Genomic DNA, 57,671 nt, shown 5'->3' with positions numbered 1-57,671 from the left:
TTGGGGTTATCCTTTCAGCAGTATCTATCGCTTACGGATTAAGTAAATTTCTTATGGGTATCGTATCCGATCGTTGTAATCCTCGCTACTTTTTAGCAGCTGGGCTATTTTTATCAGGTATCATTAATATTATTTTCGGCTCATTTTCTTTCATTACAACGAGCATTATACTTATGTTTGTACTTCAGTTTTTAAATGGATGGGTACAAGGTATGGGATGGCCTCCTTGTGGCCGTACGATGGTTCACTGGTTCTCGATTAGTGAACGTGGTACAAAAATGTCTATTTGGAACGTCGCTCATAATGTCGGTGGCGCACTTATGCCTTCTCTCGTTACATTAGGCTTATATTTCTTTGCAAATGACTGGAAAAGTATATTTTACTTCCCAGGTATTCTTTCAATTTTAGTTGGGATTTATGTATTAATTACGATGCGTGATACGCCTCAATCTTGTGGATTACCATCTATCGAAGAACATACTGGTGAATATCCATCAGATGAAAAAGTAGCGGACCGTGAACGCGAACTTTCGGTAAAGGAAATTTTATTTACATACGTATTAAACAATAAATTTTTATGGTATATCGCTATCGCGAACGTATTCGTTTATTTCGTTCGCTACGGTGTTGTAGACTGGGCTCCTACTTATTTAGTAGAGGAAAAAAGCTTTACTCATAGTAGCTCACGTACAGCTTATGCTCTATATGAATGGGCTGGTATTCCAGGTACACTTCTTTGCGGATGGATGAGTGATAAACTGTTTAAAGGGCGCCGCGCACCTGCTGGTATTTTATTTATGGTCGGTGTATTCATTGCCGTTCTTGTTTACTGGTTAAATCCTGCTGGCCACCCAATCATTGATAGTATCGCACTTGTTTCCATTGGATTTTTAATTTACGGACCTGTTATGTTAATTGGCCTACACGCTCTTGACTTAGCACCAAAGAAAGCTGCTGGAACTGCCGCTGGGTTAACTGGGTTCTTCGGTTACCTAGGCGGAGCTACTTTTGCTAGCGCAGCTATGGGCTTTATTGTAGATGGATTCGGATGGGACGGCGGATTCATTTTGCTACTTGCTTCTTGTGTGCTTGCAATGTTCTTCCTTGCTCTTACTTTAAATACAGGAGCTGCAAAACAAAAACAAGCTTAAACACTAATATTATACTTACAAAAAAAAAGAGAGACAGTTCTTTCCAGAACGCCTCTCTTTTTTCTACATATAGTACTTTTTTCTTACAAAAGATTTATTCTTCTCTTTTTATATGTTAGCGTTTTCAATACACTTCAATCCCTTATATAACAGCATTCAATCTTTGTATAGAAAGATTTTTGAATATTTTTTAACTTATCCTTGTCAAACAATGTCAATTTATATTAAAATAGCAACAACATACTAAATATTTAGTCTTTTCAGAAAAGATGGAGGGATAGCCATGAAGAATCCACTTCTTCGCATTGAAAACTTACAGACTTCCTTTCGTATACAAGATCAATATCATGCAGCAGTTGATAACGTTTCGTTAACTGTCCATGAAAATGAAATTGTCGCGATAGTTGGTGAATCAGGTTGCGGAAAAAGTGCACTTGCCCTTTCCATTATGCGACTGCATAATGAAGCAAATACAAAATTACAAGGGCAACTTTACTATAGGGATAAGGATTTACTTACTATGTCAACCGCAGATATGAATAAAGTACGTGGATCAAACATCGGTATGATTTTCCAGGAACCTCTTACAGCACTCGATCCTCTTATGACAGTTGGAAAACAAATCGAAGAAAACTTAGACTACCACACAAACCTTTCGAAAACAGAAAAAAAAGAACGCACCTTAGAACTACTCCATCAAGTTGGTATTCCAAAACCAGAACTTACATATAAACAATACCCTCACGAATTATCTGGCGGAATGAGACAAAGAATTGTTATCGCAATCGCAATTGCTTGTAAACCAGGACTCATTATTGCTGATGAACCGACAACCGCTCTAGATGTAACAATTCAAGCTCAAATACTAGACCTACTAAAATCCATTCAAGAACAAACAAAGATGGGTATCATTTTAATTACACATGATTTAAGTGTTGTTGCCGAAACGGCTGATCGTATTGTCGTTATGTATGCAGGACAAGTTGTAGAAACAGGAACAGTAGAAGAGATTTTTAATACCCCTCTTCACCCATATACTCGTTCTCTATTAAACTCAATTCCATCTGCGTATGCTGAAAAAGAAAAATTACATGTAATTCAAGGGGTGGTTCCTTCGTTAGCGAAGCTACCTCGCACAGGTTGCCGCTTCCAAGCTCGAATTCCATGGGTTAGACCAGACCAGCATGAAGAAAACCCAGTTTTACATGAAGTAAAACCAGACCATTGGGTACGTTGTACTTGTTATAAACATTTCAACTTCCAACATAAGAAAGGAGATGACGTGACTCATGGCACTGCTTAAAGTAGAAGATTTAAAAGTACACTTTCCAATTAAAGGTGGTTTCTTCGGGCGCACATTAGATTACGTGCGTGCTGTTGATGGTGTAAGTTTTGAATTACAACCTGGTGAAACATACGGAATCGTGGGTGAATCAGGTAGTGGTAAATCAACAACCGGTAAAGCAATTATTCATTTAACAAAAGCGACGGGCGGTAGCATTCATTTTAATAATAATGATTTAACAAAATTAAGTCGCTCTGAACTACGTGAACAACGAAAAGATATTCAAATGATTTTCCAAGATCCATATTCATCGCTAAATCCAAAGAAACGTGTTCTCGATATTATTGCCGAGCCACTTCGGAATTTCGAGAAGCTCTCACCTGATGAAGAACGTAGAATCGTTCAAGAGTATCTAAGTATAGTTGGATTAAACCCAGAGTCTATTTATAAATATCCACATGAGTTTTCCGGTGGACAAAGACAGCGAATTGGTATTGCACGCGCTCTTACATTAAAACCAAAGCTTATTATCGCCGATGAGCCAGTATCTGCACTTGACGTTTCTGTACAAGCGCAGGTTTTAAACTTCTTGCAAGATTTACAAGCTGAACTAGGATTAACATATTTATTTATTAGCCATGATTTGGGCGTAATTCGTCATATGTGCGACCGTATCGGTGTTATGTACCGCGGGCGCATTGTGGAAGAAGCAACTAGTGCAGAGATTTATAATAATCCACAACATATTTATACGAAGCGATTAATATCAGCAATTCCTGATATTCGTCCTGAAAACCGAGAACAGCAACGTAAATTACGTCAGCAAGTAAGTTCTGAGTACGAGAAATCATACGAAAATTATTTCAATGAAAACGGTCGTGCTTACGATTTAAAACCAATCTCGCCAACACACCGGGTGGCATTACCTTAAGGGAGTGATAAAACATGTGGAAGTTTATATTACGGAGATTTTTAGTAATGATCCCGCAATTATTCGTGTTAAGTGTACTTGTCTTTCTACTAGCTAAAGCAATGCCAGGCGATGCCTTAACTGGCAAAGCAATGAATCCAAAAGCGGATCCAAAAGTGATTGAAGAACAACGTGAAAAGCTTGGATTAAATGACCCAGTTACAACACAATATGTTCGCTGGATTAAAAATGCAGTCCAAGGTGACTTTGGTATTTCCTATGCACATAAAATGAAAGTAACCGATTTAATTGGAGAACGACTTGGAAATACAGTATCTTTAGCACTTGTCATTCTTATTCTTACTTATTTAATTGCCATACCACTAGGAGTTATAAGTGGGCGTTGGAATGATACATGGGCTGATCGACTCATTACCATTTACAACTATCTAGGTTTCGCTACACCACTATTTATATTTGCACTAGTTATGCTCTTCCTATTCGGATTTAAGTTTGCAATATTCCCAACCGGCGGTAGCGTAGACCCTCAAGTTGCAACAGGTACATTTGCTTACTATTTAAGCAAATTGAATCACATGCTACTACCAGCTTTATCCGGGGCATTAATTGCAACAGTTGGTACTGTTCAATATTTACGAAGCGAAATTATTGATACGAAACATAAAGATTTTGTGCGTACAGTAAGAGCAAAAGGTGTTCCAGAATCAAAAATCTATTCTAGACATATTTTACGAAATTCATTCTTACCAATTGCAGCCTTCTTAGGCTATGAAATTACAGGATTAGTTGGCGGTGCCATCTTTTTAGAAAGTATTTTTAGCTATCCAGGAATTGGACAACTATTTATACAATCTATCTCTCAACGTGATTTTAGTGTAATAACTACACTCGTTATGTTTACTGGATTTGCAACGTTACTTGGAACTCTCCTTTCAGATATTATTCTAAGCATCGTCGATCCACGTATTCGTATTGATTAAAGAAAGGAGATGACGTTATGTTAGCAAACCCTGAAAAACAAACTGAAGTTATTCATTACGAAAAAAGCCCTTCTGGTTTCTCTATTATGTGGCGAGAACTTCGTAAAGATAAATTGGCAATGTTTTCACTTGTTTTCCTAGCAATCTTATTACTAGCAGTCTACGTAACATCTTTTATTATGAAACAAGAAGATATTGTACGAGTTGATTTATTCGCTATTTATGCTCCTCCCTCTGCTGAACATTGGTTAGGAACAGATTACGGAGGACGCGATATTTTCGGTCAACTTATTATTGGTACGCGTAACTCATTTACAATTGGATTAGCAATTACTATTCTTTCTTGTTTAATTGGCCTTTCAATTGGATTAATTGCCGGTTATTTTGGAGGAGCAATTGATAATATCATTATGCGCATTATCGACTTTGTTATGGTTTTACCATTCTTAATGCTTGTAATTGTATTTATTACACTTGTTCCTACATTCAATATCTTCACTTTCATTTTAATTATGAGCGTGTTCTTATGGACAGGAAAGGCAAGATTAATTCGCTCAAAAGTATTAACTGAAAAAGAACTCGATTATGTCTCTGCATCTAAAACTTTAGGAACACCAAACTGGAAAATCATTCTTTTCCAAGTACTACCTAACTTAAGTTCAATTATCATTGTTAGCGTTACATTAAATCTTGCTGGAAACATCGGTATTGAATCTGGTCTAACTTTCTTAGGATTTGGTCTACCAGAAAGTACACCAAGCCTTGGTACACTTGTTAGTTATGCTAGAAATCCAGATGTATTACAAGAGAAATGGTGGATTTGGTTACCTGCATCAATCATGATTTTAGCATTGATGCTGTGTATAAATTTTATTGGTCAAGCGCTACGTCGTTCGGCCGACGCAAGACAAAGAAAAGGATAAGGGGTGGAAGAAATGACAAATAAGCCAAAGTTTTTCAAAGTATTAAGTACACTTGCGGTTTCAACATTACTACTTTCAGCATGTGGGGGCAGTGGTGGTAGTGAAAAAACGAGCAGCACAAAAAAAGTAGATACAAATAAATTTAGTGCATCTGTTAAAAATGATAAAAAGGAAATTAAAGATGGTTCATTAACATATGGTCTTGTTTCTAACACACCATTTGAAGGACTTTTAAATTTCGCTGTATATGAAGGGGATCCTGATAACCAAGTCATTACAATTTTCGATGAATCTTTATTATCAAATGACGAAAACTGGGAATACACGAATGATGGCGCTGCTACATATAAAATTTCTGAAGATAAAAAGACAATTACACTAAAAATCAAAGATAATGTAAAATGGCATGATGGAAACCCTGTTACTGCTGAGGATTTAGAATACTCTTATCTAGTGATTGGTAGCAAACAATATGCCGGTTCTCGCTATGACACTCAAATGCAAATGATTGAAGGTATGGAAGATTACCATAATGGAAAAGCCGAAAAAATTTCAGGTATAAAGGTAACGGATCAAAAAACAATTTCGATTACGTTTAAAACACCGAACCCTTCAGTGAAAACTGGGCTTTGGACATACCCTCTTCATAAGAAATACTTAGGAGATGTACCAATCGATAAATTAGCAGAATCTGATAAAATCCGTAAAAATCCAATTGGTTTCGGACCTTTTAAAGTGAAGAAAATTACGCCAGGTGAAGCCGTTGAATTTGAACGTTTTGATGATTATTATGGTGGAAAACCAAAACTGAAAAGTATGGTTTTAAAAGTTGTTAACCCTTCCGTTGTTAACGCGTCCTTAAAAAATGGTGATATTGACATTGCTGAAGTAAGTGCAGATCAATATCCAAATGTAAGTCAATTAAAAAATGCACAATTAGTCGGTAAAACTGATTTATACTATAGCTATATCGGTTTTAAATTAGGCCATATGGATAAAGAAAAAGAAGAAGTAGTAATGGATAAGGAGAAATTTAAAGATGTTCGTGTACGTCAAGCAATGGCGTATGCTATCGATCGAAAAGAAATTGGTGAAAAATTATATCACGGCCTACGTTATCCGGCTAACTCACCAATCCCACCATCTCTACCAAAATATCATAACAATAAAGCTGGTGCCTATGATAAAGATGTAGAGAAAGCTAAAAAATTATTAGATGAAGCTGGCTATAAAGATACGAACGGAGATGGATTCCGTGAAGATCCGAATGGTAAAGAATTTAAAGCTAATTTCTTATCAATGAGTGGTAGCGATGTAAGTGAACCACTTGCAAAATTCTTTATTCAATCTTGGAAAGACATCGGCCTAAAAGTAGAGCTTCTTGATGGTCGCTTACATGAATTTAACTCATTCTACGATATGATTAAAAAAGATGATCCAAAAGTTGATCTTTTCGCGGCAGCTTGGGGAACTGGATCTGACCCAGATCCTTCTGGTATTTGGGCTAAAGATGCAGCGTTCAATTACCCACGTTGGGCTACTGACAAAAACACAGAATTATTAAAACAAGGTATTTCTCCAGAAGCTGCTGATGAAAAGTACCGTAAAGATGTCTACGATAAATGGCAAAAATTAATTCATGATGAAGTACCATTAATTCCACTTCATTATAAATTTGACCTAAAAGGTGTAAATAATCGCGTAAAAGATTATAAATATACACCGGAAGATCAATATAAGTGGGCTAAAGTTAGTGTAACAAGCGATAAAGCAGAAACAGAGAAATAATAAAATAGCTCCTGGCGCTGAGATACATGCCAGGAGCTATTTTTTATTTATAACCCTTTTCTTGCTATTAATAACAACCAATTCCTTCCCTACTCTAAGATTAAAAGATTTGATGAATCATCTTTATTAAAACAGCTAATGTAACAGATCCAGCAAATTCCCCTAAACAAATAAGACCGACACCTTGGCTATATGATAAATTTTGAAATGCTTTCATCTTTTTCATCCTCCCTATTTCCCCTTTGATACTCTTATTTTACCAATGGGAAAAATTTCATAACATCGATTTTTCTGACAACAAACTTACAAATTTGTAAGTTAATATTTTCTAAAACTTATGTATCTATTATGTCCACACTCCCCCCTTTTATACGTCAAAAAAGACCTCGAATTATATCAAGGTCTTGCTTACACTACAAAATATCTCACTCAATTTATTTGATAATCATCACCGGGCATTTCACTCGTTTTGCTATTTTATGACTGACACTACCAAGCACCATCTCTTGCAATGTATTTAATCCTCTACTTCCAGCTATAACGAGATCTATATCTCCTGTATTGACATATTGAACAATCGTATCTCCTGGATCGCCATGTAATATCGTAATTGTATAAGAAATGTTCTCTTTCTTTAATAAACCTTCAATCTCTTTTAATTTATCTTTTCGACTAGCTGATATTGTTTCTAAATCCGTTTGTCCTTGTACAATATCTGATTTTGCCGTTCTATTATCTACTACGTACACAACTTCAACATGTGTTTCTTCGTTAAATTTCGCAATATATGTTGCATGCTCAGCTGCTCGAAGTGCATGTTCAGAACCGTCACATGCTAATAAAATTTGTTTGTACATATGCTGAATCCCCTTTTCGTTATCCTACTCGTATTATATAATAAAGCCCCCTAAAAAGGAGGCTTCTAACTAGCAATTCTCTTATTATAAGTAGCTAAATTTGAAACAATCTTCGAGCTTCGTTCATTTAATCCCGTTATACTTACATTCACATCATTTTGTTCATACTTCATTATAACTTTATCAATTGCTGCTACTGCTGAATCATCCCATACATGTGCATGAGTAAAGTTCAGCTCAATTTCTTTTGCATCTTCATTATATGAAAAAGCATTTATAAAATCTGCCGTAGATGCGAAGAATAGCTGGCCGTGAATTTCGTATATTTTCTTATTTTCAATATACGAATGTTTCACGTGAATCTTTGCCATATTGAATGCAAATAAAACCGCACTAATTACTGTTCCGATAATTACACCTAATGCTAAATTATGTGTGATTAGGACAACCACAACTGTTGCGATCATAACAAATGCGTTTCCTTTTGGTACTTTATGAATCGTTGCTACAGAGTTCCAATCAAACGTCCCAATCGAAACCATAATCATAACAGCAACTAAAGCTGCCATCGGAATATGAACGACGTAATCACCTAAAACAAATAGTAATACGATTAAAAAACCACCGGCTACAAACGTCGATAATCTCCCGCGACCGCCTGATTTAATGTTAATAACAGATTGTCCAATCATTGCACATCCTGCCATCCCTCCGAAGAAACCAGCGACAATGTTTGCAATACCTTGGCCACGTGCTTCCTTATGTTTATTACTTTCCGTATGTGTCATATCGTCTAAAACCGAAGCTGTTAATAATGACTCTAGTAAACCGATAATTGCAAGCATAACTGAGTACGGTAAAATAATACGTAATGTCTCCAGTGTAAACGGCACATCAGGCATACTAAAGAACGGTAATTCTTTCGGTAAACTTCCCATATCCCCTACTGTTTTCAACTGTAATCCGCTCATAAGTGCAATGCTTGTCACAATAATAATTGAAATAAGTGTAGACGGTACAGCCTTCGTAATACGTGGAAATAAATATATAATTGCAAGTCCTAATGCGACAAGTGCATACATTTGCCAAGTTGCATTTTTAAAATGCGGCAATTGCGCTGTAAAAACTAAAATTCCAAGTGAATTTAAAAAACCACTCATAACGGATTTAGGAACAAACTTCATAAATGAGCTCAGTTTGAACACTCCAAAAATAATTTGGACAATACCTGTTACTATTGTCGCAGCAAATAAATATTGTAAACCGTGATCTTTAACGAGCGTTACCATTAATAATGCCATCGCACCTGTTGCAGCTGAAATCATTCCAGTTCTTCCGCCAACAAACGAAATTGTAACCGCAATACAAAAGGCCGCGTACAATCCAACCGTCGGATCTACACCTGCAATAACAGAGAAAGCTATCGCTTCAGGAATTAACGCTAAAGCAACGACAATTCCTGATAGTACGTCCCCTTTCACATTGGAGAACCAGTCATTTTTTATTGTTTGAAACAAAGTACCACTCCTCTACTCTTTTATCATTTGATTTTCTCCGTAAGAAAACCAGGGCCGACTGCACGAAGGCTATTATATAACGAGTAGAGGATTTTTTGCTATGTAAAAGTTTCCTAAAAAAAGACGCTACCTTAGCAGCGCCTTTGCTCATTTTACCCCGCATTAACGGGCAGTAAGACCCCACAAATTCAGCGAAAGCAAAGATGTTAGGTGGAGATCCACTGCCCGTAAAAGCCCGATTGGTTCAACTAATAATCAATGGGGGAGGAACACCCCCCCCACTGATTAAAGTTTCACTTTATTAATGTCCACCGTGACCTTGACCACTTTCTTGCACAATCTCTAATCTCTCATCCAATATACCTTGTGTTTCAAATGAAATATCACTAGTACTTCCTAATAAGAAGCCGTGGTTATACGGTCCAAGTGTCGGGTCATCTTTAAACTTCGGTTGAATAGTAGCAAGGAAGTCATACACTGGTTGTAAAGCTTTTCCTTCCTCAAGCAAGACAACAGGGGCATGTTTACCCATATGTGAAAACGGCGCTCCCGCAATTGCTAAGTCTGGTGTTTTGCTTGAAACAAATGACAAACCGTGACCTGGTTTTGTGAATCCCCAGCCAAATTTCGTTTTTTCATCTTTAAATTTCGCAAACGCAACCGAATTTTCTGTTGGCGTCTCCCCACTAATACGGATCACTTTTCCGTATTTATTTAACTCTTTTTCTACTTCTCTTGAAATGATTTTCTCTGGTCCTAACACATATATATTTGCTTTATTTTTTCTTACCTTTAATGCCTCTATTGTCGCTTCTGGCACCTTATCCTTTTCTACATATAAAAGTGGTTCTGGCATATGAGAAATCCAATTTACAGCTGGTGTTGTATATAAACGTCCTTCTTCTTCAGACGAACCGATAATAACACTATTTGGATAATCTCCCGCTATAGTGGCATATTCTTTATCGACATCTTTGGCAAATTTAGCTGGGTCCGTTTCTTTTATTTGCTTTACTTTATATTCTTTTAATTGCTCAAGGATAGATGCACCTACATCCCCCATCACCATAATTTGCGTTCCATCTTTCGTTCCGGGCGGATTTAATCTTTTTATTTCTTTTAAGGTCATTTCGGGTACCGCTTCTTTTTCTATAAATAAAATCGGCCCGTTATTCGGATGATGAATAAGATCTGCACTTGCAATACCTAATTGCCACTCGCTTACTGGTACTAAAATAATAGCGCCTGGCTGATTCTCCTTATGGGTAGCTGGCCATATTGTTTGCGAAGTTAATACTGCCATTTGCAGAGGATCATTTGTATTTAATCTCGTTACATTTTTTAAACTTGTCGTTAATAAATCATTCGATGCCCCAGCATTCATTTCTTTCGGCGCAGTTACCTCCTGATTCATTTTCATTTCCTTTTGCTCTGCTTTCTTCTCTGTTGTAGATTCATGATTTTTATGATTTGTGTTCGTTTGTCCACACGCCGCAAGACCAGCTGCCGCAATTATTGTTATCCCAAGAATTCGGGTCATCTTTTTCACTATATCGCCTCCGTATTAATCGTTTTCGAGCCAATATTATTGCCTAAAATGGAATTTCACCTTTACAATAACAAGCAATTCTGAAGAAATTATGCAGATGCATTATAATCTGCACCATTTCTTCATGATTTTGACTTACAATTTAAATAATGACTACAAATGCGGAGGTACTCTATGATCGATATACTACTCGTAGACGATGAACCGAGAATGCTTGAATTATTAACACTTTATCTTACTCCAATCGGATATAACTGCGTATGTGCAGTGTCCGGAGAAGAAGCTATTTCACATATAGAAAATCGGAATTTTAAATTTGTTTTACTCGATATTATGATGCCAAAGATGGATGGATGGGAAACGTGCAAAAGAATTCGATCATTTAGTAACGTTCCTATCATTATGGTAACTGCCCGTGATCAAACGGTAGATGTCATCCAAGGGTTAAAACTTGGGGCAGATGATTACGTGACGAAACCTTTCCATGAAGAGGAGCTTTTCGCAAGAATTGAAGCTGTTTTAAGACGAACGAATCAACGTACGCAAATCCAATATCACGGCATTTTATGGGATGAGGCCAAGCATTTCGTTTCTGTCTATAATGAAGAACTTCTTCTCACTCCAATCGAATTCTCTTTACTCGGATTATTTTTACGTCATGTGAACTACGTATTAAGCCGTGATCAGCTCATTGAACGAATTTGGGGTTTAAATACAAATACAGAAGATAGAACAGTCGATTCACATATTCGTAATTTGCGTGATAAATTACGAAAAGTAAATTTCCCTATTGATCATCATTTAAAAACTGTATATGGAGTAGGCTATAGATGGATTGATACACTATATTAAGGAGCAAAGCAATGAAGCAAATATCTATTCAACTCGGATTTTATTTTCTAGTTGTTACACTTTTAATTGAAAGTGTTCTATTTGTCTTGCTCTATTATAGCCTTGTAAACAATAGAGTAAATGAAGAAATGACAGCTTTATTAAAGCGCGGAAATAGTCACCGAGATGTCCTTGAAAAGTATTTTGATAAGCAAACAATCTCCCATGTTGCTTTAATGGAATCCGAAGCTGAAACAACTGTTATTATTACAAATGCAAATAAGGAAGTGCTAGCAAAATCCAATGAAATAAATACTACTATAAAAAAGCATATTGAAGGCATGCAAACACGAACAGATCATGATGGAACAATTATAGAGAATCATTGGAAAACATCTAATTACATATGTACAGTTAGCCCAATTGTAGTGGCAGGAAAAACGGAAGGCTATGTATATATGTTTCTCGGGACGGAATCAATCGAAAAAATGGTTAACGGGCTAACAAGACAATTCATTATCGCCGGAGTCATTACTTTCCTATTAACAGCTATCACCATCTTTCTATTGTCACGTTTATTAACAAAACCATTGTTACACATGAAACAAGCGACTGAAAAAATGAGTAAGGGGGATTTATCGGTTTCATTAACGACTACTCGAAATGACGAAATTGGTGAACTAGCAGAATCCATCCAAACTCTCGCAAATGATTTACATTATATGAAAACTGAAAGAAGTGAATTTCTAGCAAGTGTTGCTCATGAATTAAGAACACCTTTAACGTACGTAAGAGGTTATGCTGACATTGCATTAAAAGAAAGTACACCTCCTGAGCAACGTTTACGATACTTATCCATTATAAAAGACGAATCTGATTATATTACAAACTTAGTTCAAGATTTATTTTCACTCGCCCAAATGGAAAAACATAACTTTTTTATTCAAGTAAAGGAAGTGCATTTACACACCTTCCTTACTCGCATAACCGAAAAAGTAAACGCGATGTATAAGGAAAGACACATTACAGTTTCTTTCACTTGTCCTCCTTCACTGTTAGTAAACTTGGATGAACAGCGATTCGAACAAGTTGTAGTGAACATTTTAAATAACGCTTACAGGCATTCAAAAGAACATTCTCATATCAATATTTCTGTTACAGAAGAAGATAAACATATTTCCATCAAAATTGAGGATGAGGGAGAAGGTATTCCCCCAGAAGACCTTCCTCACATTTTCGACCGCTTTTACCGGGTTGATAAAGCGCGCTCCAGAGCTACAGGTGGAACTGGTTTAGGACTCTCCATCGTAAAGGAAATTGTAGAACTACACGGCGGAAATATTACTGCAACAAGTGAAGTTGGTCATGGATCTTGCTTTACGATTTCATTACCAGCTACATAAAAACACGACTATACATCAATAGTCGTGTTTTCTTATCCTTTAGGACTTTACTTTATAATATAGATTTACGAATTGGCCAAACCGCTTCGTTTCCGTTAAAGTTAAATGAATTTCTGGATTCTTTTCTTTAAATAACGGAATACCAGAACCCAATATATGAGGTGTAATCGTAACAACATATTCGTCAATTAGATTATTCTTAAAGAACTCTCTCAGTAGACTCCCTCCACCGACCATCCATATTTTAGATCCTTCTTGTGCTTTTAACCTTTTTGTAAATTCCACTATATCTTCATTTACAAACTCTACATGTTCGTTTGAACCTTTTTCTGAATTAGAAAAAACATAGCATTTTTTATCTAAGTAGGGGAATGTTTCCGTATGCTCTACTACATAATCGTACGTTCTTTTTCCCATAATTATTGTATCAATCGTTTCATACATTTCTGTATAACCGTTATCTCCCTCTCCTTCGGTTTCCATTAGCCACTGTAAATCATCATCTTCTTTCGCAATATATCCATCCAAACTAGCTGCAATAAATAAAACTATTTCACGTGACATATCTTTTCCTCCTTGCATCTCATCTTGATAACATATGATGTAAACAATATACTAACAATAAAACATGACAATTTATGTCATGTTAAAAAGAAAAAAGGTGATACATTTGTCAAAAGCTAAACGCTTATTAGATATTCTTATATTTGCTTCTGCGAAAAAAACATTTACAGCGCAAGAAATAGCTGATGAATTTAATATTTCCGTTCGTACTGTCCATAGATACATTTTAGATTTAAGTGATATGGGGTTACCTATTTATGCTGAACAAGGTCGTAACGGAGGATATAAAGTATTAACGAATAGAGTCATTCCGCCTATTTTATTTACCGAAGAAGAAGCCGTATCCATCTTTTTTGCTTTTCAATCTTTAAGCTACTACCGAGACTTGCCTTTTAATACAGAAATCAATTCTGTTACTCATAAACTGTATAGCTCTCTCCAAAACGATGCGAAAGCGAAAGTTGATAAAATCCGCTCTTATATCGCCTTTTGGAATCCTAAGAGAACAATTGATACACCACTTTTAAAAGAAGTGTTAACAGCGGCTATTGAAAATAAAAATTTACACTTTCAATACGAATCTAAATCAGGGATAAAAACAAAACACGTTCAACCTATCGGTGTATATGCTCACGATGGTTTATGGTATTTGCCATCCTATGACTTTAGTAGAAAAAAAGTATTACTGTATCGCGTTGATCGTATTCTTTCTGTATTATCAACAGAAGAAAATGAAGATACGTTCATGAATTTAGAAGAATGGTTTACCTCTAGCTCTAACGTAGTACACAGTCCTACACAGTTACATGTTTTACTGACAACAGAAGGCGTACGCCAATGTAAAAGCGTTCCTTACCTTGAGGAGTTCGTTGTAATAAATGCAAACGGGACAGGATATATAAACTCAACAATTGATAAAGGCGAAATTAATTTTATTACGCCTCTATTTTATCGGCTTGGAAAAGATGCACAAGTTTTAGAACCGAAAGAATTAATAGATGGTTTACGTATACGCGCGAAAGAGATTTTAAATATGTATGAAGACTAAAAAGCGTAAGAAAATTCTTCTTACGCCTTTTCGGTATGCAGTATTTGCTCTATCACTTCTTTTAACAATGTCTTTGTTTCTTCAAAGTCATGATTCTGCTTTTCTTCCGGTTGTACCGTATAAAATTCAGCAAACGAGCGCTCTTTATATCTCGGTACAACATGCATGTGATAATGCGTTAACTCATTAAAAATTCCACCATTTTGACAAATTGTAATTCCATCTGGTTTATACAGTAATTTAATAGCCTTTGAAATAAGCTTAGAAGCATCCATAATCGCTTTTGCTACACAATCATCTAATTCGTCTACTTCTACAACATGCTGCTTTGGCACGATTAAAGTATGCCCTGTATAGAAAGGCGCATGATCTAAAAAACAAGTTACATAATCATCTTCATACACTTTATATATAATTTCTTCTGCATTTGCTAGTTTACACCCTAAACATTCCATCATGGTTCCTCCTCTTTCAAAAACAAAAAAACGTGAGCGCCCTATTCTCACGTTTTTCTGTTTCACCTTACCCCGCATTAACGGGCAGTAAAAGCCCGATTGGTGAAAGCTAATAATCAGTGGTGATAAACACCCCCACTGATTAAAGTTTCACTTTACTAATTCAATTGTTTCTGTAACTTTTATACTATCCTTTACAGATTGAACAATTGTGCAATTTTTCACCGCAAGTTGCAGCGCCTTGTCTAATTGCTCTTCTGTAATGTTTTGTGCTTTAATTTTATAGTGCAAATGAACACTTTCAACTGGTTTTGATAGAGCTTCACTTCTACCAATTTCAGTTTCAATTGTAAACGTATCGTATGTAATACGTTTCTTTTCTAAAATCGTTCGAAAGACAATTGCACTACATCCTGCGATAGAAGAGATTAGTAATTGTAACGGTGAATATCCATTTTCTTTTCCAATCACTAATTGACCATACGATAAATCTGCTTCTATATCATCATGTTTGATTGTTAGTTTCATTTGTTTTTTCCATCTCCACTTTCATCGGTTTCTTCCGTTTCTTACTCATATAATAATATATGTAGCAGAAAATGATAAATGGAATACCACAATATAACGCCATTCTTTGTTCTGGAATAAACGCTAAACTAATAACAACGATACTATTTGTAATTAAAGCTAAAATTGGAACAAGCGGGTATAGTGGTGTTCTATACTTTAAGTCCTCTAATTTTCCTCCGCCTTTTAAATACTGACTTCTAAAGCGAAGTTGTGATAAAGCAATAATGATCCAACTTGAAACAGCAGATAAACCAGCTATAGATAATAAGTACATATATACTGTATCTTCTGCAAGGAAGCTTGTTAATAAAGATAACGCCGCAACAGCAATCGTTACGACTAACGCTGTAATTGGAATACCACGTTTATTTACTTTCTTGAAAGAAGTTGGTGCCATTCCTTCATTTGCAAGTGACCATAGTATACGCGTTGCTGCATATAATCCTGAGTTCGCTACAGATAGAAGAGCTGTAATAATAACGAAGTTCATAATATCAGCTGCATATGGAATACCGATTTTATCAAATACAACTACGAATGGACTTTCAATTACTCCTGCTTCTTTCCAAGAAATTAATCCTACTAAAATTGTCATTGTTAAGATGAAGAATATCATAATACGCCATACTGTATTACGAATTGCACGTGGAATTGTTTTTTCAGGATTCTGACTCTCTCCTGCTGCAATCCCGATTAACTCTGTTCCTTGGAAGGAAAAATTAACTGTAATCATCGTAAGAAGCACTGCGGCTAGTCCATTTGGGAATAGCCCACCATCACTTACAAAGTTAGAGAAAAGAGGTGCTGCTTCTTTTCCGTCGTATGGTAAAAATCCTAGTAATGCGCTACCACCAAGTAGAATGAATGCAATAATTGTAACTACTTTAATACTAGAGAACCAAAACTCTAATTCAGCATAACTTTTCGCTGAAATAGCGTTTGAAGCATATAAAATAACCCCGAATACGAGACACCATACCCAAACATCAACATTCGGAAACCATCTTTTCATCATTAAACCGATCGATGTTAATTCTAATCCTACTGTTACCGCCCATCCAATCCAGTATAGCCAGCCGATCATAAACCCAGTTCCTGGTCCAATAAACTTCGTCGCATACTTTTGGAAAGATCCTGAAACTGGCATCGCTACCGTTAGCTCTCCAAGACAAAGCATTGTTAAATACATAATAAATCCGCCCACTAAATATGAAAGGATGGCTCCCCCTGGTCCAGCTTGATTAATAGTGTATCCTGAACCTAGGAAAAAACCTGTCCCGATTACACCACCTAGTGCGATCATAAATAAATGTCTACTCTTCATCGTACGATGTAATTTATCATTCGTTGTTTGCTGCATTGTAATCCTCCCCTATAAACCCTCTATCTCTTTTTAAAATTTTCTGATAATAAAAATATACACGAAAGCGGTTACAATTTCTATATAAAATTAAAACTTTTCTGATAAAACATTATAAAAATTTAATTATTAAGAGATTCAGATTCTATTTTAAGGTAATTAAGGATTAATAAGGAAAAACCCTTACGTATTATTGTAAGAGTTAACGTATTTCTAATCTTCTAGATAAAATTGATAAACCGTAATTTACAACGAAATACATACAAGCTGCTAGTATAAATGTTGGAATCATATAATTTACGTTCTGTCCGCTAATAATTTGAGCATTATGCATAAGCTCTGGCAATGATATAACAACCGCTAATGACGTATCCTTTAACAATGAAATAAATTGACTAACAAGCGGAGGAACCATTCTTCTAAGTGCTTGCGGTAAAATAATGTGCCAAAGCGTCTGGACATATGTTAATCCTGAAGAGCGCGCCGCTTCAATTTGCCCTCTTTCGATAGATAATAAGCCACTTCTAACAATTTCAGATATCATCGCTGCTTCAAATATCGTTAAAGCAACAATTACGGCTGTTATAATTTCTAACTTCAAACCTGCCTCTGGAAGTGCAAAATACGTAAAAAATATAATTAAAAGAAGTGGTAAATTCCGAATAACTTCAACGATAAATCCTAGTATTTGTGAGATGACGGGTATTTTTGCATAGCGCAACGTTCCTATTACACTACCGATAATAAAACTAAGTACAATCGCTACAAGAGCGACTTCTAGCGTGATAAGCAATCCTTTTAATAAAAAGAGTATATGATCTCCTGTAATAGCACCTTGAAAATCCATCTACACCCCCTCCTTTGCCAAGCGTCTTTCTAAATAACGCACCAGCATACTTAGTGGAATTGTTAATACTAAATAAAACATCCCCACAAATATATATACATCAAACGTAACAAACGTCTTCGTTGAAATTAAGTCTCCTTGATACATTAAATCCGTTCCAGCAATAATTCCGAGTATTGAAGAGTTTTTTACTAAATTGAGAAATTGATTTCCTAGAGGAGGAATTACGATTTTCATCGCTTGAGGTAAGACGACATAATACATCGCTTGCGTATAAGTTAATCCTGAAGAACGTGCTGCTTCCATTTGACCTTTCGCGACTGATAAAATACCAGCACGAATTACTTCCGCAATAAAAGCCGCTGTATAAACTGTAAGCGCAACTGTCCCTGCTACAAAACCGTTGAAAGTAATTCCTATTACCGGCAACGCAAAATAAAAAATGAATGCAATTAATACGAGTGGAATATTTCGAACAAACTCTACATAAGTAGAGCCCATCCAATTTAAAATACGAATAGGTGCAATACGCATTACCGCCAAAATTACTCCTAAAATAAAACTTCCTATTAATGCAATTACACTAGACATAACCGTATATTTAAAGCCTTCTAAATACATATCAATGTTATTCGTTAATATAGAAAAATCAGGCACATATTCTCCCCTCTTTCTTTATAAGAAGAGGATGAGTATCCCTCATCCTCTCATTCTTATTATTTATTCCAGTTAGTTTCACTTTATTTTTCTTGTTTTTGACCGATCCATTTTTCATATAATTTATCGTATTCTCCATTAGCTTTCATATCTTTTAATAAACTATTAATCTCTTTTGTTAAATCCTCTGCACCCTTTTGCACTGCAATTCCGTACGGTTCATCCGTGAAAATTTTCCCTACAACTTCATAATTAGAATCTTGTTTTGCCATTCCATAAAGAATTGCATTATCTGTCGTTAAAACATCACCTTTTCCTGCTTTTAACGCTGTAAACGCCTCACTGTAATTTTCAAATTCTAATACAGTCGATTCTGGTGATTTTTGACGTATATTATTTGTAGACGTTGAACCTTTTACAGCTAACACTTTCACACCTTTTTTCACATCATCAATACTTTTAATATCGCTCCCTTTTTTCACAAGTAACGATTGCCCCGCTTTAAAGTATACATCTGAAAAATCCACTTCTTTTTTACGCTCTTCCGTAATTGTCATTGTCGCGATAATTGCATCAATATCACCATTTTTCAGTAGTGGAATTCGTGTTTTAGATGTTACTTCTTTCAGCTCTAGTTTCTTTTCGTCCCCAAGAATTTTTTTCGCAAGTGCCTTCGCGATATCAACATCGAATCCTTCTACCTGCCCTGTTGAAGGATTTTTCAGCCCAAATAAATTCGTATCATTCTTCACCCCAACTACTAATTTCCCGCGCTTCTTAATTTGCTCTATGGCCCCGCCTTGCTTCGTATTCGTTTCTTTCGCCTCATCTTTTTTACTTCCGCACCCAGCAACAACAAGTACGAATAAACATGAGAATACGATTAAGGTAAACAACTTTTTCATTTTAAGCATGAAATTCCTCCTTTAATGATTTAACACTCGACTTAAAAATAAACGTGCTCTTTCTTGTTCTGGGTTTGCAAAAAATGATGCTGGTGTTGTATCCTCAATAATTTGGCCCTCATCCATAAATAAAATCCTATCTGCTACTTCTCGCGCAAATCCCATCTCATGTGTGACGACAACCATCGTCATCCCTTCTTTAGCTAACGTTTTCATAACATCAAGCACTTCTCCAATCATCTCTGGATCAAGAGCAGACGTAGGCTCATCAAATAGCATAATTTCTGGCTGCATTGCGAGCCCCCTAGCAATCGCTACCCTTTGCTGTTGACCTCCTGATAATTGATGCGGATATACACTAGCCTTCTCCGGAATTCCTACTTTCTCTAAATAAAACATCGCTGTTTTCTCAGCTTCCTCTTTTGAAACTTTATTTACTTTAATAGGTGCTAGTGTAATATTTTGAAGAACCGTTTTATGCGGGTATAAATAAAAATGCTGAAAAACCATCCCGATATTTCGGCGTAGTTCATTCATATCTGTTTTTGCATTGTGTACCTCCGTATTTTGTACCATTAATTCTCCGTCTGTAATTGTCTCTAATTGATTTATACACCGAAGCAATGTACTTTTTCCTGATCCTGAAGGCCCGACAACTACTACCACTTCACCCTTTTTCACTTGCACATTAATATTTTTCAAAACTTGGAAGTTACCATAATATTTATTTACATTACGAAACTCTATCAACATACTCCCCCCTTCCCCTAAACAAAGCATGTACATTCTTTTTATATTCAAAAATAGGCAAAAAAATAACTTTCAGCTTCATTTTGTCCATAAAAAAGAGCAAAGGGATTTCCCTTTGCTCTTTCATTTCTATTCTCTTAAGATACTTCTTCTTTCTTGTCTTTCCCGTATTCATGCTCCCAGAAATCAGCATTTTTAATTCCTAATTTCTGCGGATCGAATACTGGATCTTTTCCTTCTTTTTTCTGCTTTTCATAATCCTTTAATGCAATCAATGCCGGTTTTTGTAATAATAAAATCGCAATAATGTTAACCCATGCCATAATTCCTACACCAATATCTCCTAAAGCCCATGCTGTTGCTGCTGTTTTTACACAACCGTAGAATACAACTCCTAAGAATACAAACTTTAGTACGATAGACATCCAAGGACGGTCTTTATCACGATTTAAGTAAGCTATATTCGTTTCTGCAATGTAGTAATAAGCCATAATTGTTGTAAATGCGAAGAATAGTAGAGAGATTGCCACGAAACCGTTTCCAAATCCAGGGAAAACAGATTCTACTGCTGCCTGTGTATAACCAGGACCTGGCTGTGCACCATTTAATTTATTGACGATAAAGTTTTTTCCGCTTGCATCAAATACGTTATACATGCCTGTAATAATCATCATAAATGCTGTTGCTGAACAAACAAATAATGTATCAATGTAAACGGAAAATGCTTGTACTAATCCTTGTTTAGCTGGATGCGATACTTCAGCTGCTGCTGCTGCATGGGCCCCAGTTCCTTGCCCTGCTTCGTTTGAATAAATACCACGTTTTACACCCCAAGAAATTGCTAAACCGATAATCCCGCCAAAAGCCGCTTCTAATGCAAATGCACTTTTTAAAATTAACATGAAAGCGTCTGGTAATTTTTCAATATTCATAGCTACAATTATACAAGCTACTAAAATATAGCCAAGCGCCATAAACGGTACTACAACTTGCGCTACGTTAACAATTCGCTTAACTCCACCAAAAATAATAAGTGCTAATGCCGCTACTAATACCGCTCCGGATACAGAAGTATTAATGCCAAAAGCTGTTTCCAAACTTACAGCAATACTATTCGCCTGAACACCCGGTAACAGCATTCCCGTCGCAAGAATTGTCGCTGCAACGAACACTAATGCGTACCATTTAACACCTAGTCCTTTTTCAATGTAATAAGCAGGTCCACCGCGGAATTGCCCTTGATGCTTCGTCTTATATATTTGTGCAAGCGTCGATTCTACATATGCAGAACCAGCTCCTAAAAAGGCTACCGCCCACATCCAAAATACAGCCCCTGGACCACCAAAGGCAACAGCCGTTGCAACACCGGCAATATTTCCCGTTCCAACGCGCCCTGATAACGAAAGTGCTAACGCTTGGAATGAAGAAACACCCGCATCAGACTTTTCCCCTTGAAATGTAAGCTTCACCATTTCTCCTACATGTCTTACTTGTAAAAACCTCGTTCGAATGGAAAAATATAAGCCTACTCCTAAACATAAATAGACAAGTGCGGGACTCCAAACAATATTATTTATCCAACTTACGATAGCTTCCAACTTTCCCCCTCCTCCTTTATAAAGAATATTCAGAATATATATAAAATTATAAGTGTATACCTAATCTATAACAATATTATTTTAATAAAGTAAACATATTTTTGTATAAAAAAACAAAGTATACATTTATTTTGTATACTTTGTCTCGATCTGGATGTATTATATATTCACAATTGCTTCCTTCTTTATAATTCTTTCATAGAGTTGTTCTGCTAATTCTCGAAAATGATCTGGCATATCTTTCCCTTTAAACTTCTTTTGAAGCGTACCGTATAAACCAATATCACGTAGACGTAAAAATAACGGTAACGATTCATACCAACTATCCGCTAGCCTGTGTTCATATTCGTATCCTTTTCTTAACACTTGTAACTGTTTACGAGCGAATGTCGTCTTCTCCTCCACTGTCCACGGTGTAAAAAGAACCGAGTAATAAAGAACCATTGCTAAATCATGTATAAAGTAATTATAAGCTGCATCATCAAAATCAAAGATTGTTAGCTCTTTTCCATCATAATGAAAATTGCCTGGATGAATATCGCCATGCATAAGGCCGAACGTTTCTCTTTCGATTGGAAGAGCCTTTATTTCATCCATTAATATAGCAGCAATCTCTTTCACTTTCTCATCTTCTAATTCATTAACAATGCTACTTTCGTCCTCTTCCCACGTATCACGGTAGTCAGTTTTAGGATAATTCATTGTAAGGCGATGCAGTTGTCCAATCGCTTTTCCCCACGCTTCAAAGTAAGTATCTCCCCAATAAGGTGATTCTTCTCCTTTTACTTGCTCACCTTTTGCGTATGTAAATAAAGAAGCGAAAAAGAAAGTACCATCCTCAGCTTCGATTTCTTCTACAAGATTTTGAGATGTTGAGTAAAGAGGTCCCGCTACCTTTGCCCCATTCTCCGCAACATATCGTAAAAAATCTAGTTCAGCCTCTACCTCTTTTTTTGAACGATGAGAAGAATGAGTTAAGCGTAATACGTAATCTTCATTATTTTTACCCTTCGCCTTAAAAATATAATTTTCAAAATCACCAAGTGGCTTTTCTTCCAACGTTACATGATATGCCTTTGCTGCTCTTGCTAAAATCTCTTTTGTAAAAACACGTTCTACAGCTATTTCCATATGTATCCCTCCTATATCTCTTCTTAATTCGACATAAATGTGAGAAGTACTGCTATGAAGTTAAATAGTGCATGGGCAATCATAGCCGATAAAATAGAATTTGTTTTCTCATATAACCATGCAAATGCTACTCCGCTTAAAAAATTCACCGGTAATGTGTTATATGTTGGAATATGAACAACGGTAAATATTATGGAACTTATAAGTACGCCGCCCCATATGCCATATCTCTCACGAAAAAACGTATAAAAAGCACCTCTATATAAAATCTCTTCATAGATTGGTGATATAACCGCCGCTCCAATTACCGCGATACAGAACGAATATATTGATTTATCCTTTTGGACCGTCTCCGTTTTACTATTTTCAAAAGAAATCCCCAGTTTCTCCATTATCATTAATACTCCAATACTAACTACAATCAAAGAAATAACCGCTACAAATGTCCACAATAAATCTTTCCATGAAAGCTTCCGAATTCCAATATCTTTCCACGACAGTTTATATCTTTTTATGCAAAAAAGATAAACTACAAACGTAAATATCACTGCCATTATAAGTCCCATTAATACTCCAGCATATAATGAGTTCCCTATTATTTTTAAAGCATACTCAAAAAAAAGAGATTCAACTGTTACTGGAACAATAATGAATACAAACATAAATAAATATAAGATTTCTTTCCATCCCCACATATACCTCAAAGTCATCTATACCATCCCCTATATCCTATTTTCTTTAGTATAAAAGATGACGTAACGTAACTTTCAAGCTAATTTCTTAAAAAGAATACAAGCATAATTTTTTCATAAAAAACAAAAATTAACAGTGATAATTTAATCCTAAAAGGGGTGGACAATGTGACAGAACAAAACAATAACCAACAGACGAATAAAACGAAGCCTATGTTTCCATCACTTGCGGAAAATATTAATTACATTGAAAACAAGCTCTCTCATTCCGATGATATAAAAAAATTAGATGTTCCTTTTCAAAATGGAAAAGGAACAATCTTATATATCGAATCTTTAACAGACCCCAATTTAATTCACCAATTCGCTCTTGAACCACTATTAACTCGATTTGATTTGTCTATGGAAGAAAAAAAATTGGAATAAAGATTATGCAAAAGTGAAGTTCAAACCAGAAGTAGAAGTAGAAGTAGATATTTTATATAGCGGTGTCTTAAAATAAAACAGTTGTATGCCTCGCGGGCATACAACTGTTTTATTTTGTGTATCGATATACAATTGATTCATAAGGTCTTAAGTTAAGATTTGTAATATCCTTGCTTGAATCTTTATAATTTGACAATAATACTTCTTGTTTCATCCCATCTAATTGAACATTACCTGGTACAGAATATGTTATTTCTTCTCCATAGAAGTTATTTATAACAAGTAATACTTCATTATTTACAGTACGTGTATACGCCCAAATCTTAGGATGATTTTCATCTAAAACATCATATTTTCCGTCTGTAATTATATCGTATTTTTTTCTAAGTTCAATTAACTTTTTATAATGATAAAATACAGATTCATTATCTTCTAATGCCTTCTCTACGTTTATCTCTTTAAAATTTTCAGCTACAGAGATCCAAGGCGTACTTGTTGTAAAACCGCTGTTCGCCTCTTCATTCCACTGCATCGGAGTACGGGAGTTGTCACGAGATTTTTGTTTTAAAATTCCTATAATCTCTTCTTTAGATAAGCCTTCTTCTTGTTTTATATCATATATATTTAACGATTCCACATCACGATATTGTTCGATAGACTCAAAATTAGGATTCGTCATACCGATTTCTTCGCCTTGATAAATGTAAGGTGTGCCTTGCAACATATGCATAGCCGTTGCTAACATTTTTGCAGATTCATTTCGGTACTTTCCATCATTACCAAAGCGTGACACAATGCGAGGCTGGTCATGATTACACCAAAATAACGCATTCCATCCTCCGCCCTTTTGCATTTCAATTTGCCAACTAGACATAATTTCTTTTAATTTAATGAAATCAAAATCAGCTTTCGTCCACTTATCACCATTTGGATAATCTACCTTTAAATGATGGAAACTAAATGTCATGCTTAGTTCATTACGCTCTGGGCTTGAATATTTAATACAATTATCAATTGTCGTAGATGACATTTCTCCAACTGTAATTACATCTTTCCCTTCAAAAACATTTCGGTTCATCTCTTGTAAATATTCATGGACGCGTGGACCATCCGTATAATATTTACGCCCATCACTTGTAGCCAGGGTGCCTTCATCACTTAAAAACCTTTGATCCTTTGAAATTAAATTAATAACATCAAGACGGAATCCTTTTACACCTTTATCAAGCCAAAAGCGCATCATATCGTACACTTCTTCACGAAGCTTTTCATTTTCCCAATTTAAATCTGCTTGTGTCTCATCAAATAGATGTAAATAATATTGCTTAGTCTGCTCATCATATTTCCAAGCTGATCCACCAAATTTAGACTGCCAATTATTCTTTTCATCACGCCAAATATAATAATTACGATACGGACTATTTTTATCTTCTTTTGCTTCTTTAAACCACTTATGCTTCGTCGAACTATGGTTTACGACAATATCGAGCATAATTTCAATGTCACGTGCTTTCGCTTCTTCTAAAAGCTCTTCAAACTCTTCCATCGTTCCGTAAGATGGATCAATACTGTAATAATCACTTACATCGTATCCATTATCGTTTTGTGGTGATTCGTATATCGGTGTTAACCAAATATAATCTACTCCAAGTTCTTTTAAATAATCTAGTTTCTCTGTAACCCCTTTTATATCACCGGTTTCTTTATTGTAATAACTATTAAAGCTCTTCGGATAAATTTGATAGACTACACTTTTATGCCAATCCTTCATGCTTAACTTCCTCCTACTTCTGTTTAACTCTTTTTGCAAATAACCATGTTAACGTAAATGGGATTACAATTGCGATAATCATTCCTACAATAAACATTGGAATCGATTTCGGAATGATAGAAATAAATGCTGGCAATCCGCCAATTCCGATAGCAGGTGCTAATACACCATTTAATGTAATGAATATCGCTGCCACAGCAGATCCTATAATCGCTGCATAGAACGGGAATTTATTTCGTAAATTCACACCAAACATCGCTGGCTCTGTAATACCGAAGTACGCTGAAATTGCTGATGTCGATGCCATACTTTTATCATTTTGATTTTTAGAAATCCAGAACATTGCTAGTGCCGCACTGCCTTGTGCAATGTTAGAAAGAGCAATCATCGGCCAAATGAATGTACCGCCGTGTTGTGCAATTAATTGTAAGTCAATGGCAATAAACATATGATGCATACCTGTAATTACGAGCGGTGCATATAATGCTCCAAATAATACTGCTCCAACTACTGGTACTGTTTCATATACACCTACTAATCCAGCTGTTAATAAATCTCCAATATGACGTGTAACTGGACCGATAATTCCCAATGCTAACACACCTGTCACAACGATTGTTGTAATTGGTACAACTAATAATTGAATCGCATTTGGTACATGTTTCTTTAAAAAGATTTCCACTTTACTTAAGACAAATGCCGCTACTAAAACCGGTAGGATTTGACCTTGATATCCTACCTTTTCAATTTGAAATAATCCTAAAATATCGAAGTACTCAATCTTTTGTCCCTCTAAACCAGTCGCTGCTTTTCCATAATCCCACGCGTTTAATAAGGCCGGATGCACAAGCATTAATCCCATAACAATCCCGAGTATCGGACTACCACCAAAACGCTTCGTTGCTGACCAACCGACAAGTGCTGGTAAGAATACGAACGCTGTATTGGCCATCATATTAATTAAATCCCAAAGCCCTCCTAAGTTCGGATAAACATCTAATAAATTTTTACCATCAAAAAATAAGTCCTTTGCCCCTAATAAATTGTTAATCCCCATCAGTAAACCAGCTGTTACAATCGCTGGTAATATCGGCATAAATACATCTGAAAATACTTTTACAAATTTTTGAGCTGGATTTAACTTTTGGTTTCCAGAATCTTTTACATCAGCTACTGTCGATTCCTCCATACCTGCAAGCGTTATCAATTCAGCGTAAACACGATCTACGTCCCCTGGACCGATTACAATTTGAAATACCCCAGCGTTATGAAACGCTCCTTTCACTAATGAAACAGACTGCAATTTATCATTATCTATTTTACTTTCATCTTTTAAAGCGATACGGAGCCTCGTTACACAGTGCGCAGCTTGTTCAATATTGTCTTTTCCACCAATGTACTGCAACACTTCTTCTGCTGTCTTACGATAGTCTTTCCCCATATTCCCGTCCCTCTTTTCTGTTTTTGATACCGTTTACACTTACATATTAACTCGTATATATAAGTTAGTCAACACTCGTATATACGAGTTGGTGATTTTTTTATAAAGTGAAACTTTAATCAGCCCTCACTAATCGGGCGTTTACGGGCAGCAGGGCTTCCACCTAACTTCTTGGCTCCTGCCGAATTTTGAGGGGGGATTTTTACTGCCCGCAAATAGCGGGATAAATAAAGAGATGGAACGATTATTTCGCTCCATCTCTTTATTTTCTTCGCGCCACATCCGAAAAGTGAAAAATATCTAAACGGTGACGTGATTCCGTATATTCGAACTGACTCCCATCGTATAAATGAGTAAAGTTTTTTACAACGACAACATAGTCTGTTCCATTTAAGTCTAAATACTTTCGGTCATCATCTGTACATGGTTGTACTTCAATTACCCTCTGTGAATAGCTAATATGTAGCTCTAATTCTTTCTCAATGTATTTATAAATCGATGCAGTTGCAATTTCTCTCGTTAATCCTGGAATATATTCCGATACAAAATGGTTTATATCTAAAATTACTTTTTCTCCATCAATATTTCGTACACGCTTAATATGATCTATTTCCGTTTTTTCTTTCACGTTTAATAACTTGGCTACCTCTTTTGTCGCTTTTACTTTCTCCATTTCCACGACTTCTGTAATACAATTACGTCCTAAACGCTCATTTTCTTCTTGAAAACTTACTATGCCGCCAAAATTAAACTCAATGTTTTTTCGCTTTAAAACAAAAACACCTTTTCCATGTATTTTTTGAACATATCCACGCTCTTGCAATAAATCTACCGCTTTTCTTACAGTGCCTCGGCTTGCTTCATACTGCCTCATTAATTCAGTTTCTGATGGGATTTTGCATCCCTCTTTTAATTGTTTATTATCAATAGACTTACTGATTTCTGTATAAATTTGTTCATACTTACTCATCATCTACAATAGCCCCTTGTCACCTTCTAATTCTATATGTATTATACCATGCTACACTCTTCTGCCAATCTCTCACTTATTTTCCAGTACAAGAAAAATATAGGTAAATATTTAACCAATGATACGTATTTTTATAAAAAAATTTATATTTTTCTTTTCATTCAAAAAAACATGTAGTATACTAACTTCAAAATCAGAGGAGAAAGGGAGCAAAGAACTATGCTTACTTATACAACAATTGTAGTTACATTTGCACAAAAACATCATCATCATACTTAACCCTTGAAACCTAGCGGAAAAATTACGCGTAGGTACAAGGGTTATTCCCATTGTACCTACGCTTTGGCAAAGAGCCATGTAGGTATTTTTTATCTACATGGCTCTTTTTTTATTGCCAAAAAGCTAGTAAAAAATGATGTTTAAGCAAAACTTACTACAAAGGAGTTAACAAAAATGGAAACGAAAAAATGGGGATTATGGATTTTAACAGCTTTTGTTATCGGCAATATGGTTGGCGGTGGCGTATTTATGCTCCCAGCAAACTTAGCACATGTATCAGGTCCAATGGGTTCTACACTTGCATGGAGTATTACAGGTTTTGGTGTATTTATGATTGCACTCGTATTTGGAAATTTAGCAATTCGAAAACCAGAATTAAAAGCCGGACCACAAAGTTATGCCCAAGCAATGTTTACATCCAAAAAGGCAGGTAAAGTTGCAGGGTATAGTATGGCTTGGGGATATTGGGCTGCTAACTGGGCTGCTACAGCATCTGTTATTATTTCCTTTGCTGGATACTTATCAACATTCTTTCCAGTTTTACAAAGTAAGCAAATTCTCTTTTCAACAAACGGATTTTCACTAGAACTTGGAAAAGGGTTAACTTTCCTCGTATGTAGCCTTATGTTATGGGGAATTCAATATATTCTTTCTCAAAATATTGATCGCGCTGGTAATATGAATCTTCTTGCAACAATCGCAAAAATCATCGGATTTACAATGTTTATTGTAATCACATTATTCATTTTCAATGCCTCTAATTTCGGAGACGGCCAAACATTTATGAATGAATCTGGACAAGCCATTTCATTAGGGGGACAAATAAATTCAGCTGCTATTGCAACACTTTGGGCGTTCATCGGTATTGAGTCAGCAGTTATGCTTTCTAATCGTGCAAAATCTCAGCGTGATGTTAAAAAAGCAACGATTTTTGGATTAATTATTGCTCTTCTTATTTACATGGCAATTACTCTACTAACAATGGGCGCTCTTCCGCAAGATGTTTTAAAAGAGTCTCAAAAGCCATTAGTAGATGCATTAAATTTAGCAATTGGTACTAAAGGTGCTTATATAATGGCCTTACTTGCACTCGTATCTTTATTCGGTTCTACTGTAGGATGGATCGTTGTTAGCTCAGAAGTACCTTACCAAGCAGCAAAAAATGGGCTTTTCCCTAAGTTTTTCGGAAAAACAAATAAAAAAGGAAGCCCTTCAAAATCATTATTTATTACAAATGTAATGACACAAATTTTCTTATTTTCAACGATTTCTGGTACTGTTTCCGAAGCATATAATTTCGCTATTGTTGTAGCGACATTAGCATATTTAATCCCATACCTTGTTTCTACCTTGTATCAATTAAAATTAGTTATTACGGGGGAAACGTATGATATAATGCCTGGATCTCGAATAAAAGATGGTATCATTACTGCACTAGCATTTTTATATTCCATTTGGGTTATTAAAACAGGAACTGCTGATTTAAAAACGTTCTTCTTAGGAATTGGGTTGTTTGTATTAGGCCTTATTCTTTATCCAATTTTAATGAAAGATTCACAAAAAAAATAAAAAAGGAGAAGCTTTCCGCTTCTCCTTTTTTTATTAAAAGTCAGTTATTAGCTTTTCTTTTAGTTTACCTACATCTAACGGTTTTGCATAATAAAAACCTTGTACAAAGTCACAGCCCATTGATTGTAATAAACTTTCTTGTTCTACCGTTTCTACCCCTTCAGCAACCACTAATAAATTTAAACTATGGGCAATTTCAATAACCGATTTTACAATCGTTCGCTCAGGTTGTGCATGATCATAATGAAACTCACGAATAAAATTACGATCAATTTTTACAATATCAAGTGGGAGTTTTTTTAAATAATATAATGAGGAATACCCTGTTCCGAAATCGTCTAAAGCAATTAAAATCCCCATACTTCTTAATTCTTGTAATGTAGCAATAATATAATCAAAATGACGTACAGCTATACTTTCTGTTATTTCTAATATTAAACGACTTGGTGGAAATCCTGTTCGCTTCAATATACTACGAACAGATAAAATAAATCGCTTTTGCATCAATTGTTGTATTGATAAATTAACAGATAACTTCAGTCCCTCTTGATACTCTGGTAAAGTTTTAAACAGTCGACATGACTTTTCTAGTACCCAGTCTCCTAGTTTTATAATAAGTCCACACTCTTCAGCTACAGGTATAAATTCACTTGGTGAAATAGGACCTTCTTCTGTATTACAACGTACTAAAGCCTCAATACCAGTACATTTCATTGTTTTCAAATCAATAATGGGCTGTAATGCCACTTTTAATTCTTCATCACGAATTGCTTTTTGCAAAGCAAATTCTATTTTCATTCTACGGTTTATTTTCGCACGTAATTCATCTGTAAAGAAGCACGCCGCATTTCTTCCTTGCTCTTTCGCGCTATACATGGCTAAATCCGAATTTTTCAATAACGTTTCCACGTCTTTTCCATCTTGCGGATAGGAACAAAGTCCTAGACTAGCTGAAATATATATTTCATGACCTTCAAGCATAAATGGCGCTTGAAAGCATGACAACACGGATGTCGCTAACTGCCCCATCCCATCATGTGTATGAGTTTTTGTTAACAGCACAAATTCGTCGCCACCCAGCCTAGCCAGAACATCTTCCTCTCCTAGCACATAATGCAACCGTGAAGCAACTTCGCTTAAAAGTAAATCTCCTATCATATGACCTAACGTATCATTCACTAATTTAAAACGATCTAAATCAAAGTAAATCATGCCAACTCTATTTTCTCTGCAATCATCTTATTTACAGTCGTAATTAACTGTAAACGGTTTGGTAAACTTGTTAACGTATCATGATAAGCAAGTTCCCTATAACGACTTTCGCTTAATCGTAATCTTTGTTCTGCTTCTTTCCTACTACTTATATCATTTCGAATTGCAATAAATTGATAAGGTTCTCCCTTTTCATTTAAAAATGGAACAATTGTTGTTTTAACCCAATAATACGTACCATCTTTTGCTTGATTTCGAATTTCCCCCGTCTAAACTTTCCCACTCAAAATACGCTTCCATAAAATTTGAAAAAATGCTTTCGGATGATATCCAGAATTTAAAATACGGTGATCTTTTCCTATTAACTCTTCTCTTTTATATTTTGAGGTTTTACAAAAATTACCATTCACATATGTAATACGACCATTTCGATCTGTAATAGCAACAATTGAAGACTCATCTAATGCTAATTTTAAATCTCGCAATGAAGAGTCATATAATGCATGACCTCTTTGTTCTAGCATGCGCACCTCTCCTTGCTTCCTATCTGACTAAAACACAACTTGTTTCTCTTCATAGAAATAGAGATATTTCATCTTCTAACAATATGCCTTTACATAAATAACAAATTTTTTCTAAATAGACCAATTAAAATAACATAATATTATTTATAAAAAAAGCAATATGGTGCTATTTTAATGATAGTAGAAGCTTCTCATCTCTCTGTTTATCTAAATTTATTATACCGTATTCTCTTATATTCTTTTAATTTTTAAAGTGACAATTTCATCAATATTAGCCTCTAATCCCTATTAATATAGCCTCACACCTAATCTCCTTTATTTCATGAAATGTTAAGATGTAAATCCAACTGCCGATACATAATAAAATAGAGATTAAATTACAAGATGCAACTATTCACGAATAATAATATAAAGTGAAACTTTAATCAGTGGGGGTTTTGTTCATCATCCACTGATTATTGGCCTTCACCAATCGGGCGTTTACGGGAAGCAGGGCTTCCACCTAACTTCTTTGTTCCATCTGAATTTTGAAGTGGGAGTTTTACTGCCCACAAATAGCGGGATAAAATCAAGATTTACATTTAATACACTGAATTACAATAATAAAATATTAACATATTTCCACCTTAATTTTGGAAGTATTTTATAAATATAGTATTAAACTAAAAAAGAGGATATCCTCTTTTTAGTTTAATACTGATATGGTATTTGCTGATAACCTGGGTATGGCACTGGATATGGTGCTGGATATGTTACTGGGTACGGTGCTGGGTAGTAGCCTCCACCTGCTGCACCCGTTAATGCGCCAGCTGTAAGTCCACCTAACACGCCTCCAGCAAAACTTCCCGGGAAAAATCCACCGCCCCATGAGCCGCCACCCCAGCCACCACCGTGATGATGATGATGATCATAATGATTGTGTCCTCCATGGTGATTATGTCCGCCATTATGATGGTGCCCTCCATGATTATGACGATAATACAATCCGTTATTTTCTATATAATTCATTATTCCCCTCTCCTTTCCATTTTCTCACCTTAATAGGCATTGTATGAATAGTACGGACTTTGTTGGTAACCTATATAATAAGAAAAATCCGCGTAATATGGATAATCATATCCTGGGCTTCATAATGCACCTGCTACAAATCCAGGAAAGAAACCTCATTCTCTTTCCTATATAAGGGGCAAGGTTTTTGTCCCTCCTACACTGATCATTAACCAGCAAATAATGGGATAAAAACGTAACAATATACTGTATGTAGGACAAATGCGGAAAGCATGGGGAAAATGTCTATATTTTGTAAAAAAAACAAAACGCTTTATAATAAGAATGTCGGATTACACCTTTTATATAAGAAGTCTATATTTAAGAAAGATTAGAGGAATTTTATAGAAATGAAGAAGCCTATCGTTCAATTATTATTAATATTTACAATTGTATCTATCGTTCTTTTCCTTTTAAATACATCGGTTATTTCGCTATATACATTTGTAGGTGTCCTATGGTCTATTACAATCGTAGGAATTTCATTCGTTATTTTTATCGAAAATAGATCACCCCAAAGCACCTTAGCGTGGTTTTTAGTATTAGCACTTCTTCCTGTTGTCGGTGTGCTTTTATACTCTATTTTTGGGCGTAGCCGTTGGAGAAGAAAAAAACACCTCCACCGTTCAGAAGAACAAAGAAAATTATTCCGTGAAATTTTAGAAGGACGACGACTGGAATTGTCACTCACAGTTCCTTTACATGAACGTTCCGTACATTTAACAGAAGTCGTACAAAAATTTGGAGGCGGTCCTGCCGCGGATAGAACAACGACAAAACTTTTAACAAACGGAGATCAAACATTTTCAGAAATTCTGCAAGCTATTGAGCATGCAAAACACCATATACATATTCAATACTATATTTATAAATCTGATGAGATTGGTACAAAAGTTCGGGATGCTTTAATAAAGAAGGCAAAAGACGGTGTTATTGTACGCTTCCTTTATGATGGACTCGGAAGTAACACGTTAAGAAGACGCTTTTTACAGCCTATGAAAGAAGTTGGAATTGAAATTGTAGAATTTGACCCTATTTTTTCAGCTTGGTTACTTGAAACGGTCAATTATCGTAACCATCGAAAAATCGTTATTGTAGATGGAGAAATTGGTTTTACCGGGGGACTCAACGTCGGTGATGAGTATCTTGGCCGTTCAAAAAAATTCCCCGTTTGGCGAGACAGTCATTTAAAAATAGAAGGAAAAGCATTATATAAATTACAAGCAATCTTTCTAGAAGATTGGCTCTATGCCTCTAGTGGATTAAATAACTATTCTTGGGACCAATTTATGAATAAACAATACTTCCCAGGTAAAGAAGTTTCAGATGCAGAAGGTGCTGTTCAAATTGTAGCAAGTGGACCAAGCTCAGATGATAAAAGTATTCGTAATACATTACTAGCTGTTATGGGATCTGCTAAAAAATCTATTTGGATCGCTACACCATACTTTATTCCAGATCAAGAAACTTTAACATTATTACGCTTAAGTGCAATTTCCGGCATAGATGTACGTATTTTATATCCAGGTAAAAGTGATAGTATTATTAGTGATCAAGCATCTCAATCCTATTTCACTCCACTTTTAAAAGCTGGTGCTTCCATTTACAGTTATAAAGATGGTTTTATGCATGCGAAAATTGTACTCGTTGATGATAAGATTGCAACAATTGGAACAGCAAATATGGATGTACGTAGCTTTGAATTAAATTATGAAATTATTAGTGTACTTTATGAATCCGAAACCGTTCATGATATTAAACATGATTTTGAAGAAGACTTTAAGCATTCCACTGAGATTAAATGGAACTCGTTCCAAAAAAGAAGTATCAAAAAACGAATATTAGAGTCTTTCATGCGACTCATTTCTCCTTTGCTATAAGCAATCAATATAATATTGATTGCTTTTTCTTTTACATTTTCTCTCTTTCCTTTTCTTTGCATACCATATTAAAACAAGTTATCATAAGATGTATTGCTTTATGAAAATAATGTTAGGTGGGAAATACATGTTAGAACAATTTCATATACATGCTGATTTAAAAGAGCAGCTTTCTACAATTAATGAAAAGAATAAGCAAGAAGCTGGTGAAAATGCACATTTAATCGGAAAGAAAATATATAAAGCATCTGATAACAGCATTATCGAAGACGCTATTACAGCCCTTCTTCTTGGGAAAAACATTCTATTAAAAGGGCCAACTGGTAGTGGTAAAACAGTACTAGCTGAAACTCTTTCTTCTTTATTCCAAAAACCAATGCATAGCATTAACTGTTCTGTTGACCTAGATGTAGAAGGTATTTTAGGATACAACACACTACAAACGAAAGATGGCGCATCTGAAGTTACATTTGTTAACGGTCCTCTTATGAAGGCAATGAAGAACGGTCATTTCCTATATATTGATGAAATTAATATGGCAAAACCTGAAACATTACCACTTCTTCACGGTGCATTGGATTACCGTAAAATGATTACTAATCCATTTACACAAGAAGTTGTATACGGTGATGACGAGTATCGTGTAATCGCTGCGATTAATGAAGGTTACGTTGGTACAAGTGAACTAAACGAGGCATTAAAAAACCGTTTCGTTATTATTGAAGTTCCTTACATTCAAGGTGATACATTAAAAGAGCTATTACTATCTGAATCAAAATTAAATGATGTTGCAACAATTGACAAGTTCGTTGCATTCGCGAGTGACCTTATGCCTTTAGCTCGTGATGGACGTGTAAGTGAAGAAGCAGCTAGTATTCGTGGCATTATCGATGCATGTGATTTAGGTGTATATATTCCTGTTATGCGTGCAATTGAACGTAGCATTATCGCAAAATTAAACGATGAAACAGAACAAATGACTGTCCGTGAATTAGCAGAAAGTTATTTCTTTGAGGGATAATTCATGAGACAAATTTTTAGTGACAAAAAAATTGATGCGTCGCTGTTTCTACAAATGGAAAACTTAATGTATGCTCTTCTAAAAGAAGACGATGCCTATCTTGAGTATGGCTATAAAGCATACTACGACGAAATTGAAAAAAAGGTTGTCATTAGTCACTTTTGGGATGATCGAAAAGAAGAGGATACAGTAATCGGATTAAAAAGCGAAGTGTTTTTGAAAGCACTTGGTAATAAACATTACTCGGACATGACTTTAATTCGTTCTTATGCGATTGAATTACAAGAATCGCCTCTAAAAAAGTTTTTAACACAATTATTTGTTCTATTAGAAGATTTACGTGTTGAGGAAATCGTCAAAAATTTACGACCTGGCACAAAACATATTTTCAAACGCCGAAAAGAAATGTATCGCAATTACTTTGGCTCACAAAATGAAATAAATCGTGTTCGTAACTATCACGGTGATCGTCTATTTTGTCTATGCTATCTTTCATTAACGAGTGATAAATATGAAATGTTTAATAATGAATATTTCGAGCAAATTGAAGCAATTTTGCATGAAATATTCCAATCTCGTAATACGGAAGATATTATGTATATCGTTGAGAAGATTCGCTATCGCTTAGAGGAACTTCTTGAAAGTGATATGCTTAATAATTATTTCGGACATGCTCCGCTTTATTTATCTGTCATTGCAGACGAAAAGAACTGTCGCGTTGAAGATTTAGCAAATGATGATACGCAACTCATAGATGACGATGAAAATAAAAACAAAATGGATGAAAGTTTCTCCACATGGCATCGTGAAAATAAAAATAACGAAAACGAGAACTTTTTACGCTTTGAATTAGAAAGCGGAACAAAAACAAACATGATGGGCGATACTGCTCGTGAATCAGAAGATGGCGATCAAGCACTTGGTTCTGTACAAGGTACTTCTCAAAAGAGTACACAATCCAACTTTGATGGCTCTGATACAGAAGAAGCAAGAGCTTCACACGCTTCTAGCCAAAACGAGGGTGCATACGGTAAGTATAATGTAGGTGCCTCTCATACCTTTAAAGAAGCTCGCAAAACAAATACCGATGAGAAAAAAGATTACCAAGCTATCAAGTCAGTCGTTAATAAAGATGTAAAAGAATTAAAGAAAATTATCGAAAAAACAATTGAAAATAAAACGAATGCAAATAGTGATAAATATTACGGAAGACTTCGTAAGAAATTCCTTCGTATTTATACTGAGAAGCAACCACGCATGTTTTATAAAAAAGGGCAAGAATCACAAGAGCTCGATGTTGCATTCCAACTACTAGTGGACTGCTCTGGTTCTATGTATAACAAAATGGAAGAAACGAAAAAGAGTGTGGTCCTATTCCATGAAGCTTTAAAATCTTTAAAAATCCCGCACGCTATTAGCGGATTTTGGGAAGATGCTTCTAGTGCTAAACCTGAAGATAAGCCGAACGTTATCCATGAAGTTGTGACGTATAAAAACTCAACTTTACCAAACGTAGGTCCTGAAATTATGCAGCTTCGCGAAGAAGAAGATAACCGTGACGGATATATTATTCGTATCGTTTCTGAAAAGCTTGCGAAAAGACCAGAAAAGCATAAATTCTTACTTGTCTTTACAGACGGTGAGCCTTCTGCGCTAGACTATCAACAAGACGGTATTTTAGATACGCATGAAGCTGTCAAACTTGCTCGTAAAAGTGGTATGGAAGTAATCGGAATCTTCATCGAAGAAGGCGAAGCGAAAGAAGCAACTTATCAATTAATGAAGAACATTTATAACCATCACTTCTTAGTTGCAAATCACGCTGAAGATTTAAGATTGAAGATTAAACCACTACTGAAAAAGCTATTACTGAAGACGATTGAATAGAAAAAAGGAGCCTTTTGGCTCCTTTTTTTCGTTCAATTACTTTGTTTCTGGTTGAAACTTGTATGGAATGGCTACTTCTAGTAATGCCTCGAATCCTCCATCGTAGAATGGGAATCGTTCATTTGCGATTGTTCGATCCACCCACTCTATTGCAGAAATTTCTCCTTCATCTTCTGCAACAAGTTCACCTGTTACTACATTTGCTCGGAATGTAAAAAGTAGCGCATGATTCCCGGATTCTTCAAAGAATTTTTCATTGATCGCAACAAGTCCACCTGCCATAGCAGTTAAACCTGTCTCTTCTTTTACTTCCCTTACTAGAGCTTCCTCTAACGTTTCACCCTTTTCAACAGCCCCGCCCGGCAGTGACCAAACGTTTTGTTCTACATTATGTACCATTAATATTTTATCGGCTTCTTCGGCATGTATTAGTGCATATACGACGTCAACTCTTTGCATGTTATTCTTCTCCCTCTTAAAAAGAAGGAAGAGCCAATTCCTAAGAATCGGCTCTTCCTATTAATTCATTACTAACTCAGCTGTGAGCTTTTTTTTTAACTTAGCCAGCATGTCAGTTGTCATTTTGTCTAAATCGTATTCTGCTTTAAAGCCCCACTCTTTCATTGCTGCTGTTGCATCAATAGAGTTTGGCCAGCTATCAGCGATTGTTTGACGAGCTGGATCTACTGCGTAATCCATTGTAAAGTTCGGAATGTGTTTACGAATTGATGCTGCAATTTGCTCTGGCTCGAAGCTCATTGCTGTAATGTTGAACGCATTTCTATGCACAAGTTTACTTGGATCAGCTTCCATTAATGAAATGATCGCTTGTAAAGCATCTGGCATATACATCATATCCATGTATGTTCCTTCTGCAATGTATGAGGTGTATGTGCCTTTTTTAATCGCCTCATAATAAATTTCAACTGCATAGTCAGTTGTTCCGCCTCCTGGAGGAGCTACGTAAGAAATTAAACCAGGGAAACGTACACCGCGCGTATCAACGCCAAACTTTTGATGATAATAATCACATAGTAATTCCCCTGCTACTTTGTTTACCCCATACATCGTAGTAGGACGCTGAATTGTATCTTGTGGCGTATTATCTTTTGGCGTTGATGGACCGAATGCACCGATAGAACTTGGCGTGAAAAACTTACAGTTTAATTCACGAGCTGCTTCTAATGCATTTACAAGTCCACCCATATTTAAATTCCAAGCAAATAACGGATTTTTTTCTGCTGTTGCTGAAAGTAAAGCTGCTAAATGAATAATTGTATCTACTTCATTACGCTTTGCAATATCATGTAGTTTTTGCCCATCTGTTACATCTAACGTTTCAAATGGACCAGACGTTACTACTTCACTATCTGTTTCACGAATATCTGTTGCAATAACGTTCGATGCACCGTATACATCACGAAGTTTCATTACTAGTTCAGAACCAATTTGCCCTAAAGAACCGGTTACTAGAATTTTTTTCATTTTTCCCACTCCTCATTTGCAAGCTATTCAAAAGATGTCGTTACTTAAATGATACCCATTTCTTTCCCTACTTTTTCATACTTACGAATTGCTTCATCTAACATTTCTTTCGTATGAGCTGCTGTAGGCATATTACGAACGCGACCCGTTCCTTTTGCTACAGTTGGGAACACGATAGATTTTGCATATACGCCTACTTCATTTAGACGTTTACTAAATTCTTGTGTTAATACTTCATCACCAATGATACAAGGTGTAATTGGCGTTTCACTTTCTCCGATGTTAAAGCCAAGTTCTTTTAACCCTTGTTTTAAATAGCGACCATTTTCCCATAGGCGATCATGTAATTCTGTGCTTTCCATTAAGATTTCAATTGATCTCATGCAAGCTGCTGCATCAGCTGGTGTTAAAGCTGTAGAGAATAAGAATGGACGTGAACGAACTTTTAACCAATCAATTAAGTTTTGTTTCCCTGCTACATATCCACCAATTACCCCAATTGCTTTTGATAATGTACCAATTTGGAAATCAACTTTATCAGACAGACCGAAGTGCTTCACAGTTCCTGCACCTTTTCCAAGTACACCTGAACCATGTGCATCGTCTACGTATGTCATTAAATCCAGCTCTTCTGCAATTTCAACAATTTCTGGTAATTTTGCAATATCTCCATCCATTGAGAAAACACCGTCTGTAATAACCATTAATTTATTGTAAAGACCTGACTCTTTCGCCGCGATTGCTTTTTGGCGTAAATCTTCCATATCAGAATGTTTGTAAACAATAATTTTCGCTCTTGATAAACGACTACCATCAATAATAGATGCGTGGTTTAATTCATCTGAAAGAATCGCATCATTTTTATCCATAACGGCTGAAATCGCTGCCATATTACAGTTAAATCCTGATTGATAAGCAATTGCTGCTTCTGTATGTTTAAACTTTGCAATTGTTTCTTCCAATTTTATATGCAAATCTAAAGTACCGTTAATTGTACGAACAGCTCCTGCTCCAACGCCGTACTTATGAATGGCACCAATTGCTGCTTCTTGCAAACGGCTATCTGTTGCTAATCCAAGATAGTTGTTTGAAGATAAGTTAATATATTCTTTTCCGCCAATTGTAATGATCGGTCCATTTGAACTCTCAAGCGGATCAATTACGTTATAAAGCCCCTTTGATTTTAAATCCTCTAAATTCTCTTCTAAAAATTTCGCAAGTGTTTTACTAGACATCGTGAAGCCTCCCATCGTTCATGTAAGCGGATTAATATCTCAATAATTCCAATAATCCCTCTACTAGCTTAACATGTTTTCAGAATTTATTATAGAAAAATAGTTTAAAGTAACCGCTTACAATTTTAGATTATATATGATTCATTACAAGAAATCTATCTTTTACTTTTCATATTTGATAGAATAAAAAAAATATTCAGGAGGGGTTCAAACATGGCATTTACAGAATCTGATGTATATAATAACGAAGCGTTTTTTGAGCAATATATGAAACGAAGATACCGCGAAAATAGCCCGAATGAATCGATTGAGAAGCCAGCATTCTTTCAGCTCATTGGCGATGTAAAAGGAAAACAAATTCTCGATTTAGGTTGTGGTGATGCTAAGTTTGGCGAAGAATTATTAGAAAATGGTTGCCACTTTTACACTGGGATTGAAGGCTCCAAGCGCATGTATGAAAAAGCTAGTAAGCACCTAGAAAATAAAAATGGTACTGTCCATTTTGTAAACCTCAAAGACTATACCTACCCTCCTTCTACTTTTGATTTAGTAACATCTAGACTCGCCTTACACTATATTGAACATCTTGATACTATTTTTCAAAATGTATACCAAACCTTAAAACCGAACGGCATTTTTACCTTTAGTGTTCAACATCCCGTTATTACATCTTCATTTGAAAGCTTGCAAACAAGCAGCAAGCGAACGAGCTGGCTCGTTGATGATTACTTCAAAACAGGAAAACGTGTTGAGCCATGGATTGATCAAGAGGTTATTAAATATCATCGTACAACAGAAGGGTATTTCACATTATTACAACAATCCGGATTTACAATTACACACTTAAAAGAAGCTACACCAAATCAAACCTATTTTCAAAGCGCGGAAGAATATGAACGCCGTTTACGTATTCCCCTTTTTCTATTATTTTCTTGCCAAAAATAAAAAAGACGATGAATCTTCATCGTCTTTTTTCGTTACCTCATCGCCTGAACAGCATCTTTAAGTACACGTCTTCCTCTTCCATGCGGGATACAGAGCGGTGTCCCAAATAACGGATCAGCGCTTATCTGACACTCCATACGGAATACATCCCGAACTAACTTCTGGTCAATAACTTCTTCTGGTTTACCTTGCGCATATATTTGTTTATCTTGAATAGCTACAATGTTGTCTGCATAACGGCATGCCAGATTCAAATCGTGCAATACCATAACAATCGTTCTTTGCTCTGTTTCATTTAATTCGAATAATAAATCTAACACTTCAATTTGGTGCGTCATATCTAAATATGTAGTCGGCTCATCAAGCAAAATAATATCTGTATCTTGTGCAAGGGTCATTGCAATCCAAGCACGTTGTCGTTGTCCACCTGAAAGAGCATGCACATCACGCTCAGCAAATTCTGTCATACCTGTTGCTGCAAGTGCTTTTTGTACCATTTCCTCATCTTTTTCTGACCATTGCTTCAGCCACGTTTGATACGGATAACGTCCTTGCTTTACAAGTTGCAATACTGTAAGTCCTTCAGGTGCCTGCGGTCCTTGCGGCAAAATTGCCATTTGACGAGCGATTTGCTTCGTTTGCATACTTTGAATCGCTTGATTATCTAATAAAATATCACCGGACGCTGGTTTTAATAATCTAGCTAGTGAACGTAATAAAGTTGATTTACCACAACCGTTAGAACCGATAAAGATTGTAATTTCTCCTTTTGGAATTTCTAAATTCAATTCATCAATAATGATTGTTTCACCATAAGACAACGTCAAGCGTTTTGTCTCCAATGCTTTTTGCATATTCATCTCCCTTTATGAATTCCGACTTTTATAAAGTAAATAAATAAAATAAGGTGCACCAATTGCTGATGTAAATACCCCTGCTGGAATTTCGAGTGGCGCGAAAACTGTACGCCCAATTAAATCTGCAGCAAGTACTAAAATTGCACCAACAATAGCCGCAACTGGGAGTAATGCACCGTATAAAGAACCAACTAATCTCCGCGAAATATGAGGTGCCATTAAACCGACAAATCCAATTCCTCCAGCAAAGGCAACCGCACCGCCAATTAAAGCTGTACTAAGTAATAACATGAATACGCGTGACTTCGTTAACGGAACACCAAGTCCTACCGCAATATCATCCCCTAGCTCTTGCGCATTTAAATGTCTAGCAGCTATAAATGATATTACCGTTAAAATGAGAACCCACGGTGCAAGCACCATAACGTTTTGCCATGAAGAACCGTAAACAGTACCTGTAATCCATACATTCGCTTGGCTCGCTTGATAAATTGGTGCTAACAACATAAATAAAGTTGTTGCCGCTTTCGTTAATGCCCAAAATCCAACACCAATTAAAACAAGACTAATCGGTGATAACCCGTCATTTCTCCATGCAAATAAATATACAAAAAGCGCTACAATCGTTGCCCCAATAAAGGCTGCTAACGGCATATAATGAATGCTTACAGTTAGCGCGTTATTTTTATCACTAAATATAGCTAAAAATAGTACAACTGCAACACTTGCCCCACCCGTAATCCCGATGATATCAGGAGAAGCCAGTGGATTTCGAACGAGCCCTTGTAAAATACACCCCGCTACAGCAAGTGCTATTCCCACAAGGATTGCAATTAAAATACGCGGCATACGAAATTTATTTACAACCATATTTGACATCGCATCACCATTTCCGGTAATTGCTTGCCATACATCATAAGGAGCAATTTTCATATCTCCCATACCTGCGCTCGCAAAAAATAATCCTATTAAAACAACTAGTAAACTAAGTAAGACTAGAACAGCTCGTTTATACATTAAAAACGAGAGCCCACCTTTTCCTATACGAAACGGAATGTACTTCTTCATTTGCTAAGCCCTCTCTTACGTGCAATATAAATAAAGAATGGGGCCCCGATAAATGCTGTCATAACCCCTACTGGTACTTCTTGTGGCATAATGACATATCTAGCTGCTATATCAGCTAAGAGTAATAGTATTGCACCTAACAAGCCGCTATACGGTACTCTCCACCTGTGATCTACTCCAACAAGGAATCTGGCAAAATACGGAGTAACAATACCAATAAATCCAATTGGACCAGCGACCGCAACTGAACCACCAGACAGTAGTACAATAATAAGTAGTACGAATGATTTCATTAAAATTGTTCGTTGTCCAAGTCCTTTTGCAACGTCTTCCCCCATCATTAATGTATTTACTTTCCCTGCCATCATAAGAGATGCAATCCAGCCTATTAATAAATACGGGAATACAGATTGTAAAACCTCTAACTTTCTTCCTTGCACAGATCCGGCAAGCCAAAATAATACTTCTTCAAGCGCCTTTTCATTTAACACAAGTAATCCTTGAGTTAATGATGAAAATAACGCACTAATTGCGACCCCCGCTAATGTTAACTTAAGAGGCGTTGTCCCTTCTTTTCCTAAAGAACTAGAAGCAAATACAAGTACAGCTGCAACTGCTGCTCCTAAAAAGGCAATCCACGTGAAAGCTGATAATGATGTCACGGAAAAGAGTACAATTGCTACAACTATAAAGAACGCAGCGCCTGAATTTAATCCAATAAAATCTGGTGAAGCAAGCGGATTCTTTGTTAAAGTTTGCATTAAACAACCCGCAATGGCTAAACTAGCACCAACACTAGCTGCAATTAACGCCCTTGGTAGACGCACATTTTGAATAATAATATGCTCATTTGAACCATTAAAATGGAAAAAAGCATCTAAAGCTAATTTCCAACTCGTATTTGTATATCCGAAAATAATACTTCCCCAAATACAAATAACGACTGCAATGATTCCAACAAATAATCCAATCCATTTTGCTTGATTTGTTTTTAATAACATGCAGCGTTTCCCCTTCAATGTATAATGATACGTTGTAAGTGTATTTCAACTTAATTCGCATTGTCAACGATAATGAGAATTAATTTCAGTAATATATATTGACAACCAAAAGATAAAGGATTAATATCATGCTTGCTATTGAAAAATATTCTCAACATGTAGGGGGTACATAATGAATTTCATGCAAAAGAAATCGTTTACAGTATTTGTATTTCTATTAGCTTTTTCACTTATTTTAAGTGCTTGTGGAAAATCAAATAACAAAGAAAAATCTACAAAAGAAGATAATAAAAAAGAAATGATTACGGTTGAACATGCAATGGGTAAAACAGAAGTTCCAGCAAACCCAAAACGTGTAGTTATTTTAACAAATGAAGGAACTGAAGCCTTACTTGAGTTAGGTGTAAAACCAGTTGGGGCTGTAAAGTCTTGGACTGGAGATCCATGGTATCCACATATTAAGGATGAAATGAAAGATGTAAAAGTTGTCGGTGATGAAGGACAAGTTAACGTTGAAACGATTGCTTCTTTAAAACCAGACTTAATTATCGGTAATAAAATGCGTCACGAAAAAGTGTATGAGCAACTAAAAGCAATCGCACCTACTGTTTTCTCAGAAACATTACGCGGTGAATGGAAAGATAACTTCAAATTTTATGCGAAAGCATTAAATAAAGAAAAAGAAGGTCAAAAGGTCTTAGCTGATTACGAAGCACGTATGAAAGATTTAAAAGGCAAACTCGGCGATAAAGTAAATCAAGAAATTTCTATGGTACGCTTTATGCCTGGTGACGTTCGTATTTATCATGGTGATACATTCTCTGGTGTTATTTTAAAAGAACTTGGATTTAAACGTCCTGGAGACCAAAACAAAAATGATTTTGCAGAGCGTAACGTATCTAAAGAGCGTATTTCTGCAATGGATGGTGATGTATTATTCTACTTCACATTCGATAAAGGAAACGAGAAAAAAGGCTCTGAACTAGAAAAGGAATATATAAACGATCCTCTATTTAAAAACTTAAATGCAGTAAAAAATGGAAAAGCATACAAAGTTGACGATGTTATTTGGAATACAGCAGGCGGTGTAATGGCTGCTAACCTACTACTAGATGATATCGAAAAACGCTTTGTTAAATAATATTTCCCTAACCAGCTCCCTTTCTATGGAGCTGGTTTTTTCATTTCACTGAAGTGTCACATTATTTCATTTTGTATTTTTATTCCCAATATGTTATATTATAAAAGTAAATACAGTGTTTTTTCTCTATATCAGAATAGATATTTTAATCTAAATTTTCTGATTAATCACTATTTTACTTTCTTTTAGAATTCAATTACTACATTTGAAAACGCTTATTATCTCGTTTTCAGGGAAAAATACAATAACGGTTGAAGAAAAAATGAATTATTTCAGAAATTTTCTTTCTATTTCCATATAATTCTATTGACTTCTAAATATTTTGTGAATTAAAATAATTACATAAATATCCGTTATACAGGATTAGGGGGAAACAAACATGGATGCAGCTTTAAAATTAGACAAAGCTGGAGAACAACAATCACCAAAAAAACATCCACCAGGATTATATTTGTTGTTCTTTACAGAGGCATGGGAAAGATTTAGTTATTACGGAATGCGTGGCTTATTAGTTCTTTATTTAACAACGAGCTTAGTAAGCGGCGGTTTAGGATTTGATAAAGCAGTTGCTGTGCAAATTTACGGTCTTTTCACAATGTTCGTATATTTCACACCGATTATTGGTGGTTGGCTAACTGACCATTTCATTACGAAACGACACGCCATTACCATCGGTGGTATCATCATGGCACTTGGTAACTTTGTACTCTTTTCAATGAACACTAAAACTGGACTATTCTTAGGGTTAGGATTATTAGTTATTGGTAATGGATTCTTCAAACCAAATATTTCGACTTTATTAGGTCAATTATATAGCGAAAATGATTCTCGTCGTGATAGTGCCTTCACTATCTTCTACATGGGAATTAACTTAGGAGCTTTTATCGCTCCATTCATTTGCGGTTATTTCGCAGATTATAAATACGGATTCTTAACAGCTTGTATCGGTATGATCATTGGTCAGATTGCATTTAACACATTAGCACCTCGTTACTTAGGATCTATTGGAACAACTGTTGTCGGAAAACAATCTAAAGAAAACAATGCAAAAGTAATTGAGAAAAAACCTTTAACAACACAAGAGAAAAAACGTACAGTTGCAATTTTAATTTTAACTTGTTTCGTTGTATTCTTCTGGGCAGGATTTGAACAAGCTGGTAGTTCTTTAACACTTTATACAGATAAATTCGTAGATCGTACAATTGGTGGATTTACAATTCCAACACCTTGGTTCCAATCTGTAAACCCATTGTTCATTATCTTATTGGCATTACCTGTTTCTGCATTATGGATTAAACTTTCAAAAACAAAAAATGGTGATTTAAAAATCCCAACAAAAATGGCATTAGGTATGATTTTACTAGGAGTTGGATATTTAGTTCTAACTTTAGCTGTTTTAAAAACTGGTAGCGATGAAGGTAACATTACAATGAAAGCAAACTTACTGTTCATTGTGTTCACTTACATGTTCCATACAATCGGTGAATTATTCTTATCACCAATCGGATTATCTATGGTAAGTGCAATCGCTCCTCTTAAATTAGCATCTTTATTAATGGGTGTATGGTTAGCTGGTACTGGCTGTGCAAACTTATTAGCAGGACAATTAGCTGCTTTCACTCAATCTTTAGGATATTTAGAAGTATTCGCGAGCATCGGTGTTATCGTAATCGTGCTAGGATTAGTACTTCTTATGTTCTCTAAGAAAATTGCACATATGATGGAATAGCAAATAAAAAAGACGCTTCTACAATTAGAAGCGTCTTTTCTATTACATCTCTTCTAAAGCCGTCACATCCACGTGAACGCTCTCTCCTGGATTGGATACGTCATACACTTGAGCACTCCCCTTCTGCTCATCACAGCTCTCAATCCATACGGGGACTCCCTCATATGTAACATCAATTCTACTTGAAGAAGATAATATCTGTTTCACACGTTGTACATCCATTATATTATTCCTCCTTTAGCTTACAACACTCCTTTCTATCTTTTCATATCCCTTCAGAATATATTCCAACAATTTAGCACTTCAACCGATAGTTTGTTTCTTTCTCACGCATTAATATATACGCTCTCAAATCTTCCTATTATTACATCCTTTTCAAATAAAAAAAGACGTATATTTCATACGTCTCCTTTCCATAATATTCAAAAATTAAGAAAATAACGTTTTTACTACTTCACTTACTTTATCATTATGAATTTGATAGTACACTTCTAACCCGCGTCTCTCAAAGCGTACTACTTTATTTTGTTTTAATTTCGTTAAATGCTGTGAAACAGTTGATTGTGGAATTTCTAATACCTCTTGTAATTGTGTTACATTACATGTTCCACGCTGCATTAGTTCCATTACTAAGCGTAGACGCAATGGATGAGCTAATGCTCTTAACATCTGTACGTCTTCTTCTGAAATACGACAGTCAAATTGGTTTTGGTTCATAAAGTTCCCCTCATTTTCATTTTTTATTTTCTTTTTATTTATTTATATATCTGTTCTTATATTTCCTGTTACGACATAACTTTATCAACCCATAATGCTGAGAAAATTTCCCGACTTTTATCAGCACACAGTTCAAGAAAAAATCTCTCCTGATTTTGAATATTATACTATATGATACAACGAAAAAGCAAAATAAAGGGCTAGCGATACTTTGCTTACAAACGTTGTTTTATCAGGCTTTTTGTTATATTTTCACCTTACTGAAATGTACAGTAATGATATTGTAAAATATCGTCTATAATTGATAACCTATCGTAAAGTAATTTGACCATATTTAACCAATTTGTTACGATAAAAAAATGAAATTTAAGTAAGGAGGAGGATGTAGTATTAAAAAATGGTTTATTATTGCGTTACTTAGCATTGCGGTTGGCTGGACTATTATCAATCACTTCCTATTAGACAAAAAAGAAGATATAGCTTCAAAATCAAACATCCCCATTGGAACTGAAGTTGGCAATGTTGCCCTCGATTTCCTTCTGGAAACAACCACTGGTCAAGAAGTTCGTCTTACAGACTATAAAGGAAAAAAAGTAATATTGAATTTTTGGGCAAGCTGGTGTGGTCCATGCAAAATAGAAATGCCTGATATGGAAAAGTTTTATCACGATACTAAAGATATGGGGATTGAAATTGTTGCTGTAAATGCGACAGCTACTGAAAAAGACCCGAACAATGTAAAACAATTTCTTGAAGAAAACAAATATACCTTCCCCGTCCTATTAGATCAGAAAGGACAGGCAAGTGCCGCATATCAAATTATCAGTATTCCAACATCTTTTGTCATCGATTCAAACGGTGTCATTCAATATAAGCATGTAGGACCAATGACATATGAAAAAATGAAAGAATATGTAAATAATTTATAAAAGCGTATTCAAATCAATTTGATTACGCTTTTTGTCTACTTTATGAACAAAATGTTACTTTTAATACTATTATGGAATAATTATACTTTTTCACGTTGACAATAGTGTTGAAGGAGAATATACTAAGCATGTAAGTTGATTGTGAATAGTTTCACAAATAATGTGAATTTCTTCACATAAAATAGATAGGAGTTGTCATTATTATGAGTACTTGGACACAAATTTATGACCCATTAAACAACATTTGGTTATCTGCACTAATCGCAGCACTTCCAATTTTCTGCTTCATCATTTGTTTAATGGGACTCAAAATGAAAAGTTACATCGCTGGTCTTTACAGTGTGATTGTCGCTATTATTCTTGCTATATTCGTTTATAAAATGCCAGCAACAGTAGCTGTAGCATCTGCCGGATTTGGTATTCTATCAGGATTTTATCCAATTTGTACTATCGTTATCGCAGCAATTTTTCTTTACAAATTAACTGTTAAAACAGAGCAATTCAACATAATTCGTGATAGTATTTCAAGCATTACAAATGATCAACGTTTACAAGTGTTATTAATCGCTTATTCTTTCGGTGCTTTCTTAGAAGGCGCAGCTGGTCTAGGTGTTCCAGTTGCTATTACAGCTGCACTACTTGTAGGTATGGGCTTCAATCCATTAAAAGCAGCAGGTATTTGTTTAGTAGCTAACATCGCTGGTGGCGCTATGGGTGCTATGGGTATTCCAGTTACAGTACCTGCACAATTAACTCAATTAGATGCATTAACTATAGGTCGTCAAACTGTTCTTATTTTACCTTTCATTAGCATTATTTTACCTTTCTTACTTGTTTCAATGGTCGATGGAATTAAAGGTATTAAAGAAACATGGCAAGGTATTCTTGTAAGTGGTTTTTCTTTCGCAATTACTCAGTTCCTTGTAACTTACTTCTTAGGTGCAGAACTTACTAATATTTTCGCAGCCGTTGTAAGTATGGTATCACTTGCATTATTCTTACGTGTTTGGCAACCAAAATCTTCTGCTAAAGAAGAAAAACAAGAAGCAAGAGTATCTCATACATTCAATCAAATTTTATATGCTTGGTCTCCATTCGTATTCTTAACTGCATTCGTAACAATCTTTAATTTAAAACCAATTAAAGCTTTATTTGCTCCGGATGGTGCGTTAGCAAACTTAGTATTTAACATTCAATTCCCTGGTCTTCATAATATGGTTATGAAAACTACACCAATTACAAAAGCAGATACACCTTTCGCAGCGATTTTCAAATTCGATGTATTCTCTTCTACAACTACTGCGATCGTACTAGCAATTATCGTTTCACTTATCGTTTACCGCGTAAAAGGTAAAATGATTAAAGAACTAATGGTTGAAACAATTAAAGAACTAAAAGCTCCAGTATATACAATTTGTAGCGTTATCGCTTTAGCTTACGTAGAGAACTACTCTGGTATGTCATCTACACTTGGACTTGCATTCTCTTCTACTGGTAATGCATTCCCAGTTCTTTCTCCAATCTTAGGATGGATTGGCGTATTCATTACAGGATCAGTAGTATCAAGTGGTTCATTATTCGCACCACTTCAAGCGGTAACTGCAGACCAATTAAACATCGTTCCTTCTACACTCGTTGCATTAAACGTAGTAGGTGGTACAATGGCGAAAATGGTTTCACCACAATCTGTAGCAGTTGCTTGTGCAGCAGTTGGACTAGTTGGTCAAGAATCTGCCTTATTTAAAACAGCAATGAAATACAGTTTAATCTTCTTAGCTGTTATTAGCTTACTTCAATTAAACGCTGTATTTAATATCTTCTAAAAAAGAACCGATCCAAATGGATCGGTTCTTTTTACATTACATTTTTTTATCCCGCTATTTGTGGGCAGTAAAACTCCCACCCAAAAATTCGGCGAATGCGAGGGAGTTAGGTGGGAGTCGGGCTGCCCGTAAAAGCCCGATTGGTGAAGGCTAATAATCAGTGGGGGATTCCCCCCCCACTGATTAAAGTTTCACTTTATCCTTTAATAAAGAAGCACCAGCAATTTCAGGATGCGTCATTTCATATGGATCCAAAATAATATCAAGCTCTTCTGCTGTAAGTACACCATGTTCTAAACATAACTCCCTAACAGATTTTCCTGTTTCAATTGCTTCACGTGCAATACGAGATGCTGCTTCATAACCAATATGAGGATTAACTGCTGTAATAATTCCAACACTTTTCTCAACATATTGCTTCAGCAATTCTTCATTTGCTGTAATTCCTTCAATACAATATTCACGGAATACACGGAATCCGTTATTCATAATACTGATAGATTGAATTAAATTAAATACAAGCACAGGCTCCATTACGTTTAACTCTAATTGCCCTGCTTCTGATGCTAAGCAAATTGTATGATCGTTTCCAATTACTTGGAATGCGACTTGGTTAATCACTTCTGCCATAACTGGATTTACTTTACCTGGCATAATCGATGAACCTGGCTGACGTGCTGGCAATTGAATTTCAGCTAACCCAACACGTGGCCCAGACGCCATAATACGAAGATCGTTTGCAATTTTAGACATGTTCATCATACATACTTTAAGTGCTGCAGATACTTCTGTGTATGCATCTGTATTTTGTGTTGCATCAACTAAATGCTCTGCACCAACAAGTGGGAATCCACTAAACGTTCTTAAATGTTTTACCACTTGTTCAATATACGTAGGATTTGCATTTAATCCTGTACCAACAGCTGTCGCCCCCATATTCACTTCATATAAATGTTGACGAGACTGTTTAATTCTTTTTATATCACGCTCAAGCACTCGGCTATACGCTTCAAATTCTTGTCCAAGACGAATTGGAACTGCATCTTGTAAATGTGTGCGTCCCATTTTAATAACGTGATCAAACTCTTTTGCTTTTTTACGAAAAGCAGAATGAAGTTCTTCCATTGTAATAAGAAGCTTTTCTAACATCATAAGAGTTGCAATATGAATCCCAGTTGGGAACGCATCATTTGTTGATTGGGCCATATTCACGTGAGTGTTTGGGCTAACTTTCGCATACTCACCTTTTTCGTACCCCATACGTTCTAAAGCTCTATTAGCAATTACTTCATTAGTATTCATATTAATTGAAGTCCCTGCTCCGCCCTGAATTGGGTCTACGATAAATTGATCATGGAACTTTCCATCCATAATCTCTTGTGCAGCTTCTACAATTTCTTGTCCGATATCTTTAGCCAAGTAACCTGTATCTATATTCGCAAGCGCTGCCGCTTTTTTTACAATTGCCATTGCCGTAATGAGTGACGGATGAATGCGATATCCTGTAATCGGAAAATTTTCTACGGCACGTAATGTTTGTACACCATAATAAGCTACACTCGGTACTTCCTTTTCACCTAAAAAATCTTTTTCTATACGTATATCCTTCGTTGCTATCATTTTTCATCACCTATACTTTTCATTCTAAATCCTTATCCAAAGAATTCGCCCTATAAAATACGAGTATCATTAAAAAGAATTCTTCAGTATCCACCTTCACTATAAAGCACCTTTTTTGAAAGCGCAAACATTTATTTTTCTATATATCCTTTTTATTAAAGTTTATATAATAAAAAATTCATTCTTCTACTTTCTTTATTTCAACTCGCTTAATTTGATGCATATCCTTTTCAAGAACTTTAAAAGAAAAGCCGTGTTTCTCAATAATGTCCCCCTCAGCAACGATTTGATTTTGTACCATAAACCACCCACCAATTGTATCAACATCATCAGCAACCAAATGTATGCCAAATAAATCATTTACTTCGCTAATAAGCACTTTCCCCTCTACAATTTTACACACTTCACTTATATGCTCTATTGGTGGATGTTCATCTTCATCGTATTCATCTCGGATTTCTCCAACAATTTCTTCTAAAATATCTTCTAATGTAACGATTCCTGCTGTGCCACCATATTCATCATATAATACAGCTAATGGAATGCGCTTTCTTTGCATTTGCAATAATAAATCATGGATTGGGATATTTTCTAACACTTCAATAACTGGACGTGTATATGGTGTAATCGAACACTCTTCATCTCGATTACCATCCATATAACGAATAAATAAGTCCTTTACATTAACCATCCCAATAATTTCATCTTTATCTTCACCAAATACTGGATATCTCGTATATTTTTCTTGAGCAATTACTTTAATATGTGTCTCAAACGGCTCATCTTCATATAAACCAACAACTTCAGTACGAGGTACCATGATTTCCTTCGCTAACCTGTTATCAAATTCAAAGATATTATTTACATATTTAAATTCAGCTTGATTAATCTCGCCACTCTCATAACTCTCAGACAAGATTAATCTTAGTTCCTCCTCAGAATGCGCAACTTCATGTTCAGAAGCGGGATGTAAGCCAAATAAGCCTGTCACAAATCGTGCAGAGCCATTTAAAGCCCAAATAAATGGATACATAACTCGGTAAAAATAAATAAGGGGCTTTGATAATAATAAGCTAACTTGCTCTGCTTTTTGGATTGCAAAAGTCTTTGGAGCAAGTTCACCAATTACAACATGTAAAAATGTAATTACTGCAAAGGCAATAATAAATGAAACTGTACTGGAAATTGCAGGAGATAAATGTACCTTTAAAAATAACGGCTCAAGTAAATGTTTAATGGTTGGCTCCCCTAACCACCCGAGCCCTAAGGCAGTAATCGTAATCCCTAACTGACATGCTGATAAATACTCATCTAAATTTGAAGTTACTTTTTTCGCTGCCAATGCTCCTCGCTTTTTTTCACTGACGAGTTGATCAATACGACTGCTACGTACCTTAATAATTGCAAACTCTACAGCTACAAAAAAACCTGTTAGCGCAATCAGAACAGCTACCATCAATAATTTTAAAATATCCACATATGTCCTTTAGCTTTTCTTAGCTAAAGTTACACCTCCTTTAAAAAAGAAGTTTCACTTTAGTTTCTTCATTTACTTGAAAGCAACCCTACATAAAATTCACCAATTTTCAGTCCTCATACAATTCTAATGGCAAACCGTCAGGATCTTGAAAAAAGACGAATTTTTTTCCCGTTATCTCGTCAACACGTATCGATTCCGTCTCAACATCACATCGTTTTAAATGTTTAACAGCTTCTTCTATATCAGTAACGGCAAAAGCTAAATGCCTAAGCCCAGCAGCCTCCGGAAAGCTTGCGCGGTTAGGCGGATTTGGAAATGAAAATAATTCAATTTGATACTCTTCTCCTACACATAAATCTAACTTATAAGAATTTCGTTCCTTTCTGTATACTTCATTCATCACTTTGAAACCTAATATTCGTGTATAAAAATCCTTTGACACTTCATAATTTGAACTAATAATTGCAACGTGATGTACTCTACATATATTCATGATTCCTCTATTCCTTTCTTTACTAAACATGCATATTCTCCTTTTAAATGAAAAACATATATAGCAGAATATCTCTTTTAGGGGGGCTTATTATGAAATTTATCACTTTTTTCGTTGGACTTATCGTTGTTTTTTTTCTTGCCTACATTGCTAGCAACAATAAAAAACATATTAAATTCAAACCAATTTTTATCATGCTTATTATACAGTTAATTTTAACTTATTTATTATTAAATACAGAAATTGGCCTCATACTTATTACGATAATTTCCAATCTGTTTACAAGGCTACTTGGGTATGCTGCCAGTGGAATAAATTTTGTATTTGGGGGTCTTGCAAATAAAGGAGAAATGCCATTTTTCCTTAACGTATTATTACCGATTGTTTTCATCTCAGTCTTAATTGGTATATTACAACATTTCAAAATACTACCATTCTTTATTCGTTGGATTGGTTTCTTTCTTAGTAAAATAAACGGTCTTGGTAAATTGGAATCTTACAACGCCATCGCTTCCGCTATTGTCGGCCAATCAGAAGTTTTCATTACGGTAAAAAAACAATTAGCCCAAATTCCAAAACATCGACTTTATACACTTTGCGCCTCTGCTATGTCAACAGTATCTATGTCCATTGTCGGTGCCTATATGACAATGATCGAACCAAAATATGTAGTAACCGCACTCGTTCTCAATTTATTTAGCGGTTTTATTATCGTACTCATTATTAACCCTTACGACGTTAACGATGATGAAGACATTTTGGAAATCAAAGGGGAAAAACAAAGTTTCTTTGAAATGCTTGGGGAATACATTCTTGATGGTTTTCGCGTAGCAATTGTCGTCGGTGCTATGCTCATTGGATTCGTCGCATTAATGAGTTGTATTAATGACCTATTCCTCATTATATTTGGAGTTACTTTCCAACAAATAATAGGCTATGTATTCGCCCCTATTGCATTTCTTATCGGCGTACCAAGTTCTGAAATTGTCACAGCTGGTAGCATTATGGCAACGAAGCTTGTAACAAATGAATTTGTAGCAATGATGGATCTTAGTAAAATTTCCAGCACGCTCTCTATCCGTACAGTTGGTATTATTTCTGTCTTCCTCGTTTCTTTTGCTAACTTTTCTTCCATTGGAATTATTTCCGGTGCGGTAAAAGGGTTAAACGAAGAACAAGGAAATGTCGTTGCCCGCTTTGGCCTAAAATTACTATACGGAGCTACTCTTGTTAGCATTTTATCTGCGATTATTGTAAGTATTATGCTTTAATTAGGTAAAATTTTATCATTTTCTTATCCTTGTCTTTTGTATACAATAACGAATAGGTGTCTTATAAATAATCAAGACATCTATTTTTTATACATGTACAATACCTTTTATTTAGCGTACAATATTTTTTATGTGTTTTAATACACTTCTAGATGTATACACTTTGATTGTTTTAAAGGAGAAAAAATGATGAAATCCGACATTAACAAAGAAACTCGAGCCAAAAAAGGACGTTCAAAGAAAAAGCGCCTACTTTGGTTCATTCTTATTCCCTTACTTATTGTAGCAATAGGAGCAGGAGGTTACTCCTTCCATATATACAGTAAAGCAAAATCCGTCTTAAGCAACGCCTATTCTGAACTCGGCCGAGGAGATAAATCCAGCAAACGTGAAAAAGTCGTTAAACCTATGACTGACAATATTTCTGTCCTTATTATGGGCGTTGATGAAAGTGATATTAGGGACAAGGATTATGGAAAAGCGACTCGTACGGATGCGTTATTACTTGCAACAATTAATAAAAACGATAAATCCGTTAAACTTGTCAGCATTCCACGCGATTCACGCGTCTACATTAAATCACGTGATAAATACGATAAAATTACACATGCGCACGTATTCGGTGGTGTAGACAGCACGATTGATACAGTAGAGACCTTTTTAGACGTTCCAGTTGACTACTATGTAAAATTCAACTTTAAATCCTTTATCAAAATCGTTGATTCCCTTGGTGGTATTACTGTCGATGTTCCCGTTGAGTTTACAGAACAAAATAGTAAAGACGAAGCAAATGCAATTCATCTAGAAAAAGGACGTCAACATTTAAATGGAGAAGAAGCACTTGCACTAGCTAGAACTCGTCATATTGATAGTGATTATATGCGTGGTCAACGACAACAACTTGTTTTAGAAGCTATTGCGGAAAAAGCACTATCGCTCAATTCCGTTAATAAAATCGGAAGCTTATTAGATGCTGTCGATAAAGATTTAAAAACAAACTTAACTTTTGATGATATGATGGCTATTGCAAAAAGTTCCATGGATTCAAATTTAAAAATGGATAAATTGCAAGTGGAAGGTACTGATAAATATATAGGTGGTATTTATTATTACGTTCCAAACGAAAAAAGTGTTAATGATATATCGACAACACTTCAAGAACATCTCGGTGTTACGAATAAAAATGAGCATAAAAAATTATAATAAAAAGGCTGCTAGATTTTTCTAAGCAGCCTTTTTATTATAATTTTCAACATATTTCTCGTACATATTGTGACAAAAAGAGACAATTATTACATCAGTGTAACATTTTTTATAAAAACATTACACGCATAGTGAAAATAATAGTATACTAGTACGTACATAATGTTATTTTCATCATTTTTATACAAAAAATGTCATACATATATTTATACAAATTTTTCTGGGGGGAAATAAATGAAGCTACGCAAAATACTGATCGGTTCCACTATCGCTGGTGGCATATTACTTTGTGTTGGTGGTGTTGGTGGATATCAATACGTATCCAAATTAAATGATCAACTGAATACAACTGCATTACCAAACACTACATTTGAAGGTATTTCTCTTGATGGAAAAAATAAAGCAGATATTCAAGCAATTATTAATCAAAAAGTAAATGAATTAGATCAAAAATCCCTTACCTACATATTCCAAGATGATAAACAAACTTACACATGGAAAGATTTAGGGATAAATTATAAAGAGAAAGATATTGTAAACAAAATCTTTAAAGAACAAGAAGGAAACGTAATGAGTCGTTACAAAATGCGGAAGCAAGCTGAAAACGATGAATTAAAACGTGACTATAAATTAACACCACAATTAAATACAACAGCTTATGAAGCCTTTATAAAAGATAAGTATAATGAAACATTAAAAAATCCTGTTAATGCAGAATTAAGTGTTGAAGGCTCTACAGTAAATGTTAGTCAAAGTCAAAACGGAGAAAAAATTGATAAAGGAAAACTAAACGATTTAACAAACGAAGCTATTACTACTGGTATATCAGATGTTACATTACCGGTTACATTAATA

At 35.4% G+C, this 57,671-nt stretch carries 51 protein-coding genes and 2 pseudogenes (2 of these 53 cut by a window edge); 22 read left to right on the top strand and 31 right to left on the bottom strand.

Annotated features, from left to right (window positions below; all coding sequences use genetic code 11):
- The 6 genes from glpT to opp4A form a co-directional block, all read left to right on the top strand.
- Window positions 1-1,151, top strand: partial view of a glycerol-3-phosphate transporter gene (glpT, locus tag JDS80_RS15525; protein WP_199639146.1) — the 3' portion only. It extends 199 nt beyond the left edge of the window; the window shows 1,151 of its 1,350 coding nt (coding positions 200-1,350); its start codon lies beyond the left edge, outside the window; its stop codon occupies window positions 1,149-1,151.
- A gap of 283 nt (window positions 1,152-1,434) precedes the next feature.
- Window positions 1,435-2,454: an ABC transporter ATP-binding protein gene (locus JDS80_RS15520; RefSeq protein WP_071772201.1), complete on the top strand. Its 1,020-nt coding sequence runs from the start codon at window positions 1,435-1,437 to the stop codon at window positions 2,452-2,454.
- The gene (locus tag JDS80_RS15515; protein WP_199639145.1) at window positions 2,441-3,367 is read left to right on the top strand and encodes an ABC transporter ATP-binding protein; all 927 of its coding nucleotides are present in this window, start codon (window positions 2,441-2,443) and stop codon (window positions 3,365-3,367) included. Before JDS80_RS15520 ends, JDS80_RS15515 begins: the two co-directional genes overlap by 14 nt.
- A 14-nt stretch (window positions 3,368-3,381) precedes the next feature.
- Window positions 3,382-4,347 (top strand): oligopeptide ABC transporter permease, encoded by a 966-nt coding sequence (gene opp4B, locus JDS80_RS15510; RefSeq protein WP_071743760.1) that lies wholly within the window; start codon window positions 3,382-3,384, stop codon window positions 4,345-4,347.
- Between the two features lie 17 nt (window positions 4,348-4,364).
- Complete coding sequence (locus JDS80_RS15505) at window positions 4,365-5,270, top strand: ABC transporter permease (RefSeq protein WP_071743761.1); 906 nt, start codon at window positions 4,365-4,367, stop codon at window positions 5,268-5,270.
- A 12-nt stretch (window positions 5,271-5,282) separates the two neighbouring features.
- Window positions 5,283-7,058 (top strand): oligopeptide ABC transporter substrate-binding protein, encoded by a 1,776-nt coding sequence (gene opp4A / locus JDS80_RS15500; RefSeq protein WP_071743762.1) that lies wholly within the window; start codon window positions 5,283-5,285, stop codon window positions 7,056-7,058.
- A 100-nt stretch (window positions 7,059-7,158) separates the two neighbouring features.
- Here the strand turns inward: opp4A and JDS80_RS15495 are convergent, their stop codons facing one another.
- The 4 genes from JDS80_RS15495 to JDS80_RS15480 form a co-directional block, all read right to left on the bottom strand.
- Window positions 7,159-7,284 (bottom strand): DUF4027 family protein, encoded by a 126-nt coding sequence (locus JDS80_RS15495; protein WP_199639144.1) that lies wholly within the window; start codon window positions 7,282-7,284, stop codon window positions 7,159-7,161.
- 208 nt (window positions 7,285-7,492) lie between these two features.
- Entirely contained in the window at window positions 7,493-7,915 is a 423-nt protein-coding gene (locus JDS80_RS15490; protein ID WP_071743763.1) for a universal stress protein, read from the bottom strand.
- Window positions 7,916-7,980: 65 nt separating this feature from the next.
- On the bottom strand, window positions 7,981-9,432 hold the full coding sequence (locus JDS80_RS15485) for a SulP family inorganic anion transporter (protein WP_199639143.1): 1,452 nt from the start codon (window positions 9,430-9,432) through the stop codon (window positions 7,981-7,983).
- 301 nt (window positions 9,433-9,733) lie between these two features.
- Entirely contained in the window at window positions 9,734-10,981 is a 1,248-nt protein-coding gene (locus tag JDS80_RS15480; RefSeq protein WP_199639142.1) for a cell wall-binding repeat-containing protein, read from the bottom strand.
- 174 nt (window positions 10,982-11,155) lie between these two features.
- Between JDS80_RS15480 and JDS80_RS15475 the strand changes: the two genes are divergently transcribed.
- Together JDS80_RS15475 and JDS80_RS15470 are read left to right on the top strand one after the other, a co-directional pair.
- Window positions 11,156-11,833: a response regulator transcription factor gene (locus JDS80_RS15475; RefSeq protein ID WP_199639141.1), complete on the top strand. Its 678-nt coding sequence runs from the start codon at window positions 11,156-11,158 to the stop codon at window positions 11,831-11,833.
- 11 nt (window positions 11,834-11,844) lie between these two features.
- On the top strand, window positions 11,845-13,215 hold the full coding sequence (locus JDS80_RS15470) for a sensor histidine kinase (protein ID WP_199639139.1): 1,371 nt from the start codon (window positions 11,845-11,847) through the stop codon (window positions 13,213-13,215).
- A 39-nt stretch (window positions 13,216-13,254) separates the two neighbouring features.
- Here JDS80_RS15470 and JDS80_RS15465 read toward each other — a convergent pair whose 3' ends face one another.
- Complete coding sequence (locus JDS80_RS15465) at window positions 13,255-13,779, bottom strand: dihydrofolate reductase family protein (protein ID WP_199639137.1); 525 nt, start codon at window positions 13,777-13,779, stop codon at window positions 13,255-13,257.
- 64 nt (window positions 13,780-13,843) lie between these two features.
- Between JDS80_RS15465 and JDS80_RS15460 the strand changes: the two genes are divergently transcribed.
- Window positions 13,844-14,827 carry a helix-turn-helix transcriptional regulator gene (locus tag JDS80_RS15460; RefSeq protein WP_199639135.1) on the top strand — a complete coding sequence of 328 codons (984 nt, stop codon included), beginning with the start codon at window positions 13,844-13,846 and terminating at the stop codon, window positions 14,825-14,827.
- Window positions 14,828-14,847: 20 nt separating this feature from the next.
- Here the strand turns inward: JDS80_RS15460 and JDS80_RS15455 are convergent, their stop codons facing one another.
- The 10 genes from JDS80_RS15455 to JDS80_RS15410 form a co-directional block, all read right to left on the bottom strand.
- Entirely contained in the window at window positions 14,848-15,282 is a 435-nt protein-coding gene (locus tag JDS80_RS15455; RefSeq protein ID WP_199639133.1) for an HIT family protein, read from the bottom strand.
- Window positions 15,283-15,432: 150 nt separating this feature from the next.
- The gene (locus JDS80_RS15450) at window positions 15,433-15,810 is read right to left on the bottom strand and encodes an OsmC family protein (protein WP_071743771.1); all 378 of its coding nucleotides are present in this window, start codon (window positions 15,808-15,810) and stop codon (window positions 15,433-15,435) included.
- Window positions 15,788-17,212, bottom strand: coding sequence for an amino acid permease (locus tag JDS80_RS15445; protein ID WP_199639131.1), 1,425 nt, complete (start codon window positions 17,210-17,212; stop codon window positions 15,788-15,790). Before JDS80_RS15445 ends, JDS80_RS15450 begins: the two co-directional genes overlap by 23 nt.
- 202 nt (window positions 17,213-17,414) lie before the next feature.
- The gene (locus JDS80_RS15440; protein ID WP_071772189.1) at window positions 17,415-18,059 is read right to left on the bottom strand and encodes an amino acid ABC transporter permease; all 645 of its coding nucleotides are present in this window, start codon (window positions 18,057-18,059) and stop codon (window positions 17,415-17,417) included.
- Window positions 18,060-18,716 (bottom strand): amino acid ABC transporter permease, encoded by a 657-nt coding sequence (locus JDS80_RS15435; RefSeq protein WP_071772188.1) that lies wholly within the window; start codon window positions 18,714-18,716, stop codon window positions 18,060-18,062. It abuts the gene before it with no gap.
- Between the two features lie 83 nt (window positions 18,717-18,799).
- Window positions 18,800-19,630: a glutamine ABC transporter substrate-binding protein GlnH gene (glnH, locus tag JDS80_RS15430; RefSeq protein WP_199639129.1), complete on the bottom strand. Its 831-nt coding sequence runs from the start codon at window positions 19,628-19,630 to the stop codon at window positions 18,800-18,802.
- Between the two features lie 12 nt (window positions 19,631-19,642).
- Window positions 19,643-20,371: an amino acid ABC transporter ATP-binding protein gene (locus tag JDS80_RS15425; RefSeq protein WP_199639127.1), complete on the bottom strand. Its 729-nt coding sequence runs from the start codon at window positions 20,369-20,371 to the stop codon at window positions 19,643-19,645.
- A gap of 137 nt (window positions 20,372-20,508) precedes the next feature.
- Window positions 20,509-21,969 carry an alanine/glycine:cation symporter family protein gene (locus JDS80_RS15420; RefSeq protein ID WP_071743778.1) on the bottom strand — a complete coding sequence of 487 codons (1,461 nt, stop codon included), beginning with the start codon at window positions 21,967-21,969 and terminating at the stop codon, window positions 20,509-20,511.
- A 159-nt stretch (window positions 21,970-22,128) separates the two neighbouring features.
- Window positions 22,129-23,100 carry a phosphotransferase enzyme family protein gene (locus tag JDS80_RS15415; protein ID WP_199639125.1) on the bottom strand — a complete coding sequence of 324 codons (972 nt, stop codon included), beginning with the start codon at window positions 23,098-23,100 and terminating at the stop codon, window positions 22,129-22,131.
- A gap of 23 nt (window positions 23,101-23,123) precedes the next feature.
- Window positions 23,124-23,810 (bottom strand): CPBP family intramembrane glutamic endopeptidase, encoded by a 687-nt coding sequence (locus tag JDS80_RS15410; protein WP_199639123.1) that lies wholly within the window; start codon window positions 23,808-23,810, stop codon window positions 23,124-23,126.
- A 195-nt stretch (window positions 23,811-24,005) separates the two neighbouring features.
- Between JDS80_RS15410 and JDS80_RS15405 the strand changes: the two are divergent.
- Window positions 24,006-24,203 (top strand): annotated as a pseudogene (locus tag JDS80_RS15405) (hypothetical protein); the annotation flags it as partial.
- A 124-nt stretch (window positions 24,204-24,327) separates the two neighbouring features.
- Here JDS80_RS15405 and treC read toward each other — a convergent pair.
- From treC to treR, 3 genes are all read right to left on the bottom strand, one after another.
- Entirely contained in the window at window positions 24,328-25,989 is a 1,662-nt protein-coding gene (gene treC / locus JDS80_RS15395; protein WP_199639119.1) for an alpha,alpha-phosphotrehalase, read from the bottom strand.
- A 13-nt stretch (window positions 25,990-26,002) separates the two neighbouring features.
- Window positions 26,003-27,430 (bottom strand): PTS system trehalose-specific EIIBC component, encoded by a 1,428-nt coding sequence (gene treP / locus JDS80_RS15390; RefSeq protein WP_199639117.1) that lies wholly within the window; start codon window positions 27,428-27,430, stop codon window positions 26,003-26,005.
- 262 nt (window positions 27,431-27,692) lie between these two features.
- Entirely contained in the window at window positions 27,693-28,403 is a 711-nt protein-coding gene (treR, locus tag JDS80_RS15385; protein WP_199639115.1) for a trehalose operon repressor, read from the bottom strand.
- A 450-nt stretch (window positions 28,404-28,853) separates the two neighbouring features.
- On the opposite strand from treR, the gene JDS80_RS15380 reads away from it, so the two are divergent.
- Window positions 28,854-30,248, top strand: coding sequence for an amino acid permease (locus JDS80_RS15380; RefSeq protein WP_071743785.1), 1,395 nt, complete (start codon window positions 28,854-28,856; stop codon window positions 30,246-30,248).
- 33 nt (window positions 30,249-30,281) lie between these two features.
- Here JDS80_RS15380 and JDS80_RS15375 read toward each other — a convergent pair.
- Together JDS80_RS15375 and JDS80_RS15370 are read right to left on the bottom strand one after the other, a co-directional pair.
- Window positions 30,282-31,984 (bottom strand): annotated as a pseudogene (locus tag JDS80_RS15375) (putative bifunctional diguanylate cyclase/phosphodiesterase).
- A 690-nt stretch (window positions 31,985-32,674) separates the two neighbouring features.
- Window positions 32,675-32,992 (bottom strand): cobalt transporter, encoded by a 318-nt coding sequence (locus JDS80_RS15370; RefSeq protein WP_199639113.1) that lies wholly within the window; start codon window positions 32,990-32,992, stop codon window positions 32,675-32,677.
- A 389-nt stretch (window positions 32,993-33,381) separates the two neighbouring features.
- On the opposite strand from JDS80_RS15370, the gene JDS80_RS15360 reads away from it, so the two are divergent.
- The 3 genes from JDS80_RS15360 (at window position 33,382) to JDS80_RS15350 (ending at window position 37,819) form a co-directional block, all read left to right on the top strand.
- The gene (locus JDS80_RS15360) at window positions 33,382-34,911 is read left to right on the top strand and encodes a cardiolipin synthase (RefSeq protein WP_199639111.1); all 1,530 of its coding nucleotides are present in this window, start codon (window positions 33,382-33,384) and stop codon (window positions 34,909-34,911) included.
- Window positions 34,912-35,038: 127 nt separating this feature from the next.
- Window positions 35,039-35,932, top strand: a complete 894-nt coding sequence (locus JDS80_RS15355; protein WP_071772179.1) for an ATP-binding protein — start codon at window positions 35,039-35,041, stop codon at window positions 35,930-35,932.
- A 3-nt stretch (window positions 35,933-35,935) separates the two neighbouring features.
- Window positions 35,936-37,819: a vWA domain-containing protein gene (locus JDS80_RS15350; protein WP_199639108.1), complete on the top strand. Its 1,884-nt coding sequence runs from the start codon at window positions 35,936-35,938 to the stop codon at window positions 37,817-37,819.
- Window positions 37,820-37,855: 36 nt separating this feature from the next.
- On the opposite strand, the gene JDS80_RS15345 is transcribed toward JDS80_RS15350, so the two are convergent.
- Genes JDS80_RS15345 through JDS80_RS15335 form a run of 3 tightly spaced genes read right to left on the bottom strand, consistent with a single transcriptional unit; the run spans window position 37,856 to window position 40,539 of the window.
- Window positions 37,856-38,278: an NUDIX hydrolase gene (locus JDS80_RS15345; RefSeq protein ID WP_199639106.1), complete on the bottom strand. Its 423-nt coding sequence runs from the start codon at window positions 38,276-38,278 to the stop codon at window positions 37,856-37,858.
- Between the two features lie 60 nt (window positions 38,279-38,338).
- Complete coding sequence (locus JDS80_RS15340; protein WP_098888246.1) at window positions 38,339-39,304, bottom strand: L-threonine 3-dehydrogenase; 966 nt, start codon at window positions 39,302-39,304, stop codon at window positions 38,339-38,341.
- 44 nt (window positions 39,305-39,348) lie between these two features.
- The gene (locus JDS80_RS15335) at window positions 39,349-40,539 is read right to left on the bottom strand and encodes a glycine C-acetyltransferase (protein WP_071772175.1); all 1,191 of its coding nucleotides are present in this window, start codon (window positions 40,537-40,539) and stop codon (window positions 39,349-39,351) included.
- Window positions 40,540-40,752: 213 nt separating this feature from the next.
- On the opposite strand from JDS80_RS15335, the gene JDS80_RS15330 reads away from it, so the two are divergent.
- Complete coding sequence (locus tag JDS80_RS15330; protein ID WP_071772174.1) at window positions 40,753-41,484, top strand: class I SAM-dependent methyltransferase; 732 nt, start codon at window positions 40,753-40,755, stop codon at window positions 41,482-41,484.
- 32 nt (window positions 41,485-41,516) lie between these two features.
- Here JDS80_RS15330 and JDS80_RS15325 read toward each other — a convergent pair whose 3' ends face one another.
- From JDS80_RS15325 to JDS80_RS15315, 3 genes are read right to left on the bottom strand one after another with little or no spacing between them, the layout of a single operon-like run.
- The gene (locus JDS80_RS15325; RefSeq protein WP_071772173.1) at window positions 41,517-42,338 is read right to left on the bottom strand and encodes an ABC transporter ATP-binding protein; all 822 of its coding nucleotides are present in this window, start codon (window positions 42,336-42,338) and stop codon (window positions 41,517-41,519) included.
- Between the two features lie 12 nt (window positions 42,339-42,350).
- Window positions 42,351-43,409: a FecCD family ABC transporter permease gene (locus JDS80_RS15320; protein ID WP_071772172.1), complete on the bottom strand. Its 1,059-nt coding sequence runs from the start codon at window positions 43,407-43,409 to the stop codon at window positions 42,351-42,353.
- Window positions 43,406-44,410, bottom strand: coding sequence for a FecCD family ABC transporter permease (locus JDS80_RS15315; RefSeq protein ID WP_199639104.1), 1,005 nt, complete (start codon window positions 44,408-44,410; stop codon window positions 43,406-43,408). The genes JDS80_RS15320 and JDS80_RS15315 overlap by 4 nt, the downstream gene beginning before the upstream one ends.
- A 172-nt stretch (window positions 44,411-44,582) precedes the next feature.
- On the opposite strand from JDS80_RS15315, the gene JDS80_RS15310 reads away from it, so the two are divergent.
- Both JDS80_RS15310 and JDS80_RS15305 read left to right on the top strand, forming a co-directional pair.
- Complete coding sequence (locus tag JDS80_RS15310; protein ID WP_199639102.1) at window positions 44,583-45,551, top strand: ABC transporter substrate-binding protein; 969 nt, start codon at window positions 44,583-44,585, stop codon at window positions 45,549-45,551.
- A 379-nt stretch (window positions 45,552-45,930) separates the two neighbouring features.
- The gene (locus JDS80_RS15305) at window positions 45,931-47,280 is read left to right on the top strand and encodes a peptide MFS transporter (protein WP_199639099.1); all 1,350 of its coding nucleotides are present in this window, start codon (window positions 45,931-45,933) and stop codon (window positions 47,278-47,280) included.
- A gap of 42 nt (window positions 47,281-47,322) precedes the next feature.
- Here the strand turns inward: JDS80_RS15305 and JDS80_RS15300 are convergent, their stop codons facing one another.
- Together JDS80_RS15300 and JDS80_RS15295 are read right to left on the bottom strand one after the other, a co-directional pair.
- Window positions 47,323-47,502, bottom strand: a complete 180-nt coding sequence (locus JDS80_RS15300) for an acid-soluble spore protein H (protein WP_199639097.1) — start codon at window positions 47,500-47,502, stop codon at window positions 47,323-47,325.
- A 207-nt stretch (window positions 47,503-47,709) separates the two neighbouring features.
- Window positions 47,710-47,997 (bottom strand): ArsR/SmtB family transcription factor, encoded by a 288-nt coding sequence (locus JDS80_RS15295; protein WP_001075217.1) that lies wholly within the window; start codon window positions 47,995-47,997, stop codon window positions 47,710-47,712.
- A gap of 539 nt (window positions 47,998-48,536) precedes the next feature.
- Between JDS80_RS15295 and JDS80_RS15290 the strand changes: the two genes are divergently transcribed.
- Complete coding sequence (locus JDS80_RS15290) at window positions 48,537-48,926, top strand: TlpA disulfide reductase family protein (protein WP_206763994.1); 390 nt, start codon at window positions 48,537-48,539, stop codon at window positions 48,924-48,926.
- Window positions 48,927-49,129: 203 nt separating this feature from the next.
- Window positions 49,130-50,749, top strand: a complete 1,620-nt coding sequence (locus JDS80_RS15285) for an L-lactate permease (RefSeq protein ID WP_199639095.1) — start codon at window positions 49,130-49,132, stop codon at window positions 50,747-50,749.
- A 183-nt stretch (window positions 50,750-50,932) separates the two neighbouring features.
- On the opposite strand, the gene aspA is transcribed toward JDS80_RS15285, so the two are convergent.
- From aspA to gloA2, 3 genes are all read right to left on the bottom strand, one after another.
- Window positions 50,933-52,369 (bottom strand): aspartate ammonia-lyase, encoded by a 1,437-nt coding sequence (aspA, locus tag JDS80_RS15280; RefSeq protein ID WP_199639093.1) that lies wholly within the window; start codon window positions 52,367-52,369, stop codon window positions 50,933-50,935.
- Window positions 52,370-52,547: 178 nt separating this feature from the next.
- Window positions 52,548-53,846 (bottom strand): hemolysin family protein, encoded by a 1,299-nt coding sequence (locus JDS80_RS15275; RefSeq protein WP_071772166.1) that lies wholly within the window; start codon window positions 53,844-53,846, stop codon window positions 52,548-52,550.
- 109 nt (window positions 53,847-53,955) lie between these two features.
- On the bottom strand, window positions 53,956-54,342 hold the full coding sequence (gene gloA2 / locus JDS80_RS15270) for an SMU1112c/YaeR family gloxylase I-like metalloprotein (RefSeq protein WP_071743863.1): 387 nt from the start codon (window positions 54,340-54,342) through the stop codon (window positions 53,956-53,958).
- A 92-nt stretch (window positions 54,343-54,434) separates the two neighbouring features.
- Here gloA2 and JDS80_RS15265 point away from each other — a divergent pair, with 92 nt between their 5' ends.
- The 3 genes from JDS80_RS15265 to JDS80_RS15255 all read left to right on the top strand — a co-directional run.
- Window positions 54,435-55,613 carry a NupC/NupG family nucleoside CNT transporter gene (locus tag JDS80_RS15265; RefSeq protein ID WP_199639091.1) on the top strand — a complete coding sequence of 393 codons (1,179 nt, stop codon included), beginning with the start codon at window positions 54,435-54,437 and terminating at the stop codon, window positions 55,611-55,613.
- Window positions 55,614-55,799: 186 nt separating this feature from the next.
- Complete coding sequence (locus JDS80_RS15260; RefSeq protein ID WP_346011376.1) at window positions 55,800-56,816, top strand: LCP family glycopolymer transferase; 1,017 nt, start codon at window positions 55,800-55,802, stop codon at window positions 56,814-56,816.
- A 234-nt stretch (window positions 56,817-57,050) separates the two neighbouring features.
- Window positions 57,051-57,671, top strand: partial view of a VanW family protein gene (locus tag JDS80_RS15255; RefSeq protein WP_199639087.1) — the beginning only. Its footprint extends 642 nt past the window's final position; 621 of the gene's 1,263 nt are visible here — the first part of the coding sequence; its start codon is at window positions 57,051-57,053; the stop codon falls past the right edge of the window.

The organism is Bacillus cereus group sp. N8 (genome assembly GCF_016483685.1).
Taxonomy (GTDB): Bacteria; Bacillota; Bacilli; order Bacillales; family Bacillaceae_G; genus Bacillus_A; species Bacillus_A proteolyticus.
The sequence above is the reverse complement of the archived record's forward strand: the minus strand, read 5'-3'. Positions and strand labels throughout refer to the sequence as shown.

Excerpts from the sequence above, each read along its gene's own strand:
- JDS80_RS15340 (WP_098888246.1), bottom strand. The coding sequence starts at position 39,304 with ATGAAAAAAATTCTAGTAACCGGTTCTTTAGGGCAAATTGGTTCTGAA.
- opp4B (WP_071743760.1), top strand. The coding sequence starts at position 3,382 with ATGTGGAAGTTTATATTACGGAGATTTTTAGTAATGATCCCGCAATTA.
- JDS80_RS15460 (WP_199639135.1), top strand. The coding sequence starts at position 13,844 with ATGACAATTTATGTCATGTTAAAAAGAAAAAAGGTGATACATTTGTCA.
- JDS80_RS15410 (WP_199639123.1), bottom strand. The coding sequence starts at position 23,810 with ATGACTTTGAGGTATATGTGGGGATGGAAAGAAATCTTATATTTATTT.
- JDS80_RS15515 (WP_199639145.1), top strand. The coding sequence starts at position 2,441 with ATGGCACTGCTTAAAGTAGAAGATTTAAAAGTACACTTTCCAATTAAA.
- JDS80_RS15285 (WP_199639095.1), top strand. The coding sequence starts at position 49,130 with ATGAGTACTTGGACACAAATTTATGACCCATTAAACAACATTTGGTTA.
- treC (WP_199639119.1), bottom strand. The coding sequence starts at position 25,989 with ATGAAGGATTGGCATAAAAGTGTAGTCTATCAAATTTATCCGAAGAGC.
- JDS80_RS15475 (WP_199639141.1), top strand. The coding sequence starts at position 11,156 with ATGATCGATATACTACTCGTAGACGATGAACCGAGAATGCTTGAATTA.
- JDS80_RS15465 (WP_199639137.1), bottom strand. The coding sequence starts at position 13,779 with ATGTCACGTGAAATAGTTTTATTTATTGCAGCTAGTTTGGATGGATAT.
- JDS80_RS15355 (WP_071772179.1), top strand. The coding sequence starts at position 35,039 with ATGTTAGAACAATTTCATATACATGCTGATTTAAAAGAGCAGCTTTCT.
- JDS80_RS15505 (WP_071743761.1), top strand. The coding sequence starts at position 4,365 with ATGTTAGCAAACCCTGAAAAACAAACTGAAGTTATTCATTACGAAAAA.
- JDS80_RS15415 (WP_199639125.1), bottom strand. The coding sequence starts at position 23,100 with ATGGAAATAGCTGTAGAACGTGTTTTTACAAAAGAGATTTTAGCAAGA.
- JDS80_RS15315 (WP_199639104.1), bottom strand. The coding sequence starts at position 44,410 with ATGTTATTAAAAACAAATCAAGCAAAATGGATTGGATTATTTGTTGGA.
- JDS80_RS15345 (WP_199639106.1), bottom strand. The coding sequence starts at position 38,278 with ATGCAAAGAGTTGACGTCGTATATGCACTAATACATGCCGAAGAAGCC.
- glnH (WP_199639129.1), bottom strand. The coding sequence starts at position 19,630 with ATGCTTAAAATGAAAAAGTTGTTTACCTTAATCGTATTCTCATGTTTA.
- JDS80_RS15470 (WP_199639139.1), top strand. The coding sequence starts at position 11,845 with ATGAAGCAAATATCTATTCAACTCGGATTTTATTTTCTAGTTGTTACA.
- JDS80_RS15370 (WP_199639113.1), bottom strand. The coding sequence starts at position 32,992 with ATGAATTATATAGAAAATAACGGATTGTATTATCGTCATAATCATGGA.
- JDS80_RS15455 (WP_199639133.1), bottom strand. The coding sequence starts at position 15,282 with ATGGAATGTTTAGGGTGTAAACTAGCAAATGCAGAAGAAATTATATAT.
- JDS80_RS15300 (WP_199639097.1), bottom strand. The coding sequence starts at position 47,502 with ATGGATGTACAACGTGTGAAACAGATATTATCTTCTTCAAGTAGAATT.
- JDS80_RS15350 (WP_199639108.1), top strand. The coding sequence starts at position 35,936 with ATGAGACAAATTTTTAGTGACAAAAAAATTGATGCGTCGCTGTTTCTA.
- JDS80_RS15265 (WP_199639091.1), top strand. The coding sequence starts at position 54,435 with ATGAAATTTATCACTTTTTTCGTTGGACTTATCGTTGTTTTTTTTCTT.
- JDS80_RS15325 (WP_071772173.1), bottom strand. The coding sequence starts at position 42,338 with ATGCAAAAAGCATTGGAGACAAAACGCTTGACGTTGTCTTATGGTGAA.
- JDS80_RS15495 (WP_199639144.1), bottom strand. The coding sequence starts at position 7,284 with ATGAAAAAGATGAAAGCATTTCAAAATTTATCATATAGCCAAGGTGTC.
- JDS80_RS15450 (WP_071743771.1), bottom strand. The coding sequence starts at position 15,810 with ATGAAACTAACAATCAAACATGATGATATAGAAGCAGATTTATCGTAT.
- JDS80_RS15330 (WP_071772174.1), top strand. The coding sequence starts at position 40,753 with ATGGCATTTACAGAATCTGATGTATATAATAACGAAGCGTTTTTTGAG.
- treR (WP_199639115.1), bottom strand. The coding sequence starts at position 28,403 with ATGATGAGTAAGTATGAACAAATTTATACAGAAATCAGTAAGTCTATT.
- JDS80_RS15445 (WP_199639131.1), bottom strand. The coding sequence starts at position 17,212 with ATGCAGCAAACAACGAATGATAAATTACATCGTACGATGAAGAGTAGA.
- JDS80_RS15520 (WP_071772201.1), top strand. The coding sequence starts at position 1,435 with ATGAAGAATCCACTTCTTCGCATTGAAAACTTACAGACTTCCTTTCGT.
- JDS80_RS15380 (WP_071743785.1), top strand. The coding sequence starts at position 28,854 with ATGGAAACGAAAAAATGGGGATTATGGATTTTAACAGCTTTTGTTATC.
- aspA (WP_199639093.1), bottom strand. The coding sequence starts at position 52,369 with ATGATAGCAACGAAGGATATACGTATAGAAAAAGATTTTTTAGGTGAA.
- JDS80_RS15260 (WP_346011376.1), top strand. The coding sequence starts at position 55,800 with ATGATGAAATCCGACATTAACAAAGAAACTCGAGCCAAAAAAGGACGT.
- JDS80_RS15320 (WP_071772172.1), bottom strand. The coding sequence starts at position 43,409 with ATGAAGAAGTACATTCCGTTTCGTATAGGAAAAGGTGGGCTCTCGTTT.
- JDS80_RS15440 (WP_071772189.1), bottom strand. The coding sequence starts at position 18,059 with ATGGATTTTCAAGGTGCTATTACAGGAGATCATATACTCTTTTTATTA.
- gloA2 (WP_071743863.1), bottom strand. The coding sequence starts at position 54,342 with ATGAATATATGTAGAGTACATCACGTTGCAATTATTAGTTCAAATTAT.
- JDS80_RS15360 (WP_199639111.1), top strand. The coding sequence starts at position 33,382 with ATGAAGAAGCCTATCGTTCAATTATTATTAATATTTACAATTGTATCT.
- JDS80_RS15335 (WP_071772175.1), bottom strand. The coding sequence starts at position 40,539 with ATGTCTAGTAAAACACTTGCGAAATTTTTAGAAGAGAATTTAGAGGAT.
- JDS80_RS15490 (WP_071743763.1), bottom strand. The coding sequence starts at position 7,915 with ATGTACAAACAAATTTTATTAGCATGTGACGGTTCTGAACATGCACTT.
- JDS80_RS15305 (WP_199639099.1), top strand. The coding sequence starts at position 45,931 with ATGGATGCAGCTTTAAAATTAGACAAAGCTGGAGAACAACAATCACCA.
- JDS80_RS15295 (WP_001075217.1), bottom strand. The coding sequence starts at position 47,997 with ATGAACCAAAACCAATTTGACTGTCGTATTTCAGAAGAAGACGTACAG.
- opp4A (WP_071743762.1), top strand. The coding sequence starts at position 5,283 with ATGACAAATAAGCCAAAGTTTTTCAAAGTATTAAGTACACTTGCGGTT.
- JDS80_RS15310 (WP_199639102.1), top strand. The coding sequence starts at position 44,583 with ATGAATTTCATGCAAAAGAAATCGTTTACAGTATTTGTATTTCTATTA.
- treP (WP_199639117.1), bottom strand. The coding sequence starts at position 27,430 with ATGGGGAAAGACTATCGTAAGACAGCAGAAGAAGTGTTGCAGTACATT.